The 57,671-nt window shown below is 56.3% G+C and carries 35 protein-coding genes and 4 pseudogenes (1 of these 39 running past the window's edge); 20 read left to right on the forward strand and 19 right to left on the reverse strand.

Annotation, left to right across the window (positions count from 1 at the left end; genetic code table 11):
* Nucleotides 1-39: 39 nt before the first annotated feature.
* The 5 genes from B3C38_RS09690 to B3C38_RS09710 are packed head-to-tail and all read left to right on the forward strand — an operon-like array spanning nt 40 to nt 8,963.
* Complete coding sequence (locus tag B3C38_RS09690; protein ID WP_286726882.1) at nt 40-1,020, forward strand: type I phosphomannose isomerase catalytic subunit; 981 nt, start codon at nt 40-42, stop codon at nt 1,018-1,020.
* A complete protein-coding gene (locus B3C38_RS09695; protein WP_278792436.1) occupies nt 1,017-3,284 on the forward strand; it encodes a GH92 family glycosyl hydrolase in 2,268 nt (755 codons plus the stop codon). The genes B3C38_RS09690 and B3C38_RS09695 overlap by 4 nt, the downstream gene beginning before the upstream one ends.
* Nucleotides 3,285-5,480: a DUF4838 domain-containing protein gene (locus B3C38_RS09700; RefSeq protein WP_278792437.1), complete on the forward strand. Its 2,196-nt coding sequence runs from the start codon at nt 3,285-3,287 to the stop codon at nt 5,478-5,480. It abuts the gene before it with no gap.
* Nucleotides 5,481-5,511: 31 nt separating this feature from the next.
* Nucleotides 5,512-7,731: a GH92 family glycosyl hydrolase gene (locus tag B3C38_RS09705; RefSeq protein ID WP_286726883.1), complete on the forward strand. Its 2,220-nt coding sequence runs from the start codon at nt 5,512-5,514 to the stop codon at nt 7,729-7,731.
* 29 nt (nt 7,732-7,760) lie between these two features.
* Nucleotides 7,761-8,963, forward strand: coding sequence for a sialidase family protein (locus B3C38_RS09710; RefSeq protein ID WP_278792440.1), 1,203 nt, complete (start codon nt 7,761-7,763; stop codon nt 8,961-8,963).
* A 947-nt stretch (nt 8,964-9,910) separates the two neighbouring features.
* On the opposite strand, the gene B3C38_RS09715 is transcribed toward B3C38_RS09710, so the two are convergent.
* Nucleotides 9,911-11,734 (reverse strand): RagB/SusD family nutrient uptake outer membrane protein, encoded by a 1,824-nt coding sequence (locus B3C38_RS09715; RefSeq protein ID WP_286726884.1) that lies wholly within the window; start codon nt 11,732-11,734, stop codon nt 9,911-9,913.
* A 12-nt stretch (nt 11,735-11,746) separates the two neighbouring features.
* Entirely contained in the window at nt 11,747-14,899 is a 3,153-nt protein-coding gene (locus B3C38_RS09720; RefSeq protein WP_286726885.1) for a SusC/RagA family TonB-linked outer membrane protein, read from the reverse strand.
* A gap of 560 nt (nt 14,900-15,459) precedes the next feature.
* On the opposite strand from B3C38_RS09720, the pseudogene B3C38_RS12585 reads away from it, so the two are divergent.
* From B3C38_RS12585 to B3C38_RS09760, 8 genes and pseudogenes are all read left to right on the forward strand, one after another.
* Nucleotides 15,460-15,606 (forward strand): annotated as a pseudogene (locus tag B3C38_RS12585) (mobilization protein); the annotation flags it as partial.
* Nucleotides 15,591-15,722 (forward strand): hypothetical protein, encoded by a 132-nt coding sequence (locus B3C38_RS09730; protein WP_278792444.1) that lies wholly within the window; start codon nt 15,591-15,593, stop codon nt 15,720-15,722. The pseudogene B3C38_RS12585 and the gene B3C38_RS09730, both read left to right, overlap by 16 nt.
* A 289-nt stretch (nt 15,723-16,011) precedes the next feature.
* Entirely contained in the window at nt 16,012-18,831 is a 2,820-nt protein-coding gene (locus B3C38_RS09735) for a TonB-dependent receptor (RefSeq protein ID WP_286726886.1), read from the forward strand.
* Between the two features lie 21 nt (nt 18,832-18,852).
* Nucleotides 18,853-20,148: a DUF4876 domain-containing protein gene (locus tag B3C38_RS09740; protein ID WP_195285757.1), complete on the forward strand. Its 1,296-nt coding sequence runs from the start codon at nt 18,853-18,855 to the stop codon at nt 20,146-20,148.
* A gap of 24 nt (nt 20,149-20,172) precedes the next feature.
* Nucleotides 20,173-21,759: a DUF6850 family outer membrane beta-barrel protein gene (locus tag B3C38_RS09745; RefSeq protein WP_278792448.1), complete on the forward strand. Its 1,587-nt coding sequence runs from the start codon at nt 20,173-20,175 to the stop codon at nt 21,757-21,759.
* Between the two features lie 64 nt (nt 21,760-21,823).
* Nucleotides 21,824-24,019 (forward strand): HEAT repeat domain-containing protein, encoded by a 2,196-nt coding sequence (locus B3C38_RS09750; RefSeq protein ID WP_286726887.1) that lies wholly within the window; start codon nt 21,824-21,826, stop codon nt 24,017-24,019.
* A gap of 15 nt (nt 24,020-24,034) precedes the next feature.
* On the forward strand, nt 24,035-26,257 hold the full coding sequence (locus B3C38_RS09755) for a HEAT repeat domain-containing protein (protein ID WP_286726888.1): 2,223 nt from the start codon (nt 24,035-24,037) through the stop codon (nt 26,255-26,257).
* 12 nt (nt 26,258-26,269) lie between these two features.
* Nucleotides 26,270-28,462 (forward strand): HEAT repeat domain-containing protein, encoded by a 2,193-nt coding sequence (locus B3C38_RS09760; protein ID WP_286726889.1) that lies wholly within the window; start codon nt 26,270-26,272, stop codon nt 28,460-28,462.
* Nucleotides 28,463-29,907: 1,445 nt separating this feature from the next.
* Here B3C38_RS09760 and B3C38_RS09765 read toward each other — a convergent pair.
* Nucleotides 29,908-31,089 (reverse strand): OmpA family protein, encoded by a 1,182-nt coding sequence (locus B3C38_RS09765; protein WP_286726890.1) that lies wholly within the window; start codon nt 31,087-31,089, stop codon nt 29,908-29,910.
* A 129-nt stretch (nt 31,090-31,218) separates the two neighbouring features.
* On the opposite strand from B3C38_RS09765, the pseudogene B3C38_RS09770 reads away from it, so the two are divergent.
* Nucleotides 31,219-32,137: pseudogene (locus B3C38_RS09770) on the forward strand (IS982 family transposase).
* 22 nt (nt 32,138-32,159) lie between these two features.
* Here the strand turns inward: B3C38_RS09770 and B3C38_RS09775 are convergent.
* From B3C38_RS09775 to B3C38_RS09810, 8 genes are all read right to left on the reverse strand, one after another.
* Nucleotides 32,160-32,312 (reverse strand): hypothetical protein, encoded by a 153-nt coding sequence (locus B3C38_RS09775; RefSeq protein ID WP_279190795.1) that lies wholly within the window; start codon nt 32,310-32,312, stop codon nt 32,160-32,162.
* A gap of 295 nt (nt 32,313-32,607) precedes the next feature.
* Nucleotides 32,608-33,777: a DUF1735 and LamG domain-containing protein gene (locus tag B3C38_RS09780; RefSeq protein ID WP_009597084.1), complete on the reverse strand. Its 1,170-nt coding sequence runs from the start codon at nt 33,775-33,777 to the stop codon at nt 32,608-32,610.
* A 26-nt stretch (nt 33,778-33,803) separates the two neighbouring features.
* On the reverse strand, nt 33,804-34,991 hold the full coding sequence (locus B3C38_RS09785; RefSeq protein WP_278792457.1) for a glycoside hydrolase family 18: 1,188 nt from the start codon (nt 34,989-34,991) through the stop codon (nt 33,804-33,806).
* A 28-nt stretch (nt 34,992-35,019) separates the two neighbouring features.
* Nucleotides 35,020-36,546 (reverse strand): SusD/RagB family nutrient-binding outer membrane lipoprotein, encoded by a 1,527-nt coding sequence (locus tag B3C38_RS09790; protein WP_286726891.1) that lies wholly within the window; start codon nt 36,544-36,546, stop codon nt 35,020-35,022.
* Nucleotides 36,547-36,559: 13 nt separating this feature from the next.
* Nucleotides 36,560-39,856 carry a SusC/RagA family TonB-linked outer membrane protein gene (locus B3C38_RS09795; RefSeq protein WP_286726892.1) on the reverse strand — a complete coding sequence of 1,099 codons (3,297 nt, stop codon included), beginning with the start codon at nt 39,854-39,856 and terminating at the stop codon, nt 36,560-36,562.
* Between the two features lie 174 nt (nt 39,857-40,030).
* Nucleotides 40,031-40,999: a FecR family protein gene (locus tag B3C38_RS09800; RefSeq protein WP_278792461.1), complete on the reverse strand. Its 969-nt coding sequence runs from the start codon at nt 40,997-40,999 to the stop codon at nt 40,031-40,033.
* 106 nt (nt 41,000-41,105) lie between these two features.
* Nucleotides 41,106-41,717 carry an RNA polymerase sigma-70 factor gene (locus tag B3C38_RS09805; RefSeq protein WP_278792463.1) on the reverse strand — a complete coding sequence of 204 codons (612 nt, stop codon included), beginning with the start codon at nt 41,715-41,717 and terminating at the stop codon, nt 41,106-41,108.
* Nucleotides 41,718-41,731: 14 nt separating this feature from the next.
* Nucleotides 41,732-44,056 carry a family 20 glycosylhydrolase gene (locus tag B3C38_RS09810; RefSeq protein ID WP_286726893.1) on the reverse strand — a complete coding sequence of 775 codons (2,325 nt, stop codon included), beginning with the start codon at nt 44,054-44,056 and terminating at the stop codon, nt 41,732-41,734.
* 189 nt (nt 44,057-44,245) lie between these two features.
* On the opposite strand from B3C38_RS09810, the pseudogene B3C38_RS12620 reads away from it, so the two are divergent.
* Both B3C38_RS12620 and B3C38_RS12625 read left to right on the forward strand, forming a co-directional pair.
* A pseudogene (locus B3C38_RS12620) lies at nt 44,246-44,326 on the forward strand (FAD-binding protein); the annotation flags it as partial.
* Between the two features lie 828 nt (nt 44,327-45,154).
* Complete coding sequence (locus B3C38_RS12625) at nt 45,155-45,406, forward strand: transposase (RefSeq protein WP_414630908.1); 252 nt, start codon at nt 45,155-45,157, stop codon at nt 45,404-45,406.
* A 140-nt stretch (nt 45,407-45,546) separates the two neighbouring features.
* On the opposite strand, the gene B3C38_RS09815 is transcribed toward B3C38_RS12625, so the two are convergent.
* Nucleotides 45,547-46,803: an IS110 family transposase gene (locus B3C38_RS09815; protein ID WP_286726894.1), complete on the reverse strand. Its 1,257-nt coding sequence runs from the start codon at nt 46,801-46,803 to the stop codon at nt 45,547-45,549.
* Nucleotides 46,804-47,068: 265 nt separating this feature from the next.
* On the opposite strand from B3C38_RS09815, the pseudogene B3C38_RS09820 reads away from it, so the two are divergent.
* Nucleotides 47,069-47,542: pseudogene (locus B3C38_RS09820) on the forward strand (transposase); the annotation flags it as partial.
* Between the two features lie 602 nt (nt 47,543-48,144).
* On the opposite strand, the gene B3C38_RS09825 reads toward B3C38_RS09820, so the two are convergent.
* Nucleotides 48,145-48,591, reverse strand: a complete 447-nt coding sequence (locus B3C38_RS09825) for a beta-L-arabinofuranosidase domain-containing protein (protein WP_286726895.1) — start codon at nt 48,589-48,591, stop codon at nt 48,145-48,147.
* 260 nt (nt 48,592-48,851) lie between these two features.
* On the opposite strand from B3C38_RS09825, the gene B3C38_RS09830 reads away from it, so the two are divergent.
* A complete protein-coding gene (locus tag B3C38_RS09830) occupies nt 48,852-50,867 on the forward strand; it encodes a dipeptidyl-peptidase 3 family protein (RefSeq protein ID WP_414630909.1) in 2,016 nt (671 codons plus the stop codon).
* A 130-nt stretch (nt 50,868-50,997) separates the two neighbouring features.
* Here B3C38_RS09830 and B3C38_RS09835 read toward each other — a convergent pair whose 3' ends face one another.
* From B3C38_RS09835 to B3C38_RS09860, 6 genes are all read right to left on the reverse strand, one after another.
* A complete protein-coding gene (locus B3C38_RS09835; protein WP_286726897.1) occupies nt 50,998-52,530 on the reverse strand; it encodes a family 43 glycosylhydrolase in 1,533 nt (510 codons plus the stop codon).
* Nucleotides 52,531-52,707: 177 nt separating this feature from the next.
* A complete protein-coding gene (gene rd, locus B3C38_RS09840; protein WP_018695235.1) occupies nt 52,708-52,872 on the reverse strand; it encodes a rubredoxin in 165 nt (54 codons plus the stop codon).
* A 139-nt stretch (nt 52,873-53,011) separates the two neighbouring features.
* Nucleotides 53,012-53,551, reverse strand: a complete 540-nt coding sequence (locus B3C38_RS09845; RefSeq protein ID WP_022333419.1) for a PH domain-containing protein — start codon at nt 53,549-53,551, stop codon at nt 53,012-53,014.
* Entirely contained in the window at nt 53,535-54,245 is a 711-nt protein-coding gene (locus tag B3C38_RS09850; RefSeq protein ID WP_276791191.1) for a 2-C-methyl-D-erythritol 4-phosphate cytidylyltransferase, read from the reverse strand. Before B3C38_RS09850 ends, B3C38_RS09845 begins: the two co-directional genes overlap by 17 nt.
* Nucleotides 54,230-54,886, reverse strand: a complete 657-nt coding sequence (locus B3C38_RS09855; RefSeq protein WP_276791193.1) for a pyridoxamine 5'-phosphate oxidase family protein — start codon at nt 54,884-54,886, stop codon at nt 54,230-54,232. The genes B3C38_RS09850 and B3C38_RS09855 overlap by 16 nt, the downstream gene beginning before the upstream one ends.
* An 8-nt stretch (nt 54,887-54,894) precedes the next feature.
* Complete coding sequence (locus tag B3C38_RS09860; RefSeq protein WP_286726901.1) at nt 54,895-56,190, reverse strand: M23 family metallopeptidase; 1,296 nt, start codon at nt 56,188-56,190, stop codon at nt 54,895-54,897.
* A gap of 146 nt (nt 56,191-56,336) precedes the next feature.
* On the opposite strand from B3C38_RS09860, the gene lpxK reads away from it, so the two are divergent.
* Together lpxK and B3C38_RS09870 are read left to right on the forward strand one after the other, a co-directional pair.
* A complete protein-coding gene (lpxK, locus tag B3C38_RS09865; protein WP_276654650.1) occupies nt 56,337-57,380 on the forward strand; it encodes a tetraacyldisaccharide 4'-kinase in 1,044 nt (347 codons plus the stop codon).
* Nucleotides 57,364-57,671 carry the 5' end (the start) of a purine-nucleoside phosphorylase gene (locus B3C38_RS09870; RefSeq protein WP_022332309.1) on the forward strand. 499 nt of this gene lie beyond the right edge of the window, so the window shows 308 of its 807 coding nt (coding positions 1-308); the start codon lies at nt 57,364-57,366; its stop codon lies off the right edge, out of view. Before lpxK ends, B3C38_RS09870 begins: the two co-directional genes overlap by 17 nt.

Genomic DNA, 57,671 nt, shown 5'->3' on the forward strand with positions numbered 1-57,671 from the left:
CCCCGAAATCATCGACTTCACGAAACGGAACAGCATCCTATGAGACCTTTGAAATTCAGACCTATCCTCAAACCGCTACTCTGGGGCGGAGACAAAATAGCTTCCTATAAAGGCATCGCCACCGATCTGCGCCATATCGGCGAAAGTTGGGAATTGTCGGGTGTGCAGGGGGCGGAATCGGTTGTCTGCAGCGGCGATTATGACGGTTATAAACTCTCGGAGCTTATTGCGGAGCTGAAAGAGACGCTTGTCGGCCACTCCGTCTACCGGCGTTTCGGAACTGAATTCCCCCTGTTGGTGAAGTTCATCGATGCACGTCAGGATCTCTCGATCCAAGTGCATCCGAACGACACGCTCTCCCGGTTGCGGCACGGCAAGAACGGCAAGACGGAGATGTGGTATGTCGTGGATGCCGACAAGGGGGCGCACCTCCGCTCGGGATTCTCGCAGCAGGTATCTCCCGAGGAGTACGAGCGGCATGTCGCAGACCATACGCTGACGGAGGTGCTCCGCGACTATAAGGTCAGCGCCGGGGATCTCTTTTTCCTGCCGGCAGGTCGTGTGCATGCCATCTGTGCGGGAACGTTCATCGCGGAAATCCAGCAGACCTCGGACGTCACCTATCGCATTTACGATTACGGACGTACGGACTCCGACGGCCGGCCCCGTGAACTGCATACCGAGTTGGCGAAGGATGCCATTGACTACACCTTCTTGCCGGACTACCGCGCTCATTATCCCAAAGGCCGGGATCGTGAGGTAATGCTCGTTTCGTGCCCTTATTTCGTAACGTCACTCTACGACCTGGGAATGCCCCACAGCATAAACCTCTTCGGCGTAGACTCTTTTCTGATCGTCATGGGCATCGGGGGCAAGGGCGTGATCTTCGATGACGAGGGTAATGAAACCTCTCTCCGTCAGGGTGAGACGCTCCTCGTCCCTGCAGCTACGCGCTCGCTGCGTATCGAACCCGAAGGCAGCCTGAAAATCCTGACCAGCCGTATCCCGTTTGAGCCATGAAACCTTATGCCTTGTTTTTAGCTGCGCTCGCCGCAGCCGTTTTCTGCGCACCGCTGCGTGCGCAGGAACCTGCCGACTGGGTCGATCCTTTCGTCGGCACGACCAACTTCGGCACGACCAACCCCGGCGCGGTGTGTCCCAACGGCATGATGTCCGTGGTTCCCTTCAACGTGATGGGTTCCGACGAGAACGTCTACGACAAGGACGCCCGCTGGTGGTCCGCGCCCTATGAGTTCCACAACAAGTTCTTCACGGGCTTCGCCCATGTCACGCTGAGCGGCGTGGGATGCCCCGAACTGGGATCGCTGCTGGTGATGCCGACCACGGGCGCGCTCGACGTCGATTACCGCAATTACGGCAGCAAGTACACCGGTGAAACCGCTTCTCCGGGCTACTATTCGAACCGGCTTTCGAAGTACGGCGTCCTTGCCGAAGTGACGGCCACGCCGCGCAGCTCGGCCGAACGCTACACCTTCCCGGCGGGCGAGAGCCATATCCTGCTCAATCTGGGCGAGGGCCTTACCAACGAATCGGGAGCTTGGGTGCGCCGCGTGAGCGACACCGAGGTCGAGGGCATGAAACTGCTCGGCACGTTCTGCTACAACCCGCAGGCGGTGTTTCCGATCTATTTCGTGATGCGCGTCTCGAAACGCCCCTCCGCCACGGGATTCTGGAAGAAACAGCCCCCCAAATACGGTGTCGAAGCCGAGTGGGACAAGGATGCCGGCAATTACAAACTCTATACGCACTACGACCGTGAACTCGCGGGCGACGACGTTGGCGTGTGGTTCAGCTACGAAACGACGGAGGGCGAGCAGCTCGAAGTCCGCATGGGCGTTTCGTTCGTGTCGGTCGAGAATGCGCGCCTGAACCTCGAAGCCGAGCAGCAGGAGCGTTCGTTCGACGACATCCGTGCCGCGGCGCGCCGCTCGTGGAACGACGATCTGGGCCGCATCCGCGTCGAGGGCGGCACCGACGCGCAGAAGAAGGTTTTCTATACGGGACTCTATCATGCGCTGATCCATCCCAATGTGCTGAGCGACGTCAACGGTGAATACCCTGCGATGGAGAGCGCCGAAATCCGCACCGCCGAGGGCAACCGCTATACGGTTTTCTCGCTCTGGGACACCTACCGCAACCTGCACCAGCTGATGACGCTGGTCTATCCCGAACGCCAGTTGGAAATGGTGCGTTCGATGATCGGCATGTACAAGGAGTGGGGCTGGCTGCCGAAGTGGGAGCTTTACGGCCGCGAAACCTTCACCATGGAGGGCGACCCGGCCATCCCGGTGATCGTCGATACGTGGATGAAGGGCCTGCGCGATTTCGACATGGACGCCGCTTACGAGGCGATGCGCAAGTCGGCCACGACGCCCGGCTCGCAGAACAGGATGCGCCCCGACATCGATCCCTATGTCGAAAAGGGCTACGTGCCGCTGGGCTTCTACGCCCGCGACCTTTCGGGCGACAACTCCGTGTCGCACGCGCTGGAATACTACATCGCCGACCATGCCCTGTCGCTGCTGGCCGATTCGCTCGGCCGCAGGGAGGACGCGGCGCTGTTCCGGAACCGTTCGCTCGGCTATAAGAACTACTACAGCCCCGAATCGGGCACTTTCCGTCCGATCACCGGGGAGGGCGGTTTCCTGACGCCGTTCGATCCGCGGCAGGGCGAGAATTTCGAGCCGGTTCCCGGTTTCCACGAAGGCTCGGCATGGAACTATACGTTCTATGTCCCGCACGACGTCTACGGACTGTCGAAGCTGATGGGCGGCCGGCGCAAATTCATCGACAAGCTGCAAATGGTCTTCGACGAGGGGCTTTACGATCCCGCGAACGAACCCGACATCGCCTATCCCTACCTTTTCAGCTATTTCCGGGGCGAGGAGTGGCGTACGCAGCGCGAGGTGAACCGCCTGCTGGCCAAATATTTCACCACTGCGCCCGACGGCATTCCCGGCAACGACGATACCGGAACCATGTCGGCGTGGGCGGTCTTCTCGATGATGGGCCTCTACCCGGACTGCCCGGGCGAGCCGTATTACACGCTCACCTCGCCCGTTTTCGATCGGGTGACCGTTACGCTAGACAGGAAATACTATCCGGCCGGGGAACTTGTCATCGAGACGAAGCGTCCCGATTCCGGCGCGGTCTATATCCGCTCGATGACGCTCGGCGGCAAACCGCTGAAGCGATACCGCATCGGCCACGACGAGCTGCTGCGGGGCGGACGGCTGACTTTCGAACTTCAAAACCGCAAATAGATGAGACTCTTCCGCTGGATATTCGTTGTCTCGCTGCTGCTCGTCTCGTCCGGAGTCCGGGCGCAGACCCGGCTGACCCGCAACGGCAAACCTGCGGCCCGGATCGTCGTGGCGCAGCAAACTGCCGCCGATCTCACGGCCGCGCAGCTGCTGCAGCGCTTCGTCCGCGAATCGACCGGTGCGACACTGCCCCTGCTGCATGACGTGACGCCCCGCAAGGGCGACATCCTGATCGGAGCTTCGGACACCGCGGGACTTGCCGAGGACGGCTTCCGCCTTCGCACGCAGGAAGGCGTGCTGCGCATCAGCAGCGGCGGCGACAAGGGGGCGGTTTACGGCGTCATGACGCTGCTGGAACGTTACTTGGGGCTGGATTATTTCGCCGCCGGAGTCTATGACCTCGACCGGAATCCGACCGTCACGCTTCCGGCGATGGACTTCGCCGAAAACCCGGCGTTCCGCTATCGCCAGAGTCAGGGCTACGGCATGGCGCAGGACTCCGTGTATCGGTTGGCCCTGCGTCTGGAGGAGCCGCGCGACATCTTTGCCGGCGGCCTGTGGGTGCACACCTTCAACAGCCTGCTTCCTGCGTCGGTCTACGGCGCGGAGCATCCCGAATACTACTCGTTCATCAACGGCGAACGCCGTCCGGGGCGCGCCAGCCAATGGTGTCTGACGAACGACGAGCTTTTCGAGCTGGCGGCTGCGAAGGTCGATTCGATCTTCCGGGCCAACCCCGGCATGAACATCATCTCCATAAGCCAGAATGACAGCAATTTCACCTACTGCCGCTGCGAGGAGTGCGAGAAGGTCAACCAGTACGAGGGTGCGCCTTCGGGCAACTATATCCGCTTCCTGAACAAGCTGGCGGAGCGTTTCCCCGACAAGGAGTTTTCGACGCTGGCCTACCTCTTTACGATGCAGCCCCCGAAGCACGTGAAGCCGCTGCCCAACGTCAATATCATGCTGTGCGACATCGACTGCGACCGCGAAGTGCCCCTTACGGACAATGCGTCGGGCCGCGAGTTCATCGAAGCGATGGAGGGGTGGGCGGCCCTGTCGGACAATATCTTCGTGTGGGACTACGGCATCAATTTCGACAACATGGTCACTCCGTTCCCCAACTTTCCGATACTGAAACCCAATATCGGGCTTTTCCGGCGCAACCACGTCACGATGCACTTCTCGCAGATCGGCGGCTCGTACGGCGGCGATTTCTCGGAGATGCGCACCTATGTGGTCGCCAAGCTGATGTGGAATCCCGATCAGGATACCGATTCGCTCATGCTGCGTTTCATGCGCGGCTATTACGGATCCGCTGCGCCTTATATTTATCAGTACGAAAAACTGCTCGAAGGCGCATTGCTGGCGGGCGGCCAGCGGTTGTGGATATACGATTCTCCCGTCTCGCACAAGGACGGTATGCTCAATGCCGCCTGCCGCAAGCGTTACGGAGAACTGTTCGACTGCGCCGAGCGGGCCGTGGCGGGGGATTCCGTCCTGCTGCGCCGCGTGCGCCTGACGCGTCTGCCGCTGATGTACTCCAACCTCGAAATCGCCCGCACGACGGCCGACAAGGACCTCGGCGCCGTGGTGAGCGAGCTGGACGCGTTCGAGAAATACGTGACCCAATTCGGCGTGAAAACGCTCAACGAGCGCAACAACAGTCCGCAGGAATATTGCCGGCTCTACCGCAAACGTTACCTTCCTGCGGAGAACTCCAATCTGGCGCTGGGCGCGCGGATCGTCTGGATCGACGCTCCTGCGGAGAAATACCGGGCGTCGGGCGAGAAGACCCTGACCGACGGTCTTTTCGGCGGCGCATCGTTCGTCGAGAGCTGGACGGGCTGGGAGGGCAAGGACGGCGCCTTCGTCGTCGATCTGGGCCGCGACGTGACCTTCTCGACGGTCGAGACCGATTTCCTGCATCAGCTGGGCCAGTGGATTCTGCTGCCCCGTTCGGTGCGCTACTCCGTCTCGTCCGACAACGCGGACTGGACCCCGTTCGGGCAGGTGGAGTTCCCTGAGGACCAGTCGGTTCCCGTGAAGTTCGTTCCGGCTGCCGTCACGGCCGCACAGCCGGTGCGGGCCCGCTATGTCAAAGTCGAAATCGAAGGCGTCAAGACCTGTCCGCCGTGGCATTACGGCGTAGGCTGCCCCTGCTGGTTCTTCCTCGACGAAGTGACCGTGAAATAAAACGTTGCGAAAAATTTTAAACGATTGCATAATGAAACCCAAGCATCTTCTTTCCTTATCCGTTCTGCTGATCTCGGCCGCCTGTTCGCAGCCTGAGCAGAAGCCGCTGACGCAGTATGTCGACATGTATATCGGCACGGGCGGCCACGGCCATGTCTTCATGGGGGCCAACGTTCCGTTCGGCGCTGTGCAGCTCGGCCCCACCAGCATCCCGCAGTCGTGGGACTGGGTGTCGGGATACCACATTTCCGATACGACCGTCATCGGTTTCAGCCATACCCACCTCAACGGAACGGGTATCGGCGACCTGTTCGACGTCACGGTGATGCCCGTCGTGGGCGGGGTGACCTACGCCCGCGGCACGGAGGACGACCCGCAGTCGGGGCTTTGGTCCTATTTCAGCCGTAAGAACGAAAAAGCCCGTCCGGGCTATTACGCCACGCGGCTCGACCGCTACGGCGTCGATGTGGAGCTGACCGCCACCAAGCGCGTCGGGCTGCACAAATACACCTTCCCCGCGTCGCAGGACGCCGCCGTGGTCTTCGACCTCGAAAACGGCGGCTGCTGGGACAAGGCCACCGAGACCGCATTCGTTTCCGACGGACTCCGGCTCAGCGGTTACCGCTATTCGACGGGCTGGGCCAAGGATCAGCGCGTTTACTTCACGGCCGAATTCTCGAAGCCGGTGAAGAATATCTCCTATCCCGATGCGTCGGAGACGGTTCCGGAGGAGGGCGACGTTACGGTCAAGGGCCGTTACGCCCGCGTGGAGTTCGATACGACCGACGGCGAGCCGCTCTATATGAAAGTGGCGATTTCGCCCGTGAGCATCGAGAACGCCAAGCTCAACATGCAGGCGGAACTTCCCGGCTGGGACTTCGAAGCCACGGCGGCGGCGGCCGACAAAGCGTGGAACGCCGAGCTGCAGAAGGTGCGTGTCGAGACTTCGGACGAAGCCGCCCGCCGCATCTTCTATACGGCGCTCTACCACACGATGGTCGCTCCGTCGGAGTTCTGCGACGTGAACGGCGACTACCGGGGCGCTGACGGCGAGATCTACCGCGCCGCGCCGTTCGTGAACTATACGACCTTCTCGTTGTGGGACACCTACCGCGCCGCCCAGCCGCTGATGACGATTCTCCATCCTGAGAAGATGCCCGACATCGCCAATACGATGCTCCATATCTACACGCAGCAGGGCAAGCTTCCCGTCTGGCACCTTGCGGGCAACGAGACCGACTGCATGGTCGGCAATCCCGGCATTCCGGCCATGGCCGACATCGTGCTGAAAGGTTACGGCGGCTTCGACAAGGAGCTGGCCTACGAGGCGCTGAAGAAATCCGCCATGCTCGGCGAGCGGGGTATGGACCTGCGCATGAAATACGGCTATATCCCCTGCGACCTCTTCAACGAAGCGGTGGCCTACGACATGGAGTACGCGCTGGCCGACTGGGCCGTGGCTCAAGTCGCGGCGCAGCGCGGCGATACGGCCGATTACGACTATTTCCTCGATCGCAGCAAATCCTACCGCCACTTCTTCGATCCCGAAACCCGTTTCATGCGCGGGCTGGATTCGAAAGGCGGCTTCCGCACGCCCTTCAACCCGTTCGCTTCGACCCACCGCGAGGACGACTACTGCGAGGGCAACGCGTGGCAGTATACGTGGCTCGTGCCGCACGACGTTGAGGGGCTGATCGGCTGCTTCGGCGGCAAGGAGGCTTTCGTCGAAAAACTCGACTCGCTCTTCACGGTCAGCTCCGTGCCGGAGGGCGCCGCTTCGCCCGACATTTCGGGCCTGATCGGTCAGTACGCCCACGGCAACGAACCCAGCCACCACGTCGTCTACCTCTATACGATGATCGGCCAGCCCGCGAAGACCGCCGACAAGGTGCGCGAAATCCTGACGACGCTCTACCACGACCAGCCCGACGGATTGTCGGGCAACGAGGACGTCGGCCAGATGTCGGCGTGGTACGTGCTTTCGTCGCTGGGATTCTATCAGGTCGAGCCGGCCGGAGGACGCTACTTCTTCGGTTCGCCGCTCTTCGACAAGGCCGAGCTGCGTGTCCGCGACGGCGTGCTGACCGTCACGGCGCATAATAACTCCGCCGCGAACAAATACATCCAGGCGGTGAAGCTCAACGGCAAACCCTACACCAAGCCCTATATCGCCTTCGACGACATCGCCGCCGGCGGCAGGCTCGAATTCGAGATGGGCAACGAACCTAACCGTGGATGGGTAACTTTTTGAACTAAACTCGATATTAAATAATATATTTTATGTTTAATGTGTATGTTGTACGTCGTTTTGCACGATGGCTGATCAGTTGCCAGCTTTGTCTGGCAACGCCTCTTTCGGTAACCGCTCAACATGAGTTGACAGAACCTGAACATACGCTCGTGTTTCGTGCGGGCGATTGTGGCTCCAGATATTATCGGATCCCTGCATTGATCACTGCAGCCGACGGATCGTTAATTGCTGTGGCTGACCGTCGAAATGATTCGCAGGGCGATCTTCCGAATCAGATTGACCTCGTAATGCGGCGTAGTACGGATAACGGTAGTACTTGGAGCGAACAAGTCGTTATTGCGCAACATACACCCGAACGTGGATATGGGGATGCTGCTCTGGTAGTAGACCGTATAACAGGCGATCTGTTGTGCATTTTCGCATCCGGATGCGGCATGTGGGCTTCGACGACAGAGCATCCCACAGACGTCTGTATTGCCCGCAGCCGTGACAATGGTTTAACATGGAGCGATCCTCGGTATATCACTTCGCAGATATACGGCTCCGAGTGCAGTAATCCGGGAGCAAAGAATCTTTCAGGTCTTTTCGCTGCTTCAGGGTGCGCTACACAACTTCGCGACGGGACGTTGGCATTCGTCGTGGCAGCACACCGCACAAGTGAAAAATGGCCGCCGCTGTACAATCATGTTTGCTGTTCTGCGGATGGTGGTGAGACATGGCGTCTGCTGTCAGCAACACCGGGCCCATACGGAGACGAAGCGAAATTGGTGGAATGTAACGATGGTACCTGGCTGATGAGTATCCGCAATCCGTCGCAGGGATATCGACGTTATGCGGTTTCACACGACCAGGGAGTAACATGGAGCGATGTCAGGGAATGGAGGCAATTGCCAGATCCGGCATGTAATGGGGATATGATTCGCTTTTCTCAAGGTGAAGGACAGCCTGAAGTGTTGTTGCATTCTATTCCGGCGGATACGGTCATGCGACGCAATGTTTCAATCGCTGTGAGTTACGATGAAGGACGTACATGGCCTGTTCGCAAAACCGTGTGGAACAGGGAAGCAGGATACTCCTCGCTAACGCGCTTGGAGGATGGTTCGATCGGATTACTCACTGAAGTAGGAGATTGGGAATCGGGTTTTGAGATCTGGTTTACGCGCTTGAGTTTCGAATGGCTGACAGATAAGACGAATGGAGAACAGTTCGCATGTGATAACGATGATGAATAATTTGTTAGTTCATGCTGTGTTGTAGGCATTTCATATTTTTAGCAGTTACTCGTATTCGAAAAGGGAGGATTACCATCACAGCTCTTCCCTGATAAATTTCAGTTTATATATCGGAAAGAATGGGCAATACGGAATTATGCTGCAAATATCTGGTAAATAATATCAAGGATGGTAATTATCGAAATTTATCCATGAGTCCGACGATACGTTCTGTCCGATAAACATAGGAAATTTTATCGGAGAGCGTAAATTAAACTGTGTCACAAGAGAAAATGTTTAATTTTAAGACATAGTTTGATATTTATGAGCAGTAAAGACTTTGATTTTGAACGATTCAAGGCCTATGAAAGATGAATTGAAATTGTCGAAAGAGGCTGCGCGTAAACGTGGTGACCGAATGCGATAATTTGTACTTTCATTTGCAGTCAATGCGGATTATCCCATCTGTCGTTTCAAGAAATAGTGCGTATCAGGTTATCATTGTAGCATATTTGAAAAAGACAGGATCTTTGCTCATGAAATTCTTGATGAAGGAATAATTGTACAAGATATATTCAATACGGGAGCTATTGCAAAAATAGTCTCAGTAAACCGACAAAATAGAAAATGGTCATTGAATTATTGGCTGTTTTTTTATACTCTTCCCAGGCTTTAAGTAACTGACAAAACAGGCATATAACTGAATCTTGGAAGATGCTTGCGCTGAAAGATATTACACAAACTTTTGCAAGCTATCTTCCTTATATTTGTGGATTTTTCACAAAATTAGATGAGAGGACAATACTACTGATTTTATTTTGCCAGATAATTCCGGATTTCCTTAATGGCTCGTAAAGTTGTCATTAGATTCACATCCTCATAGATTCTAATTAGTTGCCATTCAGAATCAATAACCGGAAAAAGAGGAAGCCCGCGAGCAGACGGGCTTCTTTTTTCAATACATACGCTCAATAGCCGGGGGTCTGCATCATATCCGGATTGGGATTCGATTCAAATTCCGAGGCCGGGATCGGCATGGCATAGTTGCTGTCTTTCCAGATGATGTTCGTCTTGGCCGCTCCCGGGCCGGACACCGTCTTGTAATAATCGGCCTCCTGCTTGCCCAGGCGCAGGAATCGCACGTACTCCCACCAGCGCATCTCGCCGAAGAACTCGGCCCAAAGTTCGTAGAGCAGCGGATCGTTGGCCAGATGGTCGGTCGCATCGGCAGTCAGCGTGCGGTCGGTCAGCGACCCGTAATCGACGGGCGAGGCCCCGTCGGGCAAATAGCCGTAAGCGCGGCGCTTCACTTTGTTGACATATTCCAGCGCCGTGGCCGGATCGGAGTCTTTCAGCAGATAGGCGTACATCAGGTAAATCTCCGGCAGGCGGATGAAATAGATGTTGTAACCGGCGACATTGCGCGTGGCGTCGGCCAGATGGCCGTCGAGATAGTTATATTTCCGCACGGGCCAGCCGTAGAAGGTCTCGGGATCGTTGCCCGTGTTGGGGTCCATCTCCCACCATTTGTTGAACTCCACCTGCGCGACCTTGCGGTAGGCGTTCACGCCGTCGATGGTCATCTGCACCGAATCGACGAAGGGTTGCAGCGAGCAGACGAAGAGCCGCGGGTCGGGCTCTCCCGGCTCCCATTTGCCCAGTTTCCTGCGATGGGCGAGCTGCTGATCCATATACTCCTCGCTGAGCGAATAGCGCAGCGAACCGTCGGGCTTCGTTTCCGAGAGGACGTGCCCTTCGGCGAGCGGCGCGGCGTCGGTGTAGCCGAAGCGCGGCAGATTGCGGTCGTGCATGTACTGGTTGCCGTAGGACATGGCCGTCCGCGTGCTGTCGGGAGCGATGCAGAACGGCGGGTAGTAGAGCGAAAGGGTCGAACCCGTATTCTGATTGCCATAGGCCGAACCGTTGGTCGGATCGGCCTTGTTGGCCATCTCGTAGAACGATTCGCTGTTGAACTCGTATTCGTCGTAACCGTTGAACATCATGCGGTAGCGTTCGAACGGCTCCAGCGTTTTGCCGCTGTTATGGATACAGTCTTCGAGATCGGTCTTCGCCTTGTCGTTCTGTCCCGCGAAGAGGCACGCCTTGGCCCGGAAAGCCTTGGCCGACCAGACGGTCACGCGGTGGTTGTCGGTCTGCGTGAGAAGCCCCACGGCCCGGTCCAGATCGTCGATGATGGCCTGGTAGCAGGCGCCCGTCTTCGCGCGTCCGACGTACATCTCCTCCAGCGTCTTGGGAACCTTGTCGATGATGGGAATGCCCACGCCGTCCATGTCGGGCTGACCGTAGAGCGACAGCATGTGCCACCGGTAAAAGGCCCGGAAAAAGAGACATTCGCCTTCGTAATTGTCCAGCGATGCCGCCTCGGACGCCGGAGCGGCGGCCCGATAGGCGTCGATCTCCTCCATGACCGTATTGGCGTAGTAGACACCCATGCTGAGTGCCGTCCAGGGGTCCGTCACCTTGTTGTTGCCGGTCTTCACGGCGCCGGAGCAAATATCGACCCATCCCTGATCGTTGTGCCATTGGAGGTCGATGGTGTGGTCGAGGCAGTACATGACGTATCCGGCCCAGTAGTTGCCCAGAAAACACCAATGGTGCTGGGCTCCGTAGACCGAGTTCACCAGCAGGTCGATGTGCCCGATCGACGTGGGGAAATTGCCCTTGGAGAGCGAATCGGGATCGTTCAGGTCGAGGTAATTCGTACAGGAGACCGCCAGTGCCGCACAACCGGAGAGGGCGGAGATTCGAAGATATGCAATCAGTTTTTTCATGTCGGGAAACGGTTAAAAGTTCATGTCGAGTCCGAACGAGATCATCTTGGTCTGCGGATAGGTGCTGCCGTAATAGATGCCGTAGGCGGTCTTGGTCGTCGTCGAGAATTCGGGGTCGAGGCCCGAGAAATCGGTGAAGGTGAGCAGGTTGCTGGCCGATACGTAGATGCGGATGCGGTCGATCTTCGCCTTGCGCGTCCACCGCTTCGGGAAGGTGTAGCCCAGCGTGATATTCTTGAGTTTGAGATACGAGCCGTCCTCGACGAAATAGTCGGAATAACGCTGGTAATTGTAGTTCGGATCCTTGACCGGAGCGTTGCCGTTGGCCGGGTCGGGCGTGACGATGCGCGGCCGCGAAGTCAGCCCGTTGCCCAGGAAATAGGAGGCTCCGAAGACATCGGCCGTGGTGTTGGAACTCTGCTGCACGCTCTCGGTGTAGGATCTCGAAAGGTTCATCACGTCGTTGCCCGCGATGCCCGTGAGGTCGGCCGAGAAGTCGATGCCGCGCCATTCGAGCGAGATATTGAACCCGTACTGCACCTTCGGCCAGGGATTGCCGATGAAGGTGCAGTCCTCGTCGTCGATCGTGCCGTCGTTGTTCAGATCGACGTATTTCAGGTCGCCGATACCCGTCAGCCACTGGTGGTAGTAGTCGTGGCCGTTGGCCTGCGCCTTGGCGTTGAGTGCGTCGATCTCCTCCTGCGAGGTGATCATCCCGTCGGTTTTCAGCCCCCAGAACTGACTGATCGGCTGTCCGTTGACCGTCTTGCAGGGACTCGGGCCCGTGTTGGGATGCCCGCCGCCGCCATAGATATAGGCCGTGGAAAGGCCCAGATCGACCACCCTGTTGCGGTTCTGCGAAACGTTGCCGCTGACGGCATAGTTGAAATAACCGATGTTGTTACGGTAGCTGACCAGCAGCTCCCAGCCTTCGTTGTCGATGCGGCCGATGTTCACCGGCATCGTACTCATCGCAGTCAGTCCGCCGCCCATTGACGTAATGCCCGCCGAATTGGGGGTCGAAAGGGCGTAGATCATGTTTTTGGTGATGCGCTGGTAATAGTCGAACGAGAACGAGAGGCGGTTCCGGAAGAGATCGAGATCCAGACCGACGTTCGTGTTGTAGATCGACTCCCACTTGATGTCCTCGTTGATGACCTTGATGTTATTGTAGCCGCCGACGGCCGTGGTGCCGTCGAACGAATGCACCGTCACGTTCTGGAACGCCGCCATGTAGGCGAACTTGTTCAACGCCTGGTCGTTGCCCAGGATTCCCCAGCTGAAACGCGGTTTGAGCGAGGTGATCCACTGCTGGTTCCAGGACTTGAAGAAGGGCTCCTCGGAGATCTTCCACCCCACCGACACCGACGGGAAGACGCCCCAGCGGTTCTTGGGGCCGAATTTCGGCGATCCGTCGCGGCGGAAGTTGACCGTCAGCAGATAGCGGTTATCGAATGAATAGTTCAGGCGGCCGAACTGCGAGAGGAAGCGGTCTTCGCTCAGGGCGCCCGAAGCGGTCTTGTTAATGTTCGTTGAAAGTGCGAACGACATCGGATCGTTCACCGGGAAATCGGTCGCCATAGCGCTCAGGTCGGCGAAATGGGCGTTCTTGGCCTCCCAGCCGAGCATCGCCTTGAAATCGTGGCGTCCGAACTTGCGGGCATAGGAGAGCGTGGCCGTAAAGGTGTACTGCTCGTCGTAATTGAGCGCCTTGGTGTAGCTGTCCTTCGAGGGCGAACGGCCGAGGTTGTTGGGCTCGGAGTAGTTGTCGTCATAGCCGCCGCCCAGCTGGGCCGACCCCGTGAGGTTCAGTTTCAGCCCCTTGACGATCTCCCAGTCAACGAAAAGGTCGGCGTTGGCCAGCAGGTCGGACTGCTTCTGATGCTGGAGCACGATGACGGCCACGGGATTCGAACCGTCGAAGTCGATCCCCGAAGGAACCGCCGCATAGTCTCCGTCCTCGTCGTAGACGTTCATATAAGGAATCGAGACCCAAGGGAAAGACTCCGTGTAGGGATTCCCGCGCAGACGGGCCAGATAGATGCGCGTGCCGACGGTGACGGAGTTGTTCACCTTGTAATCGACGTTCAGACGGGCCGAGATGCGCTCCCAGTAGTTGTTCATCTGAATCCCGTTTTCCCGTTCGTAAGCCCCCGAAAGGTAGTAGCGGAATTTCTCGCTGCCGCCCGTCAGCGAAAGGTTGTAGCTCTGCTCGATGCCCGACTGGTAGATCTCGTCAACCCAATCGGTATTCGGAAGCGACGCCGGATCGGACCAGATCGGATAGCTCTCGCCCAACGCCTGCTTTACGCGGATATAGTCGGTCGTGCCCAGCAGGTCGTACATGTCCGTATATTGCCGGACGCCGACATGGCTGGTGAACGAGAGTTTGGGCTTGGCGTTGAAACTGCCCTTCTTGGTCGTGATGAGCACCACGCCGCCGGCCGCACGCGAACCGTAGATCGCCGCGGCGCTGGCATCCTTGATGACCTCGATGGACTCGATGTCGTTCAGGTTGTAGTTGCTGTTGTTGTCGCAGGCCACGCCGTCGATGACAAACAGCGGATTCAGTCCGTTGATAGACCCGACGCCGCGGATCACGATGTCCGAACCGCTGCCCGGCTTGCCGCTGGTCTTCGAGACCATCACGCCGGCCACCTTGCCCTGCAAAGCCTCGGCCACGGAACGGGCCGGAACGTCCTTGAAATCATCCGCTTTCACGGAAGCGATGGAGCCCGTCAGATCCGATTTCGACTGCGTTCCGTACCCCACGACGACCACGTTGTCCAGCCGTTCGGCCTCTTCTTCGAGGACGATCTTCAATTCATCGCGGTTCAGCACCGGGAGTGTCAGGCTCTTGTAGCCGACATAGGTGATGAGCAGGGTCGAACGCGCGGGCACTGTCAGCGAGAAGGAGCCGTCCGGACCGGTAATCGTACCGCTCACGGTCGGAGCATCCTTGACGACAATGGTGGCGCCGATCAACGGATTGCCGTGTTCGTCCATCACCTTGCCAGAAACGGTGCGCTCGGCAGGTTGCGCCGCCTTGCCGGCCGCGGGTTTCTCATCCGCACGATCCGCACGCGCCGACGCGGAAAGGTAGCACAACAAGAGCAGGAGAACGCATGTCCGCCTGCCCGCAAGAGAGGAGTAGCATCTTTTCATAAATCGGATTTGAGTTTGTCCAAATCTGGTTCAATCGGGATGCCAAAGCAATCACACCGCAACAAGTCACGTGAAAATCAAAATTTTGCCGTAAAGTAGATTTTTCGCAGTGTGTGGAAAAACTCTACAAGAGTGTGGAAAAACTCCACATTTCAGATGTAAAAAACAGTCCTCGGCGCGAAACCCGATATCGAAGTGATTCAGGATGCCGAAACCGAGGCTGCCATGCACAGCGGTGTGGATCTGCAGTTTGAGTAGGCACTGGAGTGTTAATCCAATCAATACAATTGCTAACAACTTGATTGAATTGTGGATAATACCACTTTTTGTAAAATGTAACATAAATCAAAAGTTTAGGTTACCACTCAACTCCGATGTGATAGGTTAGTATAAAAAGAAAATATGGAGTTGATTAATTTATCTGGTTCGAGGTTCTGGAATACCTTCACAACAAATAAACAATACTCCACACCCGTATTGGGATATGGAGTACATCCATAAAGATACCAATACAAGGTGACGAGTGTGTTGTTTTCCTTGTTGTGATTGAAATTTTCTAGATTGTAAAGGTCATCAATACGCATTTCTCCAACGTTGCGATCCCGCATCAGATCATCCTGTTGGAACAGCGAACCCGTGAGTTGAAAGCCCTGAGTCTCGAGATTTTGAACCTTACAAAACAAGCTAAAGAATGGTTGCGAATATAAGATCCGGAGCTACACCCGGTGGGGCGTTGTATTATAACAAGGAGAAAGTGGATAAGGATGAGGCCGAAGTGCTCTTCTGGCAGAAGATGCTGGAGCCGTTCGACAAATATGGATAGTGGATATTGCACCTCGATTAACAAACAGAAACGACTGCGTCAGTGTACCATAAAATACGTGTAACCTTACTTTTAATTCAAACAACGCATCTACCTATATGTTGGTAAAAATGGTGCAAGACAGACTATATCAGAAAAAATTCATTATATTGCCGTCGCGAAATTCGCAGAATTCTTAAACTGCCCGGAATGCATACAGTCCATTCAGTTGGAGGGGGCATCTGTCAGATTCAAGAATTATTCATTAACCCCAAGCATTATGCTTATGAAGTTTTTTGCCAAATTAAGTGTGCTAACGAGTATTCTGATGCTTTGCGGCGTCACCTCTTTGTGGGCGCAAAGCAAGGGTAAAATCTCATTCAGCGGCACAGTCCAAGCCTCGGAAACCGAGGGGGGGGGGAATTCTAAGATCACCCCGCTGGCCTATGCCGTTGTCTCTCTGCCCGAAATCGGTGTAGCGACTACTACAGACGTCAAAGGCCAGTTCGAAATCCAACTATCTAATCCGGGAAAATACAAAGTCGAGATCAGTTCTCTGGGTTATGAACCGCTATCGCAGATCATCCAGCTTCCCGCACGGGACTCACTCAAATTCACCCTAAAGGCCACCTCGTTCTATCTGGAAAATATCGTGGTGTCGGCCGAGTCGAAAAAGACCGGTGCGGCAACCGCCTCGAAGATTTCCAAATCGGCCATGGAGCACATCCAGGCCACATCGCTGGCCGACATCATGTCACTGCTTCCGGGCGCCAGCACACGCACGGCCGAGGAGATCGCCCTTAAAAAAGCCAGCACATTCTCCGTCCGCAACGGCCAGAGCTTCGGCACAGCCATCATCATGGACGGCGCTCCCCTTTCGAACAACGCCAATATGCAGACCCTCTCGCTGGCGTTGGAAGCCGACGCCGGCCCCAGCATATCGACCCCCAACTCGGGCGTCGACATGCGAACCATCACCACCAACAACATCGAATCGGTAGAGGTGATCCGGGGTATTGCCTCGGCCCAGTACGGCGACATCGCTTCGGGCGCCGTCATCGTCAACAGCAAGGCGGGACGCACGCCGCTGTCGATCCAGCTGGATGTCAATCCCAATGTCTACATGGCTTCCGTATCGCACGGCGTGGGCCTCGGCCGTAAAGCCGGCGTGCTCAACTACGGCGTAGACTACACCTTCGCCCAATACGATCCGACCGAAGGATACGACACCTACAACCGTGTGACGGGACGCGTAAGCTACTCGAACACCGTCGGCAAATGGTCCACCAACACCTCGTTCAACCTGTTCTACACCAAGGACAAGGCCGAACCGAATCCCGACGACGCGAGGGATCTGGACCTGATGACCCAGCGCGACCTGGGCCTGCGCTTCAACACCAACGGGTCGTTCAATTTCAACAAGAACTGGCTCAAAAACCTCAAATACACCGTCTCGGCGAACTATACGAACAAAAAAACGTACCGGGAGGAGTTCGCCACCAACTCCGACTGGACCTACTCCACCTCGAAAACCGACGGAGCCATTCTTTCGAGCATGCCCGGACAGGATATTTACCTGGCCGACGGTACGAAAATCACGAACATCCCCGATGCCGACAAGAACGGCAAAGCCTGGCGCCTGCCGTCGGACTATACGGCCATATACAACCTGTACGGCAAGGAGCTCAACACCTTCGCGCAGCTGTCGGCCAATTTCGCCGGCGACCTGGGACGCACTCACCACCGGCTGATCATCGGCGGCGAGTACCGCGCCACGGGCAACCTGGGCGAAGGCAAGGTCTTCGATCCGGAGACTCCGCCGCGCCGCTCGGTCAACACCAACTTCACCACCCAGCGCGAACGCGCTTTCAGCGACGTGCCGTTCATGCACCAGTTCAGCCTCTTCGCCGAGGAGTATTTCTCGATGGACATCCTGCGCCGCAAACTGGAAATCGTCGCCGGCGTCCGCTATGACCATATTTACGACATGGACGGAGGCGTCGCTCCCCGTATCAACGCCTCCTATGACCTGATTCCCGAGAAACTGAGCGTCCGCGGCGGCTACGGCATCACGTACAAAGCCCCCTCGCTGGGTTATCTCTATCCCGACAACGCTTATTTCGACATCCTGAATTTCGACAACACCACGGCGAGCGGCTTCAGCGACGCCCAGAAATTCCAGATCGCCACGACGCACGTCTATTCGGCGGAGAATCCGGATCTCGAACTGGCGAAGACCACCAAATGGGAGGTCGGCCTCGATTTCAAGATCGGGCAGGTGCGCGGTTCGGTCACTTATTACGAGGACAAGACCCGCAACGGCTACATGACCAGCGCAACGTTCGACACCTTCAAATGCGTGGACTACAATCAGTATTCGGCGGCCAAACCGGCCAATGAGACCGATATGCCCGAGTTGTCGCTCAAGTCGTCAGACAAAATCCTGCTCCAGTATTCGATCCCGACCAACTACTTTGCCTATAACAGCCGGGGCGTCGAGTTCGACATCGATTTCGGACGTATCAACTCCATCCGCACCTCGTTCGGACTGAACGGAAGCTGGACGCAGTACAAATCGTGGAAGAACTACTACACGTTCACGAACCATACGACAGGCAGCAGCGTAGCCGGTTCCTATCCCCACATGGGCGTCTTCGAACCGGGCAACAAGGCGGAGCATTCGTCGTCAACGACGACCAACCTGCGTATCACGCACAACATTCCGCGAATCGGTTTCGTCGTCACGCTGACAGCCAGCGTCAAATGGAAGGAGCGTGAGTACACCACCTACGGCAACGACTCGATCCCTGTGAAATACATCTCGCGCCTGGACGGCAAGTTGTATGACTTCGACGCTTCACGCATCGAAGAGGAGGAGTTCCAGGCCCTCGACATGCGCGGACGCCTCGACGCACGCCGGCTGATTCCCGAAGGTTCGATGCCCCCGATACTCTGTATCAACATCAATCTGACCAAGGAAATCCGCAATTTCATGCGCATTTCGTTCTTCGCCAACAACATGTTCCGCAGCACGCCGATCTGGGAGAGCAAAGTCTATCCGGGCAAGTACACCCGGCGCAACGCAAAGACCTTCTTTTTCGGAGCTGCGCTGTCTGTCAAGATTCGATAACCCTACAACGCAAGTACAACCATGAAAAAGACATATATAGCCATACTGACGGCCGCTGCAGGGCTCTGTTCGTGCATCGAGATGATGGACTCCGCCAGCCAGGCCGATGTTGTGAATCCGTTGAACGTCTCCTTCAAGGTCAAGGCCGTGACCGGCTTTGTGGATGCCGACGGCAACGGTACCATCAACACGGATTTCCCGGTGGATGGGCTCACCGTCCGTTTCACCAATTTCGAGGAGGACGCCGTCATCGAAACGCTGACCGATGAGAACGGCATCGCACAAACCGAGGTCGCACCGGGCAACTACACGATCTCGGTATTCGGCGAATCTGAATCCGAAGGCAATACCTATTACCTGAACGGATCGGTGCAGAACAAAGCCATCACCAAAGACATCACGCCGGAACAGGCCGAGGCGTCGAACGACTTCTCGATCGCCATCCGTCCCGCCATGGTGGGCCCGCTCTGCTTCAGCCAGATCTTCTACTGCGGAAGCACCAATCCCGAGACGCAGGCGACCTATTTCCGCGACCAGTTCTACGAAATCTACAACAACGGCGACGAGACCTATTACCTCGACCACCTCTGTTTCGCGCGTCTCGTGCCCGAATTCGCAACGGCGACGCTCCCGGAATGGCCCGCCGAGGACGGACTGAACAACTACGTCTATGCCGTGACGGTCTGGCAGCTGCCGGGTAACGGAACCGACTACCCGCTCAAGCCGGGCGAATCGTTCATCATCACCCAGGAGGCCGCGAACCATGCCGACCACAGCAAATACGGCGGACTGATCGACACTTCGCTGTCCGAATTCGAAACGTGGGCCGGCAATCCGCAGCGTGTCAACCCGGACGTTCCTGATCTCGAGTACGTTTTCTGGTCGGGATACATCGTGACCATGCAGTGGCTGAACACCGTCAGCGGTCCGGGACTCTGCATCTACCAGCCCGGCAAGCACCTCGAATTCCCGACCATCAATACGGGCGTGGTGGGAGAGACGACCCAGAGACAGGTGGGCAAAACGCAGGAGTACGTCCGCATTCCGGCCGAACAGCTGATCGACGGCGTGGAGATGCTCCCGACATCGAACAGCCTCAATATGAAGCGTATTCCCGGATTCGTGGACGCCGGAGCGGCTTCGACGGAGGAAATTTACGTCGGCAAGAGCGTGTGCCGCAAAGTGATCGGCCAACGGCCCGACGGCACCCCGATCTACCAGGACACGAACAACTCGACGGAAGATTTCGAAACGCAGGTCCCGCAGTTCCGCCGCAACGGCGAAAAGATGCCCGCCTGGAACTGGTCCCTGAAATAATAATCCCCCTAAATCGAATGAGTTATGATAAAATATAGCTACATCAAACTGACGGGATGCCTCGTGGCTGCGGCCCTTGCGCCGCTCTGCACCTCGGCGCAGCGGATCAATACCGAGGCCTCCGTCGAACGGCTGAAAAGCGAGAGTCTCCAGTTCAGCTACTCGGACAACGCGTCGGGCATCCAGCTCGACCAGATGGACTACTACAGCCAGGTCGGACTGGGATACGATATTGAGAAAGGTTCGTTCAAACGGGCGCAGGAGGGGGAACACAACACCGGGTACCGCTTCTTCACCGACGGCGGCGGCACGATGAAGGCCCTCAAGGGCGCTTTCATCTGGGGTAGTTTCGAATATTCGCGCGACCAGCTGCGCGATGCCGAGTACAACGCCTCGCTGATCGACCCGCTGCGCGGCACGCCCTTCTTCATCGCCGACACCTACAAAAGCAAATGGATCAACCAGCTCTACGACATGACCGTGAAGGCTGCGGCGCCCAAATTGTGGGACCGCCTGATCTTCGGAATCGAAGCCACTTATCAGAACGGCCAGGGCGCCAAACAGCACGACCCGCGTCCGCTGGTCAGCCTTTCGAAATTCGAGATCAAACCGGGTGTGACCGTCACGCTGGGCAAGCACGCCATCGGCGCTAACTACCAGTATTACTCCCGGCGCGAAGACGGAACCGCCTCGAATAAAATCTCGATGAGCACCAACCCGGTCTATATTTTCAACTTCCCGGGATTCTACGTCGATACCTCCATCTCCAGCAGCACGGATGACAACCAGCGCATCTACAACGCCAACTGCATGGGCGTCGGCGGCCAGTACTCGTTCACGACCCAAAAACTGCGCCTGCTCGTATCGGGCAAGTACACCCGGGAAATAGAGGATGTCACCAACAGCTACACGACGCCCAAAATGGTCGGCACGACCCGGGACGAACGCTGGTCGATCGGCCTGAACGCCGTCTACAAGCCTTCGAAGGAGAATACGTTCTTCCTGAATGCCGCTTACGGCGACCGCAGCATCGACGGCATCCAGTATGTACAGGAGTGGGACAACTCCTTCGAGGTCGCCAAGTGGATCATCAAATCGAAATCCGTTCGTTCGAACAGTTCGAAGGCCGGTTTCGAGGGGCGTTTGCAGTACATGCGCACCACCCGCGGCGATTCCTACAACTGGACCGCCGGCGTCGAATTCTCCAGCGAGAAGCTCAGCGACATCTACTATTTCCCGCGCAGCACCCAGGACATCGAGAACTGCAAGGTAGGCATCTTCGGACGCAAGAATTTCATCTTCAACGAAAAGCACTCGCTGCTCGTCGGAATACGCGCCTCCTACAAGATGAACGACAGCAGCGACATCGACTACAACGGCTACAAGGCCGACGCGAAGTGCTACACCGATTTCACGCTCCGCGACTATTACTACCTCGGGTCGGGATACGCTGCGTTCGGCGGTGAAATCACCTATTCGTTCGCCCGGCTGTTCAAGGGCCGCGGTTCGGTCTTTGCCGCAGCCTCGGGCGACTATGTGCGTGCCGACGACCACCGCGACCTGTTCGACCGCCGCTTTTACGCCAATTTCAAAATCGGACTGATGTTTTAAAACCGGAACCCTCCGGAGAGGACGACACATATCCTCCCCGGAGGGTTTCAAATAACTGCTCCATATGAATTATAGAAAACCGTTTTTTGTCCTGCTGGCCGGAGTTCTGCTGCTTTCGGCCGCGCCGGGACGATCGCAGACGTTCGAAAACCCCTCCATACAGGGACCGAGTTCCTTCGCCGTGATCACCGACTCCCGGATCGCCCGGGAATGCCGGCCCCAAATGACAGCCTACAAACAGACGCTCGAAGCCGAAGGACTGCCCGTTTACATCGTTTCGCACGACTGGACGACGCCCGAACAGGTGCGTGACGTCCTGCGCAAACTTTATGCGGAAAACGCTTTGGAGGGATGCGTATTCATCGGCGACGTGCCCATCGCCATGATCACCAAGGCGCAGCACCTCACCTCGGCCTTCAAAATGGACGAACGCGACCACCCGCTCCACGAAACCTCGGTTCCTTCGGACCGCTTTTACGACGATTTCGATTTGCAGTTCGTCCCGCAGGGCACTCCCTCGCAGGGACTGTTTCATTATTACGAAATGTCGCCTGATTCGCCGCAGTACATCTCCTGCGACATCTATTCGGGCCGCATCAAGGCGCAGAAAGCCTACGGCGATCCCTACAAACAGATTGCCCGTTACCTGGAGAAAGCCGTGGCCGAACACCGCGACGCGACGCCTTTCGACCAGTTCGTCTCCTACACGGGCCACGGCTCCTACTCCAATTCGCTCATCGCCTGGCGCGATGAACAGCAGCTGCTCGACGAGCAGTTCGGCGACGTGTTCAGCCGCACCCACAACGCCAAATTCCTGCGTTACTCGATGCAGCCCTTCGTCAAGGAGTCGCTCATCCGCGAGGTCCGCCGCGACGACGTGGACATGATGGTCTTCCACGAACACGGAATGCCCCACCGGCAGTACCTTTCGGGGACGCCCTATGTGGAATCGGCCGAAGATGCCGCCGCCGAGATGCAGCGCAGCCTGCGCGAACTGGCCCGCCGTCCCGGCAGCGGCCGGGAATCGGCCGCCAAACGCGCCGCGGAGAAAGGACTCGATTCCACGTGGTACAACCGGGCCGAGGAGCCCGAAATGCTCCGTCTCGACTCGATCGCCGACCTGCGCACGGGCATCATCCTCGAAGAGGTCGAAGCCATCACGCCGAATGCCCGCTTCGTGGTCTTCGACGCCTGCTACAACGGCGATTACCGCGAGGACGATTTCATCGCAGGACACTACATCATGGCTCCGGGACGCTGCGTCACGACGTTCGCCAACAGCGTCAACGTGCTTCAGGACAAGTCGGCTTTCGACCTGCTGGGACTGCTGGGCGAAGGGCTGCGCATCGGTGCCTGGGCCAAAAACATCCACATCCTCGAGTCGCACGTGATCGGCGACCCGACCTACCGCTTCAAGGCCGCCCGTCCCGAACTCGGGATCAATTCGATGGCGCTGAAGCGCGACAACGGCTTCTGGCTCGGACAACTCGACAATGCCGTGCCCGACATCCAGAACCTGGCGATGATCCGGCTTTGGGAAAACGACTATCCGCAGCTGCCCGCCATCCTGCTCGACAAGTGCGCCGGGTCGCCTTACAGCGTCGTGCGTTACAATGCGTTCCGGCTGCTCGAGTCGCTCAACGGCCCCGAATACAAACAGGCGCTGATGCTGGCCGCCTACGACCGCTTCGAGTTCCTGCGCCGCATCGCCGTCACACGCATGGGCCGCATCGGCGACGAGGCGTTCATCCCCGTGCTCATCGATGTCTATGTCAAGGATCGCAATGCCGCCCGCATCGTTTTCAACATCAGCGAGGCGATCCGCTGCTTCGACAAACCAAAAGTCGAAAAGGCGATCGAGACCTATTTCGCCGACAAGGATTTCTACCATGCCCGGGAGGAGAAACAGGAGCTGCTCGACAAACTCATCGAGCGCGACGGACTCTCGCCCGGCGAATCCTCGACGCGGGAGATTCTCGACTCCCATGGCAAACTCCGCTGGCGGCAGTCCCGCATCAGTTTCCTCAAGAACCGTCCCTATCACCAGCACGTCACGGAATACCTCACCCTGCTGGCCGACGAGCAGGCCCCCGAAATTCTGCGCGTGTGGATGGCCGAGGCGCTGGCGTGGTTCAACCTCTCGGTGCGGCGCCATGAAATCGCCGATGCCGGACGCCAACTGCTCGCCCGCGGCAACTGTTCGCCGGAACTGGCCAAAGAGGTGCAGCACATGATTAACCGCGTAGAATCCAAGAAATAATCCGTAATGAAAGCTATGAAAAGATATTTATTGACAATCGTCCTGCTGCTGCCATTCGTCCTGCAAGCCAAAGTCGCAGTCGAAAAGCCCCGCAGCAAACAGCCTACCGCGTTCGCAATCGTTGTCGATCAGACGACCTACGACAAAACGGCGCCCCAGATTCATGCCTACCGCGACGCCCTGGAGGCCGACGGACTCTCGACCTACATTCTCCGCGACAACTGGCTGACCCCCGAGCAGGTGCGCGAACAGCTCATCGCGCTGATGCGCAAAACCGCCAAACGCTCGCCGCTCGAAGGCGTGGTCTTCGTGGGCGACATTCCGATCGCCATGGTGCGCAATGCCCAGCACATGACCACGGCGTTCAAGATGGACGAGGAGAATTTCCCGATGATCCAGTCGTCGGTCCCCTCCGACCGCTACTACGACTGCCCGGACTTGCAGTTCGAGCTGATCGCCCGCGACACGACCGACCGTCTGCTCTCCTATTTCAACCTCGCCTGCGACTCGCCGCAGCGGCTCGACCCGGCCTTCTATTCGGGACGCATCCGCTATCCCGAACAGCTCGGAGGCGACAAATACGAAGGAATCGCCCGTTATCTGGAAAAAGTCGTCGCCGAACGCGGCAAAGTCGACCAGCTCGACAATCTGGTGACTTACGCCGGCGACGGATACAACTCCGACTGCCTGGTCTGCTGGATGGACGAGCGCGTTGCCATCGACGAAAATTTCCCGCTGACCGACACCCGCAAGGCCGGAAACCTGCGCCAGCTCAATTTCCGGATGGACGATTACATGAAATACCGGATGTTCGACGAGTTGGTGCGCCCGGAGGTCGATGCCATGTTCTTCAACGAGCACGGTTCGCCCGACAAACAGCACGTCGGCAGTTACACGACCGAGCCCGACAGTTTCGAAGGCCAGTACAGCCAGCTCAAGGCCGAGGTCATGATCGCCCTGTATATGGAACGCCGCAAAGGCGACAAAGCCGACATAGAGGGAGCCAAACAGTATTTCAAGGAGAAATACCACCTGACCGACGCCTTCTTCGAAAAAAAGGAGGCCGACGACGACACGAAGGCCAAGGGCGACCAGACGATCATCAGCCTCGAGGACCTCGAGACGCTGGCCGCACAACCGCGCTTCGTGATGCTCAACGCCTGCTACAACGGCTCGTTCCACAAACCCGGCTACATCACGGGCTACTACATCTTCGATCCGGGCCGCACGGTGGCCACGCAAGGCAATACGGTCAACGTACTGCAGGACCGCTGGACCTACGAACTGGTCGGCCTGCTGTCGCACGGCGTGCGCGTCGGGCAGTATAACCGGCTGATCGCATCGCTCGAAGGACACATCATCGGCGACCCGGCCTTTCGGTTCCGGCCCGTCGAGCCCAATATGCTGGCGGCCGACATTACAACCCGCAAGGGAGACGCAGCCTACTGGCGCAGCCTGCTCACGAGCCCGTGGGCCGACGTGCAGAGCCTCGCACTGCGCATGCTGACCGACGCCGGTGCGATCTCGGCGGGCGAACTGCTGGAGTTCATGAAACAGTCGCCGCTGGCGACGACCCGCATGGAGTGCCTCAAACTCATCGGACGTTTCGGCGACGAGGAGATTTTCGCGCAGGCCATCATCCGGGGACTGAACGACCGTTATGAACTGCTGCGCCGCAACGCCGCGAACTATGCCTGGCAGTCGGGCCGTCCGGAACTGCTGCCCGCGCTGGCCGAGACCTATGTCAACGACAGCGAATCGAAGCGCGTAGCCTACATTGTCATGAAGGGACTGGAGCTGTTCCCCGAAAAAGAGGTCGAACAGGCGCTGCGCACGGCCGTCGAGGCTTCGCCGTATACGGACCGCGAGGCTAAATTCACCGAACTTTGGGAAGAGGTCGCCGGCGAACAGGCAATGAAGGAGCGACAGCGGAACCTGCTGTTCAACGGCAAAACGCTCAAAAGCCGCATCTCGGCCATCCGTTCGATGCGCAACAACACCTACCACGAACTGGTGCCCGACCTGCTGAAACTTGTGACCGACGCTTCGCAGCCCCTCGAACTGCGGGTCAACACGGCCGAGTGTCTGGGCTGGTTCGCACATACCCCGCGCCGCGCCGAGATCATCGACGCCTGCCGGCAGGCAGCCGCCGACAAAAATCGGGAGAAAGAGCTTCGCGACGAGCTGACGCAAACCGCCATCCGGCTCGAAAGCAGCGTATCCGTACCGACCCGATAACCCAGCATGACCATGAAACTGAAAAGAATCGTCTTACTGATCGCCGTCTGCCTACAAACCCTGTCACTCGCAGCGGCGCCGCGAATCGTCCGTCCCGATGTGAAAAGCCCCACGACTTTCGCAATTTTCATCGACAGCAGGAGTTATAAAGCCGCAGCAGCCGAAGTCGACGCCTACCGCAACGCCGTGGAGCGCGACGGATTGGGGACCCACCTGCTCATCGACGAGTGGCAGAGCCCCGAAAGCGTGCGCAGCGAAATCATCCGGATGACGGAGGCGCAGCCGCCCCTCGAAGGCGTGGTCTTCATCGGCGACATCCCCGTGGCCATGATCCGCGACGGACAGCACCTCACATCGGCGTTCAAGAGCAGTCAGGACCGCGACTGGAAAGATTCGTCGGTTCCCTCCGACCGCTATTACGACGACCCGGGACTGCAATTCGAGTTCCTGCGCCGCGATGCCGACGAACCGCTCTATTTCTACTACTCGCTCTCGCCCGAATCGCGCCAGCACATCGCGTCGCCGATCTATTCGGCCCGCATCAAGCCGCCCAAACGCGAAGGCGCGGATTCCGACGAACTGCTGCGTGCCTACCTGCGCAAGGTGGTGAAGGCCCATGCCGAACAGAACGAGCTGGACAACCTGTTCGTTTTCCGCGGCCACGGCTACAACTCCGAGGCTCCCGAGGCCTGGGCCGGGGAGCAGATCGCGCTGCGCGAACAGCTGCCCGCACTTTTCCGCACCGGCAGCACCGTGCGTTTCTACGACTTCGAAAGCCGCTGGCCCATGAAGCCCTACCTGCTGGAGAAGATGGCCCGCAAAGGCGTCGACGTCGCCCTGTGCCACCACCACGGCTCTCCCGACATGCAATACCTGAACGGCTACCTGAACGGTTCGAGCATGAACGTTTCGATCGAAAACATCAAACTATTCCTGCGCAGCAAACTCGACGGACGCAAAGACCCCGAAAAGCGCAAGGCCGAAATGATCGCCTATTACGGCGTGCCCGAAGCGTGGTGCGAGCTCTCCGATTCGCTGCACACGGCCGATTCGCTGCTCAACCGGGCAATGGACGTACACATCGAAGACCTCTACGATCGGCCGATGAATCCCCGTATGGTGATGTTCGACGCCTGCTACAACGGCTCGTTCCACCTCGACGACTGCATCGCCGCGAGCTACATCTTCGGCCCAGGCGACTGCATCGTCACCCAGGGCAATTCGGTCAACGCCCTGCAGGACAAATGGCCCGACCGCTACATCGGACTGCTCGACTGCGGCGTGCGCATCGGACAGTGGGGACGCCACGTGCATTACCTCGAAACGCACCTGATCGGCGACCCTACCTACCGTTTCGTCAACCGGGCGCTGCCCGGCACCGACCTAAACACGGTACTCACGGCAAAAGCATCAAACAACAAATACTGGCTCCGGATGGTTGCCGAAACGATGCCCGCCGACGTGCAGGCCATCGCCCTGCGCAAGCTGGCCGATAACGGTTACGACAAAATCGCCGATTTATGCGAAAAACAGGTTGCCGAATCTCCTTACGGATCGGTGCGTCTCGAAGCCCTCACGCTGATGAGCACCAGCCGTTCGCCCCGTTTCAACGCGATGCTGGCGCAGGCGGCGGGCGATAGCTACGAGCTGGTGCGCCGTTTAGTGTCGCAATGGATCGGCGACTGCGGCAACGACGAGTTGGTTCCCGCGGCCGTCGAGATGCTGCTGGACGACGAACTCTCGCTGCGAGTGGCCTACCATGCCGATGAGAACATGATGTTCATGAATCCCGATGCCGTGAGCGCCGAACTCCGCCGTCAGTCCGCAGCTAAACACGAGCTCTATCAAAACGAAGAGTCGCTGCAGAAACGCCTGAAGCGTATAGCCGACAAGCAGGCAGAGCAGAGGGAAACGTTCAGATTCATCCGGAACCCGCAGAATAAAATGAAGCGGCGTCTGAGCGAAATCACCTATTTCCGCCTCTACCGTCACCACTACTGCGTACCCGAACTGATCGCCCTGGCCGAAGACGCCGCACTCGAAGAGCCGCTGCGTGTAGCCGCCATCGAAGCATTGGGATGGTTCGGCCGCTCATACCAGCGGCCCGCAATCGCCGCCATGTGCGAACGGCTGCGTCAGGGTGAACAGCCCCAATCGATCTCTGAACAGATCCGACGCACATCTAAACGGCTGGAAGCTTATTAAATAGCGAATAATTGTAAATTTGTGGGAATCATATGTTTTTATTTAGAAGTAGGATAGGGGGGCTGTCTATTCTCTATGGTTGGTAAAACCGAATTATATTATCAGTCACACAAAGTAATCAAACAGCATTGAGAATTCCCATCCCGGGTATGCATGTAAGTAGCTTATAGTTGGCATCTAATTCTGTAGTGCCCCAGACGATCGTTTCATTCCTGATTTTCTGTCAGCTTAATCTTTGCGATACAATCATCCAGTTCACTTTTCAAGAAACAAATACTTTCAGTTAATTCAGCCATGCACTATGTATATTTATAGTTTTCAATCCAATACATACAGATACTTGGTGCTTAACAAGATTATCCCGAATTGTCGGTCAATTTCGTAGTTTTATCAGATCTGGGTTCGGAAGCGTAGGCTGATGTTTTTTCAAAGCATACATTGCAATTCGTTGGGCATCTATTCTGTCACTCTTGTCTCGTTGAATGCCTCCGGAACTTTTTATATCCAATGGACAGGCTAGTAGTGACAATTGCAGTTTGTGGAGAGTAAATGCCGCTAAGGGAATAAATTAAATTGTGTCAAACGAAAAATGTTTAATTATAATAAGACATAGTTTACAGCCTCCCGTCCAAGAAGTGTTGCGACATTCTCGATATTATTCGAAAGCGATTTGTGGGCTAATTCTTTTTCTTCGATAGATACAATTGAGGCTTCAAAGATCTTTTCCCCAGATCGAGACCAAAAATAAACATTAACTTTGTTTTACAGTATGAACCATTGGTAGAGATCGAGCTAACATTTTATCAGGTCTGGAAACCTAAAATTCTAATAGGCACCTTCTCTTTGAGGGGAATTGCAGTCTAATGCCATTAGTTTTTCAGGACTAGTCTAACAGTTAGTTCACTGCAGTGCTCTTGATTTCTTAAAGGTAACTCTTTTCTCCGCTTTATACCGCAAAACTAAAAGTCCAAAAAATTTTTAACCCTCTGAGAATTACTATCCGGAAAAGTTTTCGAATAGTAGCACGAATAAAAAAGGGCTATCTAAAATATGTTAGATAGCCCCGACTATACAGATGACGGCAGTGATTAAAACTGAGATCATCCGGCTTTGTTCGTATCTCTGCATACAGCCTTTTAAGATATCCTTGGGCTACAATTCATCTAAACTTATGACTTATTCTCGTCAGACCTTAAATACCCATTCATGGCAATTGTATAGACGGAAAGCGTATACGCATGAATGCAATACGATTTCACACTATCGAACATCTGAAGATAACGGTTTTTTAGCTGCGAGCCCCGGGCAGAACATCTACGTACCACCCTATATACGGATTGACAATATGTTCGGATCGAGGCTGAATTAGGCGAATTGTACGAAATTCTGAGAAAACCGGTAAACATTGTCCACCGCTGAAACCTCATCCCCTTCAACTTTCCCGTTTATTCCATGATGATCACCGTGCGATTCAACTCCGGCTCGGGGAATCGGTTGTTGCGATCGCCTTCGGCCACCGTCTTCAGACGGTCTTTTGAAATACCGTATTTTTCAACGAGAATCTCGTAAACGTACAGCATACGCTTTTCGCTCAGCTTCTGGTTGAAAGCGGCCGTACCCGTAGCCTTGTCAGCCCCCCCGTAAAGCGTGAAGGTCTTGTCCTTGTCGACTTCGAGTGCGTTTTTCACATAGAAATCGAGATTCGTAAGTTCTTTCTTGTCGAGTGTCGCCTGACCAATTTTGAAGAACAATGCCACGGGAGTGGGAGACACTTTGCTTTCGCCCTCCACAATCACCGTTTCGGGCTTGCGGTTGCGCAGCGCCTCGTTCTCGTCGGCGAGAGTCCTGTTCTTGTTGGCCAAGGTCGTATTGTCGCTCTCCAGAGCCTTGATACGGCTCAAATAGGGCGTAACATCCACCGGTGCTACCGCTCGCTTGAAATTGCGGCGGTTGAGCTTGAACGTAAGACCCATCGTCACCGAGGTCATACCTTCCCCTTTGCTACCGCGTGATACACCGTCGAAACGCTGATTCACAAACATATGACGCGCTTCCAGTGTTAGATCCACGAGGGAGCATAAGCGAATATTATTCAGCAAGCCTACGCTCATCGCAAATTCATTATCATAGCTATCGTTCCCATACGAACGGGCCCAACCGGCGCCGAAGAATGGCACGAAATTCCATGTACGCGTCTCCTTGTAGCCGCTCACGGCATTGGAGAAGTTCCACATGAAATCGGCATGCAGATACGATACGCCAAATTTTTCGTTGTAAATATCCGCCTGTTTATCGAATAGCTCTTTGGCATAGATCGTCTCTCCCAATGTCCAGCCCTTGGCTTTGATACCCGAATAGCCGATGCGGGCGCCGACTGAAGGGGTGAACCACTTGCCGACATTCAGGTCGAGCGCCGGAGCGAGGCGTCTACCGAACTTTCCGTAGGAATCGTTCTCCCCGTGATAGATGTTCACTCCGCCGGCTACGCCGATGAAGATGTTGTCGAAAAAGCGATTGGTTTCATACGGGCCGCGCACAACCCGGTTTTGTTCGTCCCGATTGCGATTTTCCTGAGCCATGGCTCCCATGGAGGCCAGTGTTAGGAATAAGATCAGTAGTCTTTTCATAAAGTTTTTTAATATTTAAATTTATTGGAATCGTCATCCAAATAACGACTCCGGGTATAGTCATTTGCAATCACTCACCCGTTGGCGGAATTAATTTAAGTTGATAAATAAGAGTAAAAAGTTACATATATCACTATTTTTAGCAATTGTATTTGTACAAAGGTCATCAAAATATATGGGATATGCAAGAAATTTTCTCAAAATCTCGTTAATGAACTCGGTAACATTCCACGCCGTGGTTCTGTTCCAAGATTCTCTGACTTGGAAGTAGTTGCATTGGCATTGACTGCAGAGTTAGAGAGTATAGACAGTGAAAAGTGGCTGTTCGATTATAAATTGCAAGAGTACAAAACGAATATACCCACTCTTATCTAACGCCGACAATTCAATGACCGTCGAATGAATACGGCGCGTTTGTGCGAGGAGATACGTAAGAGACTTGCTAAGACTATGGATGACGGTAAAGAACTGTTATTTGTTGACTACAAATCAATAGAGATATGTCGTCTTGCATGGGGAAAATGCTGTAAGATGGGACGAACAGGGGTATTCTCCAAAGCCCCGGATTTCGGATATTGTGCTTCTTAGAACACATACTATTTTGGCTATAAGCTGCACGCAATCTGCTGATTAAGTGGGGCAATTCGTTCGTATGACTTGTCCAAAGCAAGCGCATTTGATCTCAACTATATGAAAGATATAAAGCTGACATGTCACGACTGTAGCATCTACGGAGCTAAGGGATATATAGGAGCGGACGTGCAACTTGACCTATTCGAAACGGCACACATAAGACTCGAATGTCCCTATTGCCTTAATCAGAAAAAATGGAAGCCGATCTTCATTCCTTTGGCAAAAGCAAGGAAAAAAATAGCCTCCTCTTTTCTCACAGCGAACCGACCAATTCTTGGTTATCAGAAATTATGCAACAATAACAAACGGCCTGTTGTCCAAAATCATTGTAAAAATTAGTGCACTTACCGTCTTACAATATGTAAATTTCATCAATAACAAGCCCATCGGAAGAATTAAGTATGCACTAAATTAATTCCGCCAACGGGTAATCTCTATTATAGAGATGATCCCTGCGGGAAGCACGTAGACGGTTCCTGTACCACTACTTGCGATAAGATCACAACGAGTACAAGAGCAGCCATTAAGGCTATCTCCAGCTGGATAATTACAAAATCCAGAAGCCGGGCTTCAAAAGTGATGTTTTCCATTCATTATTCGTTTTTATGTCGTCGGCTCCTTGTCCTGGTATGGCAGGGTAAACACGGAGTGGACTCTCAAATCTTCTTCCGTCTAGGCCCAAGGAATAAATCAAATCGATCGAATGACCGCTTCGCACCTATTCTTGAACGGGACGCACCGAAGCAGCGCCAGCGCGGGGTTCGTAGGCTAACACGGCAACACTTTCCGTTTGGATACTAATACAGTTATGACTGTAACCCATCGTTGAATGAAATGTATGGCGGCAGGCACGCACCGGGCGCGCCTGCCGCCATAATTACGGGATTAAGGCCACGGCGTTTCCGTATCGGTGGACTTGATGCCGGCAACCCACGTCGGGGTCTTGGACGTCTTCAGCGTATGCCCGTTGCCCGTGCAGTCCTCGAACGTATTGCCCTCGCCTTCGTTGAAGCGCCAGTAAGCCTCCAAGCCCTGCGATTTGGCGCTGGTCGTGGTCATGTTGTTCTGCACCTGCGCTTCCGTACGGCATACCGACCAGATACGCGCCTCGGACATCAGTATCTTACATCCGCTCCACCACGAATCGCCGGTTCCGTGTCCGCCGCCGGCATCGCCGCCGAACCAGTTGGCCGATCCGAAGTTGGGATCGCACACGCCCTCCTTGCTTCCGGCAAAAGTACCGTTGACATAGAGGGTCACCTTGGTCCCGTCATAGGTCAGCGCCAGATGCTGCCATTTGTTGGGCGTGAACGACAACGACGGATTGAGATACCAGCCGTCGCCTTGGAACTGCACCAGCGAATGGGCCTTATGGTCCGAAGTGTCGTTCTGCGGGTCCTCGAAGCGCAGCAGCACCGAACCGCCGTTGGTAAATACGGCACGGTTGCGGTTGGCCGTATTGCTCACTTGGAAACGCACCTCGACCGTAAACTGCGGAAGCGTCAAGGGGAAACCGTCGGCGGCAAGTCCCGCGCCGCCGACGAACATCGGGAGCGACGAGACGACGATCGCTTCGGTCGTAATCACATAGGTCGAGGTCAGCGAGGTCACCGGAACCGACCCGTCGGCGCTGACAAGACGCAGCGGCAGGGCATAGCTCTCGCCGACATACTCCTTGGGCAGCGGCTTGATATGGATCTTGGTTGCAGGAGCGCTGAATTCTCCGGCCTTGATCGTCACTTCGGAGTCCATCTCGTAGACCTCTTCGGGCAGTACGAGAAAACTCGAAGCCTGCTTCTGGTTGTAACGGTCCAGCACCTCGGAATCGACCACGAATTTCAGCTTTACGTCTTTCGTTGCGGCCTCGCTCAGGCAGGCCGTGATTTCGGCGTCGGCGCCCAGTTCCGTAATGGTCACTTTCGTGCTTTTATTCGACGCGCTCTCGCTGACGAAGGCGTGCACTCCGAGCGTATCGTAATCGGCATCGTTGCAGGCCGAGAATCCCGAAACGAGCGCCGCGAGACCGAGAACTGCTGTTTTAATGCTGTTTTTCATCTTTTTCTTGCTTTTGGTTGTTCGGACTAATTGACTGCGGGGTTCTGCGCCTGAATTCCGGTTCGCATCCATTTGTAGGAGGGTTTGTTCACCGCCTCGTTACTGAACCGGTAACCACCGAAACCGCCTTTGCGGAAGCCGTTGACGGGCTGCCATCTGGCCATTCCCAGCAACGACGGGCACTCGGCCTTGTCGAGTCTGGTTCCGTTGCGAAGCGTCCAATAATAACCGCCGTTCAATGCGTCGATGGCGCTCTCCATGTTTTCCGTGACGATGAAGCGCTTGGTGATCTCCTCCTCGGACATGTATTCGCCGAAGTTATTGATTATCTGCCTCAGGCGAGAGTCCATATTCGATTCGCTCTGTCCTGCAGTGGGCGACGGAGTGCCGCCGGAAACCGAATAGGCCTGTCCGATGAAATAATCGAAGTAAGTAGCGGTCTTCGACGGCACCTCCCAAAGTTCGCCGTCGATAACGAGCATTTTACCCGAATTGGACTGAGGGCCGAGGTGCTTGCACAAAATATCGAGGAACACTTCCACACGATCGGGATGCTCGTCGAGCTTCGCATTGGGATATCCGTCCACATTCGGCTCGAAGTCGATATCCAGACCGTCGTAACCGTATTTGTAGATCGTATCCGCGATCGCCTGCGCATATTTTTCCAACGATGCTTTCATGGCGTTCTCCTCAGGCACCATGATGGGATTTCCCTGCTTGTCGAACATCGGATTACCCTCTTCGTCGAGCTTCTGCACCTCTTTCCAGCCCCAGAACGCTTCGCGGGTCGCTTCGTCGACATCATATTCGGCAGGAGTGAACCCCTTGCCGACATACTGGATAAAGGTACACATCAGCACTTTGGTCCCTTTCTTCTGCTGCACCATGCGGAGATCTTCGATCTTGCCCTGCGAAAGGTTGCTCGAATTGTCCCACAACGAGACCATATCCATACTGTCGGGAAGTCCCATCAGCATACTGGCCGTCAGAACGGCAGGATCGCCCCAGCCGCTGAACCACCCGAACGAAATCGAGTGATCCGTCTTTTTCCACTCGCGCAGAGCTTGGTAGTAGGATTCGGGGCGCGAGGTCTCGGTATTGCCGTATTCGACCTTCTTTTCGGCTTCGACCTCCGTCCAGTCGCTGCAGTTGGTAAACGCAGTCGCGAAAAGCAGCGCCGCCGCCAATGCCCATATATTTTTCTGTATGTTCATAATGTATGCTTTCGTTTAGGTTTCGACACTATTTTTTCTTCGTCCAGAAAAGATCGACCGACTCGTTGTCCGTACCGCCCAGCAATGCCACCGCCTTGTCGTAATTGCTCTTGTTGAGGTTACGCTCGGTATAGGGATAGCGCAACCGGCGCAGGCCGCGGAAATTGTCGGAGATAACGCCGCCGCTGAGGTTGTCGATGGCCGGCGCCAGTTCGGGATAGCCCGTACGGCGGAATTCGGCCCACGCTTCGAGTCCCATCGGGAAGTTTGCGATCCATTTCTGGGTAATGATGCGCTCCAGATTCTTCTCCGTGCCGTCCGCGTCGTTCCACTTGATCTTAACGTCCGTCTGACGGTCGTAGTTGTACTTCGCGCCGCGCGGATCGTTCAGATGTCCGGAGGGAACGAGCGTTTCATCGGCCAGATAGGTGTCGATGTCCTCGCCCGCCACGCCGTTCTGCTCCATCGACAGACGCACGCCGGCTTCGTAATAGGACTGCGCCGTGCCGCCTACGGTCCACCCTTTGAGCGCCATCTCGGCGCGCAGGAAATTGGTCTCGGCGGCCACGAAAATCGGCAGCGACGAGCCGGACTGCACGTTGGGCAGCGAATAACCGCTTACGGCCGATTTCTCGAATCCGGCCGTACCGGCGCGCATGCCGATATAGCGGGTGTTGTCGAAGGTCGATTTCTGGAAATAGGCTTCGCAGCGGGGATCGTCGTACCCGGTCATGTAATCGACGATCGAGGCGTTGACCCGCAGGTCGCCCCACGACGCCGAAGCCAGCTGATAGGGATTTCCCTGCACGCCGGGACTCATCATGGCGTTCTGGGCGTTGGTCTCGATCAGGCCGGCGGCATGGCCGCAGGCGCTCTCGGCGGCCTCGCGGTCGTTCGAGCGGATCGCCGCACGCAGGCAGAGCGAGTTGGCCAGACGCGCCCAAGCCGTATAGTCGCCTGCGAAAATCGGATCGTTGTTAGCCAGCGGTTTCGACGCCGGATACTCCTGCGCATAGGCGTAGAGCGTGGTCGCCGCGCCCGCGAGGTCCTCGATGATATGCTTGTAGACATCCTCCGCCGAGTCGTACTCGACATAGAACGAGCCGTCGGCTACCTTGCTGTAGGGGATCGGGCCGTAGCAGTCGGCGAGGCGCATCATCACTGCGGCGCGCACCAGACGGGCCATCGCGTAGTAGTGGCCCGACTTGCTGGTCGATTTTTCGATGTCGAAGAAGTTGGCGTAAATATCCTCGAACATCGTATTGTACGGCGTGGCGTTCCATGCGTCGGACGCATTGAACGTATCGAAGTTCTGACCGCCCCAGCGGTTCGACAGCGTGAAATATCCGCCCAGCGAGCCGACCATCTGATCGACCATCTGCGAGTCGTTCTGCTGCACGTACATCATGGCGTCGAGCATGGTGGGAATCAGCACGGCGGGGTCTCCCTTGTAAAGGGCATAGGGATCGGTGTTGTACTCGTCGAAATTGCCCGTACAACCCGCAAAACCGCATACCGTCAATAAGAGGCAGGTAAGTTTAATGATATTTTTCATAGCTTTGGTTCGGTTAGAATTGCAGTTTCACGTTAAAGCCGAAATTGCGCGTGCTCGGCTGCATGAAGTAGTCCACGCCCTGATAGTAGGCGTTGTCCGTCGCCGCCGAGATTTCGGGGTCGAACGGCGCCTTGCAGTAGATCATCCAGAGGTTCTTGGCGACGAATCCGACCGTCAGTCTGGCTTTGTTGCGGAACCACCGCGCCGGCAGCGTATACTGCAGGCTCAGCTCCTGCAGGCGTACGTTGGTGGCGCTGTAGAGGTAATAGGCTCCGTAACCGCCCTCGGCCGTCGAAATCGCCGAATAGTACTTCTGGGGATCGACGGTGCCGTAGTTGATCGGAATGCCGCCGCGGTCGCGCGCGTCGGCCGTGGCCTGCGACGCGCCGTAGTAGTCCAGCACGCCCTGCGTGGCCGAGTAGGTCAGGCCGCCGATTCGGGCCGTGAGGACCGCGCCGAGTTCGATGCCCTTGTAGCCGAAGCTGTTGCTCCAGCCCATCGTGTAGCGGGGCGAGAGCTGGCCCACCTTGCGGAAGTCGGTTTCGGCGATCGAGAGGTTGCCCGTCGAAGGATCGATCTCGATGTTGCCGTTCAGGTCGCGCTTAAGCTCGTGATTGACGTAAATATCGCTCATCGAACCGCCCGGACGCAGGATGACCTGCGGCGCCACGTTGCTCGCGCCCAGCCAGTCCTTCTGAATCTCGTTGTCGGTGATGGTCTCGCCCGTCACGGGGTTCACTTCGCCGGCCGCCAGCCGCTTGATCTCGTTGCGGTTGAGCGTAAAGGTGTACGAACTGCTCCATGTGAAGTCGTTCCACTTGTTGTTGTAGCCCAGCGCCAGCTCGACGCCTTGGTTCTGCACGTCGCCGGCCTGCACGACCACTTGGTTGTAACCCGACGAAGAGGGCAGCGGCGCATAGATCGTCTGGTGGTAGGTGTTCGAACGGTAGTAGGTCACGTCGAGGTTGATGTGGTTGAGGAAACGGGCGTTCAGGCCGATCTCCCACGACTTGGTGTCCTCAGGCTTGAGGTTGTAGGCCGGATAGGTCGAAGGCTTGCTCCAGTTGTGGGTCTGGTTGTTGAACGAGTAGGCCGGATTGGAGAGGTAGCGGGCGAAAGCCGACGCCACCTTCGAATACGACCCGCGCACCTTGAGGAAGGTGAACCATTCGGGCATATTCACCATGTTGGAAACCACGGCCGACAGACCCACCGAAGGATAGAAGAACGACGAGTTTTTGGAATAGGCCAGCTGCGAAGCCCAGTCGTTGCGGCCCGTCACCGTCAGGTAGAGCATCGAGCGCCACCCCACCTCGACCGAAGCGAAGATCGCCTGCGTCTGGTCGTGCCACCCCTCCTGCAGGGGTTTGAACTTCTCCTGATAGTTGAGGTTGTTCATGGCGAAATGGTTGGTCAGCAGCAGGTCGCCCGCCACGCCGGCCTGCTCGTAGCGCTGGTCGTTGATCGAAGCGCCGATGTTGGCGTTGAGCGTCCAGTCGTCACCGAAGGTCTTGTCGATGTTGAGCATCACGTCGCCGTAGAAACTGCGGTCGTGCTGCGTCTGGTCCTCATAACCGCCGTTCGTTCCGCAGAAGGTGGTCAGCGTCGAGGCGTAGAGCTTCTGCTTGATGCGGTATTCCGAATTATCGACCCGCACGCGGCCCGAAACGTTCATCCAGTCGGTGATGTTCCACCGCAGCGAGGCGTTGAGCATGTAGCGGCGCTTGCTCGTCTCGCGGTTCATGCGGTTCTGAATCCAATAGGGGTTCTGCAGCGAATGCGCGCCCTCGCCGTAAGGCCAATACTGCACCATATAGCCGCGCACGGGGTCCCAGCGCTCGAAAAGGCGGATTTCGTCGAAGTCGTCGCTGCGCGGGAAGAGGTAGAGCGCGGGCAGCGGGTTGTAATACTTGCCCTGCGTCACCATGTTTTCGTCGTGCTGGATGATAAAGCTGGCGCCCAAGTCCAATACGAGCTTGTCCTTGGCGAACGAGGTGGTATTGCGGGCCGTGAAGTTGTAGCGGTCGTACGTATTTTCGGGAATGATGCCCGCCGTATTGGTCGTCGAAGCCGAGATATAGGTCTGGTTCTTCTCGTTGCCCGTCGATACCGACACCGAGTTGATGATGTTGGTTCCCGTGTTGAAGAACTTCTTGGCGTCGAACGTGCTGGCATACTTCTCACCCCAGTTCATCAGCCCCGAACTGGTTCCGTAGCTGTTCTGCATGTCGGGCAGCCGGTAGACCTTCGAAAAGGTCGTGCTGTTGCTGACGGTCACCACCGTACGGTCCTTGACGCCGCGCTTGGTGTTGATGACCACCACGCCGTTGGCGGCGTCGCTGCCGTAAAGGGCCGCAGCCGAAGGGCCGGTCAGCATGTTGATCGACTCGATGTCTTCGGGGTTGATATCCGCGGCGCTCTCCGAACCGGCCTGTTTGGCATAGGTGCCGCCGTCGCCGCCGAAGCTGTGGTTATACATCGGAATACCGTCGATCACATAGAGGACGTTGTTGCCCTTCTCGATCGACTTCTCGCCGCGCATCACCACGCGCGCGCTGGCGCCGGGGCCGCTCGCACCGCTGTTGATCTGCACGCCGGCCACCTTGCCGACCAGCGAATTCATGAAGTTGGCGTCCTTGACGGTCGTCAGCTCCTCGGACTTGACCTGCTGCACGTTGTAGCTCAGGGCCTTCTCCTGACGTTTGATGCCGAGGGCCGTCACTACGACGTTCTCCACCGCCACGGCCGAATCGCGGAGCGTAATCCGGAAATCGGTGCGGCTGCCGACGGTCACATCGACCGGCTCGTAGCCCAAGTAGGTAACGGTCAGGACCGCATTTTCCGCGGGGGGGGGAACTTGCAGCGAGAAGGAGCCGTCGGTATTGGTCGAAGCTCCGACGGTCGTACCTTTGACGATCACCGAAGCTCCGATCACCGGCGCGCCGTCGGCGTCGGTCACCACGCCCTTCACGGTCACGGGCCTGCGGTCGGCCTTCGAAAGCAGAATGTATTTGCCGTCGAAACGGTAGACCACGTCTGTTCCGCGCACCATCTGCGCGAGCGCTTCCGAAAGCGGGCGCGCCTCCACATCGACGCTCACGACGCTGTTGATGTCCACGTCCTTGTTCGACAGGAACAAATAATTGGTTTGGTTCTCGATTTCATTCATCACACGCTCCATGCTGACGCCCGACAGACGGATCGTCACCGCGGTATTCTGAGCGTATGACCGTGTGGCATAGAACGATGCGCACACGACAAAAAAGAGTGTAAACAGGCATTTAAGTTGCTGAATACGTTTTTTGTTCATACTTTTGTAATTGGTTAGTTGTTAGTAGGCTGGGTAGCTGATTAACGGCCGACTGCGGCTTGCGGATGTTGCGACCATCTGCAAGCTTTTTCTATTCACCCCGGACGACCGGCGAGGGTCATTGTTCGGCTCTTCTCATAGGCAGTTTTTCATTTTTTTCAGGTTTATGACTGGTTATCGTATGACGATCGTTCCGTTGTCTTCGCTGCGTGTATAGGTGAAATCCGAGGCCATCTGCAGCAGACGCAGCGCCGAATCGACGCCGTCCGAAATACGGATCTTGCCGTGGTTGTAATCGACCTCCGGCATCCGGGCGCGGTCGATCCGTATCTTCACACCGAAGCTCTTTTCGAATTTGTGCATCAGCTCCCCGAACGAAAGGCCCTTGATGCTGATCATGCCTTCGGTCCAGAGGTAGTCGTCCATGCTGCCGATCGCATTCAGGTTCAGCCGCCGCCCCGCCAGCCGCACCTCCTCGTTGGGCTTGAGGACGAACTGTTCGCCGGGCGTCAGGCGGTTGGTCACCTTCACGCTTCCGCGCAGCAGGGCCGCCGAGAACAATCCCTCGCGCTCCTCAGCCGTCACGTCGAATTTGGTTCCCAGCACCTCGACGTCGCAGGCGAACGTCTCGACCACGAACGGATGCGCGGGATCGTGCTCGACATCGAACATCGCCTCGCCCGCAACCTTCACGCGCCGCTCGCCCCCGGCGAACACCAGCGGATACTCCAGCCGGGTTCCCGCATTGAGCCAGACCTTGGTGCCGTCCTGCAACTCCATGCTCAGGTACTGTCCCGCAGGCACTTCGAGCGCCGTCGTCCGCCGCGCCCACTCTCCGATCCGGTCGTCGGCAAGCATCCGCGCGAGACCGACGCCGACGACCGCCACGGCGGCCAGCTCCGCGGCATAACGCACGATGCGGCGCAGCGGAATGCGACCCAGCGAAATGCGGCGCGCCGCCTTCCTCGCAGGCGCAGGCGACAGCACGTCGGGACCGTAAATGACCGAAGCGGCCATCACTTTGTCCAGCTCGTCCAATTCGCGCATATGCGCGGGATCGGCGTCGAGCCAGTCGAGCACCTGCTTCATCTCGTCATCGGTCGCCGTATTTTCCAAATATTTATAGATAAGTTCCGGATTCATCTCTCTCTTCGTCTGTTTCTATAAAAACGAATAAGTGCGCCCGATTCCCAATCAGACGCACTTGGATTTGCTAAAAAAATATTTTTAATAATTCACGCTCTCGAATTCAGGATCGCAAAATATTATCCGACAGCAACATAAGCAGCACGGGCAAATAATCCTTCAACGCCACGCGCAGTTGCTTCACGGCCTTTTCCAGTTCGAATTCGACGCGCCGCACGGTGATGCCGTACTTTTCGGCGATCTCCTTGTAGCTCAGCTCCTCGAAGCGGCGGGCGACGAACACTTCGCGCGTCAGTTCGGGCAGGCGGTCGAGCGACTGCCGCACGATCGCGGCCACCTCCGCCGAGAAAATCTCCTCAGGATTGAACGCCTGCAGCGACCGTATGTCGGTCGCCAGCACCCGCCGCCTAAGCTCGTACACCTCCTGCTCGATCTTGGCATGCAGGCTTTGGGCGCGCAGCCAGTCGAGGCATTTGTTGCGGACGATAATCAGGATATAGGCCTGCAGGTTGGCATCGGCGGGAATCCGGCCGCGGTTCTCCCAGAAGGACATGAAGCTGTCCGAGACGAGATCCTCGGCCACCGCCGCGCTCCGCACGTAGCGGCACGCGATCGCTTCGAACCGTGCGCGCCACGTAGCGAACAGGCGGCCGAATTCGGCCGTCGTCATCGCAACGGACTCGCGTCCCTGTATCCGCACGGCGGTCTTCTCCACGTCCACTCCCGGTTTTATTCTACGATGATTTCATCCACGAACATATGCGCTTTTTGTCCGGCCGCGCCGTGCCATGCCGGAATCGGATCGACCGTACGGGCCACCACGCGCAGGTAGCGGGCCGAGGTTTCGGGGAAGAGCACCTTGAACGGCTTGACGCCGTCGGGGCTGCCGGCCGTCTCCTGCGGCACGGACATCAGCGCCGCCTCGGTGAACTCCCTGCCGTCGTCCGAGAGGTAGACCCCCACCGACGAAGGCGGGAAAACCCACTCGCCCTTCTCGACCAGCGATTCGACGGTCACCGCCGAATAGGGCTTCGCCCCCTGCATGTCGATCGTAACGTCCAGCGGCTCGTTCAGGAACCCGATCCACGCGCCGTTCGAATAGACGGGACCTCCGCGGTAGCCGTCCACCAGCAGCGAGGCGCCGCCGTAGGTATATTTGAGCGTCGGCGCGGCGTTCAGCGCGATGCGCCGTCCGGTCGCCTTGTTGAAATCGAATTTCCGCGTATAGACCGGCGTCTGCATGCCTTCGCGCAGGGCCGCGGCCTTGAACGTGCAGCTTTCGCCGATGGTCACCGGCGCCTTGTAAAGCGGACTCGAAGCCGTGGGATCGGAGCCGTCGAGCGTGTAACGGATCGGCGCGCCGCCCTGCGTGGTGAGGGTCATCACGACGCCCCCCTTCTCCGGATCGACCGCATACGACGCCGTCACCCCGAAGATATGCTTGGCGAACTCATACCCCAGTTGCGAATAGATCTTGTCCATCCTGAAACTGCCGATGAAGCGGTTCCAGTCCTTCGTTTCGGGCAGACACCACTGCACCTCGCTCAGAGCGGCCAGACGCGGCAGAAGCATGTATTCGAGATGTTCGTCGCTCAAGACGTATTCGGTCCAGAGGTTGGCCTGCACGCCGAGAATATGTTTCTGCTGTTCGGGCGTCAGCTCCGGGAACGCCGGATCGTACGAATAGACCTGCTCCATCGGTATGTAACCGCCGATTCCGAACGGCTCGGCGTCGGTGTCGAGCGACTGGTAGTAGTCGAAATAGAAGTGCGAATTCGGCGTCATGATGACGTCGTGCCCCAGCTTGGCCGCGGCGATTCCGCCCTCGCTGCCGCGCCACGACATGACGACGGCGTCGGAGGGCGCCCTACCTTCCAGAATCTCGTCCCAGCCGATGATGCGGCGGCCGTGCTGCGCGAGGAATTTGCCGATGCGGTCGGTCACGTAGCTCTGCAGGTAATGCTCGGCAGTATGCTCTCCGTCGTCCTTCAGGCCGAGCTGGCGGATCTTCGCCTGACAGCGCGGACACTTCTCCCAGCGCACCTTCGGGCACTCGTCGCCGCCGATATGGATATACTCCGAGGGGAACAGCTCCATCACCTCGGTCAATACGCCTTCGAGGAATTTGAAAGTCTTCTCCCGTCCGGGGCAAAGCACGTCGTCGGCCACGCCCCAGCGGCCCCACACCTCGTACGGACCGCCCGTGCAGCCCAGTTCGGGATAGGCGGTCAGCGCCGCCAGCATATGGCCCGGCAGGTCGATTTCGGGAATCACCGTGACACCCCGGTCGGCGGCATATTTCACCACGTCGCGGATCTCGTCCTGCGTATAGAAACCGCCGTAGGGCGTACCGTCATAGGTTCCCCACTCCTTGCGGACCACGGTGGCCTTGCGGATGCTGCCCACGGCGGTCAGCTCCGGATAGCGCTTGATCTCGATGCGCCAGCCCTGATCGTCGGTCAGGTGCCAGTGCAGCGTATTGAGCTTGTGTATGGCCATCACGTCGATATACCGCTTCACTTCGTCCACCGAGAAGAAGTGGCGCGCCACGTCGAGGTGCATGCCGCGGTATGCGAACCGCGGCGCGTCGGCGATCTTCACGCAGGGCACCTCCCACGCCGCATCGGGCGCAGGCTCCGTGCCGTAAACCGCCGCGGGCAGCAGTTGTTCGAGACTTTGCAGGGCATAGAGGAAGCCGGGAAACTGCGACGCCCGCACTTCGATTCCCTCCCCGTCCACGTTCAGTTCATAGCCTTCGGCCGGGAGCGATTCGTCCGTGACGAAACGGATGCCCGACGCGGGCACCTCGTCGGCGACCGTGACGGGATTCGTCCCGCCGGTAACCGTCGCCAGCCGTGCGGCGAATCCGACCACGGCGCGCTGCGTCCGCTCGTCGGTGCGACTGTCACACGTAACGGGCCGATCGGTCACCCGATAGGTTCCCCGACCGGTTTCGAGATGATTGGGATAGGGCACGATCGCGATCTGCGGATCGTGCGAACCGCAGGAACAAAGAACTATTCCGGCAGCCAAAGTCAAAAGTAGTTTTTTCATAATTTATTTTGGGTAGCTTAAGGCAAAAATAGAGAAAAATTCCAAATATCGCCTGCCGGGCCGAAAAAATTACCGCTCCGGGGGTCCGTTCCGGAGCCGTTGCCCCATTTTTCCGTGCGCTTTTTCCGGCCGAAAATGGGATTATCGGGCATTTTTTATAACTTTGCGACGCTTAACGCTTGCAAAACTATGAAAACCGACTTTCTGGTTATCGGTTCCGGCGCGGCGGGCCTTTCGTTCGCGCTCAAAGCCGCCGTCCATAGATACATCATTAATAAACCGCGAAGGCGGCCATACCGTACACTGCATTCTACACCAAGAAGATCTAACGGGAAACGAAATCAAACAGATATTGTTTCTTTGCAGAAACAAAAGTCCCGAGTCGAAGCGAAATAGATTTGAGAATTAATTATTGAGTTAATTTTGTAAAGAATTATGGGGTGAACGTAACAGCTCGCAAGGATATTGGTTCTGCCGATAGCATTTGTCTCCATATCTGGCTTTATGTTGCTGGGGATCTGTTAGGGTGATAGACATCAGGTCTTAGAAACAGCTTCAGTCGAGAGTACCTTATTATTAACTAAACCCGTTGTGCATTTAGTATAAACGTATAAAAAACCTGCTGGATAAATTCCGTTTATTTGTCTGGTTTTCAATAATATAAATATCATAAACAACATTAGCGCAAGTTGCGAAAAAAATTTTGACAACATTACAGAATATAGAACCAAGATCGAATTTTCGCAATCTGTATCGTCGCCCTCGTATGAGCGATACCGAGGTTATTGCCCTTTCGCTGGCTGCGGAATATATGGGCATAGACTCGGAATGCCAATTGTTCCGCATGCTGCTTGATTGTTTGCGATCCAGAATTGAATGCAGCGCCTACAACCGCCGTTACAGAGCCTTGCCCCCCATTTATCCGCCCTTCGCAAACGTATGGGCGAAAGCATCTCCACGCCCCCGGCTATCTGATTGTAGACAGTATGCCGCTGAAGGTATGCAGGATCAGCCGTAGTTCTCGCTCGACGGTCTGCAGGCAGGAATATTATTCTGCTCCCGACAAGGGATTCTGTGCTTCGCAACAGACTTACTATTATGGTTATAAAGCATGTCGTCTGCTCGTTGGATGGGGTGATACGCAGTTTCGACCTCTCGAAAGCTTCGATCCATAATATTCATTATCTGAAAGATGTCAAGGAACTTTATCGGGACTGCGTCTTGTTGGGCGACAGAGGCCATTTGAGTATCGAATGCCAGCTGGATTTGTTTGAGAGCCGACAAATTGTATTGGAAGTGCCCATACGACGAAATCAGAACGATTATAAGCCGCAACATCCTATATTTTGACGCAGTCGAAAAAGGGTCGAAACACTTCTTCTTCTATAGAACACATGCATTGCCAATTTCTATATGTGTCCCTGTAATTCGTTCTAATTCACGCTTGTACCTCATAATCCGCTTTTCGAGTAATACTTTCTCGTCTATACCTACTTTTTCCGGATTATAAGGCGTCTGGTTTGCCACCATGGCGTGGCTATGACTGCGGCTTTACCTCCGACCCGTGAACGTATCCTGCGGTAGAAGTTTCCCAGTTGGTTCTTTGCGTTGGCGAGAGAAGAAGCGACACTACGAAAAATCAATCCGACCTTGTTTCTACGATGTGGTACATGACTTGATATCCTTTTTCCTCCTGATATCTTGGTGTTCGGTGCGATATTGCACCAACTGCATAACTGTTTGGTAGATAGGGACTTCCGAGTAAAGTCGTGTCCTAGCTCACTCATCAGTTCAAGTGCGGTCAGATGGCTTATGCCGGGTATCTCAAAGACATTCACTCCCCACATGTCATATGCCTTTCTTTCCACATCGAAGCCCACAGTTCGTTTTCGTTTTCGTTTGTGGTAGTTACGACGTTTTTTTGTCGGACTGTATGACGGCCGCCCAGTTTCTGCAACCTCCGTACGATAGTTTTCCATGAGTTTTTCCAGTTCCGTATCACATCGGTCAAGTTGGGCGCAGAAATGTTTGAAAGTGTCATAGTTTTGTCTGAGGACAAACATGAGGTCTTCCTCCCAGTTGCCCTCAAGAGCCTTGGTTATTTCCTCTTTCGGCGTCTTGCACTGGATGTCAGCCAATTCCGCAAGTTTCTTGGGGTCACGTTCACCAGCAAGAATGGCCTCGATGATACGTATGCCGGATTTTCCCGTAATGTCGAACAGGACAAGCGTAAGTTTTATATTCATCTGCTGCATGGCTTTCTGCATACGCAGGACTATGCTTGAGGCTTCACGGGAGAGAGTATCACGATGGCGGGTGAGTGTCCTCATCCGTTTGGCGTCGTTGTGCGGCTGAAAACTTGCCTTGAGCAACCCGTACTGATGCAGCAACATCAGCCATTCGGCATCCGACTCGTCGGTTTTCCTCTCTGTTATGTTTTTTACGTCCCTTGCGTTGGTCAATACAACATCCAGTCCGTCATCTTGCAGACGGCAGAACAATGGTATCCAGTAAACACCGGTGGATTCCATTGCGACTGTTTTTATACCACATTCTCTGAGCCATTCCGATATGGCGTGCAGGTCAGATGTGTATGCACCGAAGGCTCGGTTGTTATCTTTGGTACGATCCGTCGGTACACAAACTTGCATGATGCCGTCCGCTATATCTATCCCTGCCGCATCGGGATTGACAATCCGAAGTTCTGCTCCTTTGGCGGTCTTGACTTTTTTTGCTTTCTTTGCCATGATGATATTGTTACTGATGTTGATGAATGAAAAGGCATAAGCCATGTTCTGTTGAAAAGCATTCTTCTATACGGCCTCTGACGACCAATCTTCGATTCGCAGGACAAGGAGCCATACTCTTTTGTGGGATTGAAAACCCAAGAAACAATCGGCTTACTTCTTATGCCTACGGCAAAGGTAACTAAAAACGTTTCTGCCGCCGTAGGCGGTGGAAACGTTCCGTGTTCCATTCTGATTTCAATCAAGACAAAGGCTTGGCTTTACTTTTTTGGCAAGCCAAATTGAATCTTTGGAATCTGAACTTGCAGACTTGGTTTCATCTGAGTTTGACAGGCAGGTTAAACTGCTCACATCCATCAAAAGGATTGGCATCACTCTGGCTACAGCCTTGATTGTCGCCACCGGAGGATTCTCCTATTTCAGCAATGCAAAACAGGTTTCCCGTTTTATCGGAATATGCCCGACCTACCAGCAATTCGGAACATCCGTACACATCAAAGGTGGGATTAACCGTAACGGGGATGCGAGTCTGCGTTCACTGCTTTATGTCGCTTCATGGTCGGCACTACGTGGAAATACAACCTGTAAAGAGTGCTACGCACGATTGAAAGCCAACGGAAAGCCTTCTAAGGTTGCTCTTATTGCCGTTGCGAACAAGTTCGTCAAGCAGGCTTTTGCCGTAATCAAAACAGATGCGCCTTATGTGGATGGATTTGTATCTGTCCGTCAAACAAAATAGCTTATGGTGGAATTTTTGTCCTCATTTTATTTGCATATTATATAGTTCGTTATTGGTATCAAATCAGAAGTGTCAACTATAAACAGGTCTTCATTATAAGAAAAATCAATTTTTTCAATATCTTCTTCGATTTCAATTAATACGCATAATTTGGCTTTATAGGCAGACTTAGGGGTAATTGATGAATTATTACTATACTCTTTGGGAAAAAGATTAAGATATGGTATAAAATACTTATCTCTTCCAGCAAACCACGGAGCAGTAAAAGGACGACACAATATAAATCATTACTTCTACTTTGCCATATGCAGCCTATCAAATAATTGAACGAGAATAATACTTTTTTTTGGGGGGGGGCAAAAGTTTGGACACCTTTTTGATAAAAATAAATCCTTCAATTTTTGAGTTGCTGTTGCAATGGCTTGTTGATCCAGCCATTTTTTCTTCGATCGAATAGAATTTGCCAATCCCGAAAATTTTTCATATTTTGCAATCGGTTATTTGAAATGCGGCATTTTCGTGCAATTAACTGAAAATAAACCGTTACCTTCTCGTTACCTATTATCCTATACAAAAATGTAACAACCTGAAATATCAAGTCGTTACATCCTTTCAACCCCGCACCACAGAGGATCGCTCTTTTGTGCCGCTTCGATGCGGGCGATGTAACCGTCTACACGGGCTTTGAGCGCCGGGTCGGGACGTTGTGCCAGCAGGTCGGAGATCCCCCGGATCGTCTCGTACACCAGCCCGTCGTACCACGGCGGCCCCGCGTGGCGGCCGATATCGCGGGCGCCCGAGGCTACGAGGTCGAAATTTTCGAAGGCGTCGACGCCGCACGCGAAATGCGCCGGGTCGTTCCCTTCGAACTTGTCGAGCATGTCGCCGACGGTGACGTGTTCCCATTTTTCATAGCGGGGGCTCCAGAAGGCGTCTTCGACCCGGACGCTTCCGGCCTCCATCGGCCGGATTTTTGCAGTCCCGGAGTCCCGGTTGCACCCTGCGGCCAGAAGCGGCAGGGCCAGAAGTGCGGTTTTGATAGGTTTCATCGATGTGGGTTTATGTTGTTTTTCCGAATTTATCCGGCATAGTGCCTGCCTTGTGGCAAATATAAATAAAAAATCCGTCATACTGGTACGAACTGGTATGTTTTTTTGAAGGCTAATGTCCGCACAACGGGCGCCGCCGGGTGTGGCGGGGAGGTGCGTTTGCCGGCACATATTGTATATGTGTCCATGCGTATATTCGTCCGTATGCGGCTTTTTCGCAAAAAAACCGTATATTTCGGGGAAATTCAAACCCGAACGACATGAAAAATTTAGTTACACTGACATCTATGACTGTTACCGCTGTTGCACTGACTTCGTGCTGCGGGGCATCGAAGAGCGAAGCCCCGTGGATCGTCGACCGTTTCGACGACATCAAGGTCATCCGTTACGAAGTCCCCGGTTTCGAGCAACTTCCGCTTGCGGAGAAGGAACTGGTCTATTACCTCGCCGAGGCTGCCAAGTGCGGCCGGGACATCCTTTTCGACCAGAATTTCAAATACAACCTCGCCGTGCGCCGTACGCTCGAAACGGTTTACGAGAACTACCGGGGCGATCGCTCGGCGGCCGAATGGAAGGCCTTGGAGAAATACCTGAAAAAGGTGTGGTTCGCCAACGGCATTCATCACCACTATTCGAACGACAAGTTCGTCCCCGGGTTCACCGAAGGTTACCTGCTCGACGTGATAGAGACGATCCCCGAGGAGAAGTTCGGCGACCTGAACCCGCTGCGCGGCGAGGTCTGCAAGGCTATCTTCGATCCGGCGCTCTATAAAACGCGCCTGAACCAGACGGCGGGCGAAGACCTGATCGCCACCTCGTCGAACAACTACTACGAGGGCGTGACGCAGGCCGAGGTCGAGAAATTCTACGCCGACATGGTCGATCACAACGACCCGGAACCGATCTCCTACGGCCTGAACTCCAAGCTGGTGAAGGAGAACGGCGTCCTAAAGGAGCGCGTATGGAAGGTCGGCGGCATGTATTCGCCCGCCATCGAGAAGATCGTCTACTGGCTCGAAAAAGCGCAGGCCGTAGCCGCCGAACCGCAGAAAAGCAATATTGCTGCGCTGATCGAATATTACAAGACCGGCGACCTGCGCGAGTTCGACCGCTATAATATCGGCTGGGTGAAGGACACCGTGTCGAACGTCGACTTCGTGAATGGCTTTATCGAGGATTACGGCGATCCGCTCGGCCGCAAGGCTTCGTGGGAGGGCATCGTGAATTTCATGGACAAGGAGGCCTGCCACCGTACGGAGGTGATTTCGGATAACGCGCAGTGGTTCGAAGACCATTCGCCCGTTGCTCCCGCCTACCGCAAGGAGAAGGTGAAGGGCGTTTCGGCCAAGGTCATCACGGTGGCGATGCTGGGCGGCGACTGCTATCCCGCCACGCCCATCGGCATCAACCTGCCCAATGCCGACTGGATCCGCAAGGAATACGGTTCGAAGTCGGTCACGATCGACAACATCACCTATGCCTACGACATGGCCGCCCACGGCAACGGCTTCAACGAGGAGTTCGTGCTGCGTGCCGGGGACCGCGAGGTGATGGACAAGTACGGCAAACTGGCCGACGACCTGCATACCGACCTGCACGAGTGTCTGGGGCACGGTTCGGGACAGCTGGCACCGGGTGTGAAGGGCAACGAGCTGAAGAGTTACAGCTCGACGCTCGAAGAGACCCGTGCCGACCTCTTCGGCCTCTACTACCTGGGTGACCCGAAGATGGTGGAACTGGGGCTGGTGCCCTCGTTCGACGTGGCGAAGGCCGGCTATGCGAAATATATCCTGAACGGCATGATGACCCAGCTGGCGCGTATCGAGCCGGGCAAGAACGTCGAGGAGTCGCACATGCGCAACCGCAAGCTGATCTGCGAGTGGTGCTATGAGCGCGGCAAGGCCGACAACGTGATCGAAATGATCCGGGAAAACGGCAAAACCTATGTCGTGGTCAACGATTACGAAAAACTGCGCCGACTGTTCGGCGACATGCTCCGCGAGGTGCAGCGCATCAAGTCCGAAGGCGACTACGAGGCCGGCAAGGCGCTTGTCGAGCGGTATGCTGTCCAGGTCGATCCCCAGCTGCACCGGGAGGTGCGTGACCGTTACTATGCACTCGGCATCGAACCTTACGGCGGCTTCGTGAACCCCGAGTTCGAACTCGTCGAAAAGGACGGCAAGGTGGTCGATGTGAAGATTTCCTATCCGGCGAACTACGTCGAGCAGATGCTCGGCTATTCGAAGAATTATTCTTTCCTGCCCAATATCAATTGACGGGCGCAGTCCCGGAAGAGAAAGCCGCCCCGAATTGTTCGGGGCGGCTCTTTTTGTCGGAAAGTTCCGGCCGGGATGCTGCCGTGCTTCCGCAGGGGGCTTGCCTTGCGGAAGGGGGCTGCAATTTCTCTCAGCGGTTGGTCATCCGCATGTATTCGAATTCGGCCGCCTGGCCTTCCGGCCCCTGGTAATACAATCCCGGGCGTGCTACGCGATCCCATTGCAGCAGGTCTTCGGCACCTACGGGCAGGTTCTCCACTTGTTTCCAGGCGTGTCCGTCGGTGCTGTACCCGAATGCCGCGGGGGCATTCCCCCGTACTTCGATGCGCAGGTAGACCGGCAGGTGCGCCCCGATCTGCCCGGAGCTGCCCAGCAGCGTTTCCCTGCCGTCCTTGTAGAGCTTCAACAATACCTTGTCGCCCTGCAATCCCCATACGAGGAGGTTCGCTGCATCCCCGTAAACGGTGAGCCCGCTCCATCCTGCGTTGCGGTCGGAAAGTGCCGTTTCGAGCGTATAGTCGGGACTTACGGCCCTCAGGCAGAGCGCCGTGCCGGTTTTCACGCCCTCTTTGGGCCGGCCGCCCAGGTAGAGGCGCCCGTCGGCAAGCTCGATCTCGGGCGTCGCGTAAGGATAGTTCCACGTCCACTCGGGTCGGAGCCGGTCGGCCGTGAAATCATCCGCGAAATCGAATACGGGCTGCTGTGCCATGCCGGCAAAAGGCATCGGTTGCGTCAGGGATGCCGTCTCCCCGCCCTTGAAATGAAGCCACAGGTCGTCGCCCAGAACGATCTGCTGCAACATCGGCTGGCGTCCCAGAAAGAAATTCTCACCGGCCAGATAGGCGTGGCAGAGGTAGAACATCCTCCCGTCGGGCGTCGTCGTGATGGTGCCGTGCCCGACGGACTGGACATCGCCGCCGCCGTGCAGGATCGGGTTCCCGGCGTAACGCTCGTAGGGGCCCCGCAGGTTTTTCGAGCGGGCGACCGCCACGGCGTAGTCGCTCCCAGGGCCGCAGCAGCCGTTTATGGAGTAGACGATGTAATAGTAATCGCCGATTTTCAGCCAGTGCTGCCCTTCCATGCCCTGCCGTTTGTCGTCGCGCAGCAGCGTGAAGGGTTCCCCCGCCATGCGCAGCCCGTCGGCCGAGATTTTGCAGCCCAGCAGTTCGATCGGCCTTTGATCCAGCCCGTAGGCTTTCCACGAGATATACAACTCGCCGGCGTCTTCCAGCACGAATGCGTCGATCGCCTCGGTGCCGTACTCGACGATCGGGCCGTGGTCGGTATAGGGGCCTTCGGGCTTGTCGGCCGTGGCGACGCCGATATACGACGTCCCGTCGGTTTTCCGGCGTGCCGTATAATAAGCGTATGTTTTGCCGTTGCGGTGGAAAAGTTCCGGGGCCCAGAACGAGGATCTCGTCCATGCGGGCTGCTGCTCGAACAGGTGCCCGATCTGCTGCCAGTTGACCAGGTCTTTGGAGCGGAACAGCGGGTAGTAGGGGGCCCATTCCGACGAGGTGCCCGTCGCGTAATAGGTGTTGCCGACCCGGATGACCGTCGGGTCGGCCATGTCGCCCGCAATGACCGGGTTGCGGAACGTAGCCGGCTGGGCGCCGGCACTCAGGCCGGTCAGGATCGAGGCTAAAAGCAATAGATGTTTCATCTGCATGAAATTTTAGGTGTGAGGGGCAGTTCTGCCGACAAATATACGAAAAATATCGGGTCGCAACTGTGCGTGCATGCCGTCTTTCGGAGGGGCGGAATTCATCCGGGTTCATGTGGTTCCAAACGAAAAGCGCACCCGAATGGGGTGCGCCTGATTCCGTTCGCAGTGCCGGGGTTATTCCGCAACCTCTTCGAACATGTCTTTGCCGACGCCGCAGACGGGGCAAACCCAGTCTTCGGGAATCTCTTCGAACTGCGTTCCGGGGGCGATGCCTCCGTCGGGATCGCCCACTGCGGGGTCGTATACCCACTCACAAACGGTGCAACGGTACTTTTTCATTTCTTCTGGTTTTTAATGCGTTGTTTGTTATTTTTCGTTTTTACGGGCCGTTCCGGCCTCGGTTGCAAATATAAGATCATTTTCCGGAAATACGCAATCCCCGGGCGTCTTCTGTCGACTTTTTGGCCGGATCCCGATACTATTGCGCCTGCTCTTCCTCTTCGTCGTCTTCCGCCGGGCGGTTGCCTCCGGGGGGCATAAGCTCCTCCACGAGGCGGTCGGCATCCGAACACGAGACGTACAGGCGGTCTTCGTAGATGTCGGTGATCTCCACGAAGTTTTTCCACTCCGAGGCGTAGAGTTTTACGCGTTCGAACCGCCTGAGGTCGAGGAAATGTCCGTAATAACCGAAGAACCCGCAGCCCCCGAATACCGGAAAGAACCATTTCATCCGCCGAGGGTCGACCCGGCGAACCGAGGCGATCTCGTCGCGGCGGATTTCGGTGATGTCCAGCAGGCAGCGCACCTCGACCTTTTCGTCGGTGACCACGATCCTGCGGGGGATCGACAGCGACATCAGGGCGATGAGCGCCACGATGAACGAGGTGAACCAGGCCGAGAGGTAGCCCCCTTCGTAGAGGTGGTACAACAACCAGCCCAGCAGTACGAAGACCACCAGATAGACCAGCGTCCAGTAGATCGCCCGGCGGCTGAAACGGTATTTATAGGTTTTCTCCATCCGCGCTTTCCTCCGTCTTTTCGCGCCCGGCCAGCAGAGCTTCGGCGATGACCATATCTTCGGGGGTCGTGATCTTCAGGTTCGTACGCTCGCCTTCGCACAGGAATACGGCCTCGCCGGCCTGTTCCACGACCGATGCGTCGTCCGTAAATTCGGGGCGGTACTCCGCCTCGTAGGCGCGGCGCAGTATGTCGGCGCGGAATACCTGCGGGGTCTGTACGATGCGCAGGCGGCGGCGGTCGGCGATGCGTGAAGCCGTGCCGTCCGTTTCGCGGTACGAATCCACGGCTTCGACGACCGGGATCGCAGTGCCGTATTCGGCGGCTGCGGCCACCGCACGGCGGATCATGCCGTGTGAGGCCAGCGGTCGTACGCCGTCCTGTACGGCGATCAATTCCGGATCGCGCTTCAGGGCTTTCAGCCCGTTTTTCACCGAATGGAACCGTTCGTCGCCTCCCGTCGTAACCGTGTGTGCCGCGATGTCGAAGCGTGCTGCGAAGTCCTTCCAGAAATCGGCGTGCTCCGCGGGCAGCACCACGACGATCTCTGCCCCGGGCAGCGCCCCGGCGAAATTGTTGATCGTATGGGCCAGGACGGGCAGGCCGCCCAGCATCATGAATTGCTTGGGACGCGAACCTCCCATGCGGGTTCCGCCCCCGCCTGCTACGATGATGACTCCTATCTGTTGTTCCATATCAGTTTTTTTCCGAATCCGAGCGTGTTGTCGGTGAATTTCATAAAGTCGGGCGCGATCGCCCACAGGGTCAGTTCTGCCAGTACGGCATAGGGAAACCGTTTGAGGTATGCCCGCCTCGCCGCCTCGTCGGCCCTTTCGGCTTTACCGCACAATTGCAGCCCCTGGACGCGTCCCACGACCTTCGTTTCGAGGACTACCGAGGCTGCGACACACGGGTTGCGAGCCATCTGCTGCGCGTGGCGTGTCGCCATGTCCGACGTGAAGATCAGCAAATTGCGTTCCGCATCGTAGCAGTAAAATGCGTTGCTGCAATAGGGCGCTCCCTCGCCGCTCGTCGCCAGCGTCAGCACATGGTGTTTTTTCAGAAACCGTACGATTCGCGCATCGACGCCGGCTTTATGTTTGGCTTCCTGCGCCCCGGTGCTTTCCGCTGTATCCTCCGGATTTCCGGTTTTTTTCGGTATACCGGACTTTTTCCGGGGCGTTCCTGTCTGTTCCCCGGCATTCCCGGGTGCTTTGCCCGTTTCCCGGATGGCTTCCATCCTCGTCCTGCCCCCGGGCCTTTTATCGAGCGGTTCCTGATCCCAGCTTTCCGGCATGTCGGCCGGCAGATGTTCCTTGCCTGTCGTTGCGGCCATTTTCCCCGTTATTTCGCTGCCTCCGGTGCTGCCGGCTGCGGGATGACGAGCGAATCGAGCTGCGTGATGCGCTCCCCCTCCTTCACCTCGCCGTTCAGTTCGGCCACGATACGGTCGCGCACGAATTCGAACGTCGCGCGGTTCTCGTTCGAGATCGGTTCGGCCGGTTCCTGGGGGATTTTCAGCGGATTGATCGGCGTGCCGTTTTTCCAGATGCGGTAGTCGAGGTGGGGACCGGTCGAGGCGCCCGTCGAACCGACGTAGCCGATCAGCTGCCCCTGCGAAACGCGCGAGCCCTTCGAGATGCCCTTGGCATAGCCGCTCAGGTGCAGGTAACCCGTCATCAGGTTGCCGGCATGTTTGATTTTGAGCGTGTTGCCACCGCCGCCGCCCCAGCCCTTGAAGGTCACTACACCGTCGGCTACGGCATGTACGGGCGTGCCTTTCGGCGCCGCGTAATCGACGCCCGTATGCGGCCGGTATACCTTGTAGATCGGATGCTTGCGCGCATAGGTGAACTTCGAACTGATGCGTGTGTATTTCAGCGGCGCCTTGAGCATCTGCTTGCGCAGGCTTCCGCCGTCGTATTCCCAATACTGGATTTTGCCGCCCTGCCGGAAGGGGATGGCGTAGTACTCCTTGCCGCCCTGGCAGAATTTGGCGCCCCAAATGCGGCCGATGCCGGCCGAGATGCTGTCGTCGATGAAGCGCTCGTCATAGATCACCGTGAAATTGTCGCCCTTCTGGATGCCGAAGAAATCGACTGTCCACTGGTAAATGTCCTCCATTTCCGCGGCCAGCGCATAGGGCAGGTGCTCCTCCATGATCGCACCCCACAGCGACGAATTGATCGTGGCGCTCTTCTTGGTGCGACGTACCGTGAATTCCTTTTCTCCCGTCTGGACGCTGACCGAATCCTCATGGAACCCGAACACCACGTATTGAGACATGTTGCGTTCGTAGACCAGGTAGTCCAGGTGGGGGGCATAGAGCGAATCCTCGTGGATGAAGACGGTGTATTTATGCCCGGCGCGGATGTTGCGCAGCGGGAAAATCTCTTTCGAGGCTTTGTCGAGCCTGTCGACCGTAAGGGCCGAAACGCCGTACCCGTTCAGGATTTTCCCCAGCGTTTCGCCGCTGCCCACCTCGCCCGTTTCGGTGCGGTAGTTGTCGGCGTTGATGCCGTAAACGATATTCTGCGGCGCGGCTTCTTCCTTTTCGGCCGCGGCCTGTTGCGTAGTTCTGTCGCACGCCCCTGCGGCTACGAGCAGCAGGGCGCATATCGGTAATTTAAAACTTCTCATAGACGCAAGCAAAGATATGAAAAAAACGCAGGAATCCCCAATTTTATTATTCCTTTGTCATTCAGGCCCGGGATTTGCTTTTTTTGTTTTGTGTTCCGGAGATTTATTGCTACCTTTGAAAAATTGTATGGATAAACCGACCCGAAATGTTGAAATGCTTGCTTGCTCCTGCGGCTCTCCTCTATAAGGCGGGGGTGACTTTCCGTCACCGTCTCTTCGACTGGGGTATCCTCAAAAGCGAGAAGTTCGACATCCCGGTCATCTGTATCGGCAACATCACCGTCGGCGGTACGGGCAAAACCCCGATGGCCGAGATGGTGATCGCCTATATGTCGCAGATGCATCGCGTCGCCCTGCTGTCGCGCGGGTACGGCCGCCGTACCAAGGGGTATCTGGAAGTGAAGGCCGACTCCCGTTACCGGGATGTGGGCGATGAGCCGTTGCAGATCAAACTCAAATTCCCCGATACGGTGGTGGCCGTGTGCGAGAAGCGCGCCGACGGGATCCGCCGCATTTGTGCCGAGCACCCCGACGTCGACCTCATCATCATGGACGACGGGTTCCAGCACCGCTATGTAGAGCCGAAGGTGAATATCGTGATGATCGACGCCACGCGCCCCGTGCAGCACGACAGGATGTTGCCGCTCGGAACCCTGCGCGACCTGCCCGAAGAACTGCACCGCGCCCACTATTTCGTCGTGACGAAGTGCCCCGAGAAGATGGCGCCCATCGACCGGCGTATCCTGCGCAAGGTGCTCATACAGGTCGCCTACCAGCGGGTCTATTTCACCCGTTTCGAGAGTTTCATGCCGCAGCCGCTCTTCCCGGATGCCGCGCCCGGCGAACCGCTCGTGCAGGGACAGCGGGTGATCGCGCTTTCGGGCATCGGGAGTCCCAAGCCATTCCTCGCGGCGTTGCGGGAAAGCTACGAGGTGGTGGCCGAGATGACGCTCGACGACCATCACGTCTACAAGGTGCGCGACCTGAACCGCCTGCGCGAATTGCTGGACAGGTTTCCCGGGGCGGTCATCGTGACCACGGAAAAGGATGCTGTAAAACTGACCAACCGCGCGAAGATCCCCCAAGAGATACAGCGCAGGATATACTATTTACCGATAAATATTTCATTCATAGAGGATTCGGCGACGGATTTTCTGCAAAAACTGGAAGAAGATGTTAGAGGAAATTAAAAAAACAGCGGCTTTTATCGACGCCGCCACGAGTTCTTTCGCCCCGGAGGTGGGCATCATCCTCGGCACGGGCCTGGGCGGTTTCGCCGATAAGATCGACACTGCATTCGCCATCGAATACAAAGATATCCCGGGTTTCCCCGTTTCGACCGTCGAGGGGCACAAGGGGCGTATGATCTTCGGCACGGTCGAGGGCCGCAAGGTCGTAGCCATGCAGGGGCGCTTCCACTACTACGAGGGCTACACGATGCAGCAGGTGACTTTCCCGGTGCGCGTCATGCAGCAGCTGGG

It is taken from the genome of Alistipes sp. UBA1686 (genome assembly GCF_002320215.1).
In the GTDB taxonomy this organism is placed as follows: Bacteria; Bacteroidota; Bacteroidia; order Bacteroidales; family Rikenellaceae; genus Alistipes; species Alistipes onderdonkii.

What these genes read in the sequence shown, in the direction of transcription:
- B3C38_RS09695 (WP_278792436.1), top strand. Translation starts at nt 1,017, where the DNA reads ATGAAACCTTATGCCTTGTTTTTAGCTGCGCTCGCCGCAGCCGTTTTC.
- B3C38_RS09855 (WP_276791193.1), bottom strand. Translation starts at nt 54,886, where the DNA reads ATGGCCGCAACGACAGGCAAGGAACATCTGCCGGCCGACATGCCGGAA.
- B3C38_RS09815 (WP_286726894.1), bottom strand. Translation starts at nt 46,803, where the DNA reads ATGGCAAAGAAAGCAAAAAAAGTCAAGACCGCCAAAGGAGCAGAACTT.
- lpxK (WP_276654650.1), top strand. Translation starts at nt 56,337, where the DNA reads ATGTTGAAATGCTTGCTTGCTCCTGCGGCTCTCCTCTATAAGGCGGGG.
- B3C38_RS09850 (WP_276791191.1), bottom strand. Translation starts at nt 54,245, where the DNA reads ATGGAACAACAGATAGGAGTCATCATCGTAGCAGGCGGGGGCGGAACC.
- B3C38_RS09795 (WP_286726892.1), bottom strand. Translation starts at nt 39,856, where the DNA reads ATGAACAAAAAACGTATTCAGCAACTTAAATGCCTGTTTACACTCTTT.
- B3C38_RS09810 (WP_286726893.1), bottom strand. Translation starts at nt 44,056, where the DNA reads ATGAAAAAACTACTTTTGACTTTGGCTGCCGGAATAGTTCTTTGTTCC.
- B3C38_RS12625 (WP_414630908.1), top strand. Translation starts at nt 45,155, where the DNA reads ATGGTTATAAAGCATGTCGTCTGCTCGTTGGATGGGGTGATACGCAGT.
- B3C38_RS09825 (WP_286726895.1), bottom strand. Translation starts at nt 48,591, where the DNA reads ATGAAACCTATCAAAACCGCACTTCTGGCCCTGCCGCTTCTGGCCGCA.
- B3C38_RS09700 (WP_278792437.1), top strand. Translation starts at nt 3,285, where the DNA reads ATGAGACTCTTCCGCTGGATATTCGTTGTCTCGCTGCTGCTCGTCTCG.
- B3C38_RS09730 (WP_278792444.1), top strand. Translation starts at nt 15,591, where the DNA reads ATGGTTGCGAATATAAGATCCGGAGCTACACCCGGTGGGGCGTTGTAT.
- rd (WP_018695235.1), bottom strand. Translation starts at nt 52,872, where the DNA reads ATGAAAAAGTACCGTTGCACCGTTTGTGAGTGGGTATACGACCCCGCA.
- B3C38_RS09765 (WP_286726890.1), bottom strand. Translation starts at nt 31,089, where the DNA reads ATGAAAAGACTACTGATCTTATTCCTAACACTGGCCTCCATGGGAGCC.
- B3C38_RS09750 (WP_286726887.1), top strand. Translation starts at nt 21,824, where the DNA reads ATGAATTATAGAAAACCGTTTTTTGTCCTGCTGGCCGGAGTTCTGCTG.
- B3C38_RS09785 (WP_278792457.1), bottom strand. Translation starts at nt 34,991, where the DNA reads ATGAACATACAGAAAAATATATGGGCATTGGCGGCGGCGCTGCTTTTC.
- B3C38_RS09775 (WP_279190795.1), bottom strand. Translation starts at nt 32,312, where the DNA reads ATGGAAAACATCACTTTTGAAGCCCGGCTTCTGGATTTTGTAATTATC.
- B3C38_RS09710 (WP_278792440.1), top strand. Translation starts at nt 7,761, where the DNA reads ATGTTTAATGTGTATGTTGTACGTCGTTTTGCACGATGGCTGATCAGT.
- B3C38_RS09755 (WP_286726888.1), top strand. Translation starts at nt 24,035, where the DNA reads ATGAAAAGATATTTATTGACAATCGTCCTGCTGCTGCCATTCGTCCTG.
- B3C38_RS09715 (WP_286726884.1), bottom strand. Translation starts at nt 11,734, where the DNA reads ATGAAAAAACTGATTGCATATCTTCGAATCTCCGCCCTCTCCGGTTGT.
- B3C38_RS09845 (WP_022333419.1), bottom strand. Translation starts at nt 53,551, where the DNA reads ATGGAGAAAACCTATAAATACCGTTTCAGCCGCCGGGCGATCTACTGG.
- B3C38_RS09745 (WP_278792448.1), top strand. Translation starts at nt 20,173, where the DNA reads ATGATAAAATATAGCTACATCAAACTGACGGGATGCCTCGTGGCTGCG.
- B3C38_RS09705 (WP_286726883.1), top strand. Translation starts at nt 5,512, where the DNA reads ATGAAACCCAAGCATCTTCTTTCCTTATCCGTTCTGCTGATCTCGGCC.
- B3C38_RS09790 (WP_286726891.1), bottom strand. Translation starts at nt 36,546, where the DNA reads ATGAAAAATATCATTAAACTTACCTGCCTCTTATTGACGGTATGCGGT.
- B3C38_RS09830 (WP_414630909.1), top strand. Translation starts at nt 48,852, where the DNA reads ATGAAAAATTTAGTTACACTGACATCTATGACTGTTACCGCTGTTGCA.
- B3C38_RS09780 (WP_009597084.1), bottom strand. Translation starts at nt 33,777, where the DNA reads ATGAAAAACAGCATTAAAACAGCAGTTCTCGGTCTCGCGGCGCTCGTT.
- B3C38_RS09860 (WP_286726901.1), bottom strand. Translation starts at nt 56,190, where the DNA reads ATGAGAAGTTTTAAATTACCGATATGCGCCCTGCTGCTCGTAGCCGCA.
- B3C38_RS09740 (WP_195285757.1), top strand. Translation starts at nt 18,853, where the DNA reads ATGAAAAAGACATATATAGCCATACTGACGGCCGCTGCAGGGCTCTGT.
- B3C38_RS09690 (WP_286726882.1), top strand. Translation starts at nt 40, where the DNA reads ATGAGACCTTTGAAATTCAGACCTATCCTCAAACCGCTACTCTGGGGC.
- B3C38_RS09760 (WP_286726889.1), top strand. Translation starts at nt 26,270, where the DNA reads ATGAAACTGAAAAGAATCGTCTTACTGATCGCCGTCTGCCTACAAACC.
- B3C38_RS09800 (WP_278792461.1), bottom strand. Translation starts at nt 40,999, where the DNA reads ATGAATCCGGAACTTATCTATAAATATTTGGAAAATACGGCGACCGAT.
- B3C38_RS09835 (WP_286726897.1), bottom strand. Translation starts at nt 52,530, where the DNA reads ATGAAACATCTATTGCTTTTAGCCTCGATCCTGACCGGCCTGAGTGCC.
- B3C38_RS09720 (WP_286726885.1), bottom strand. Translation starts at nt 14,899, where the DNA reads ATGAAAAGATGCTACTCCTCTCTTGCGGGCAGGCGGACATGCGTTCTC.